Annotated in this window: 60 protein-coding genes and 1 tRNA gene (2 of these 61 only partly in view); 40 read left to right on the forward strand and 21 right to left on the reverse strand. The window is 54.3% G+C overall.

Features of this window, described 5'->3' with window-relative positions:
• The 3 genes from O3C79_RS11165 to O3C79_RS11175 form a co-directional block, all read left to right on the forward strand.
• Window positions 1-727, forward strand: the final stretch of a protein-coding gene (locus O3C79_RS11165; protein ID WP_494383166.1) for an OsmC domain/YcaO domain-containing protein. Its footprint begins 1460 nt before the window's first position; only the last 727 of its 2187 coding nucleotides appear in the window; its start codon lies off the left edge, out of view; the stop codon is at window positions 725-727.
• Window positions 728-984: 257 nt separating this feature from the next.
• Entirely contained in the window at window positions 985-2430 is a 1446-nt protein-coding gene (locus tag O3C79_RS11170; protein ID WP_494383167.1) for a rhomboid family intramembrane serine protease, read from the forward strand.
• On the forward strand, window positions 2414-3796 hold the full coding sequence (locus tag O3C79_RS11175; protein WP_494383168.1) for a tetratricopeptide repeat protein: 1383 nt from the start codon (window positions 2414-2416) through the stop codon (window positions 3794-3796). Before O3C79_RS11170 ends, O3C79_RS11175 begins: the two co-directional genes overlap by 17 nt.
• 57 nt (window positions 3797-3853) lie before the next feature.
• On the opposite strand, the gene O3C79_RS11180 is transcribed toward O3C79_RS11175, so the two are convergent.
• Window positions 3854-4501, reverse strand: a complete 648-nt coding sequence (locus O3C79_RS11180; RefSeq protein WP_494383169.1) for a pentapeptide repeat-containing protein — start codon at window positions 4499-4501, stop codon at window positions 3854-3856.
• A 70-nt stretch (window positions 4502-4571) separates the two neighbouring features.
• Complete coding sequence (locus tag O3C79_RS11185) at window positions 4572-6452, reverse strand: PQQ-dependent methanol/ethanol family dehydrogenase (protein ID WP_010324033.1); 1881 nt, start codon at window positions 6450-6452, stop codon at window positions 4572-4574.
• Window positions 6453-6837: 385 nt separating this feature from the next.
• Between O3C79_RS11185 and pedF the strand changes: the two genes are divergently transcribed.
• The 8 genes from pedF to O3C79_RS11225 all read left to right on the forward strand — a co-directional run bounded on the left by pedF (window position 6838) and on the right by O3C79_RS11225 (window position 17372).
• Complete coding sequence (pedF, locus tag O3C79_RS11190; RefSeq protein ID WP_010324034.1) at window positions 6838-7278, forward strand: cytochrome c-550 PedF; 441 nt, start codon at window positions 6838-6840, stop codon at window positions 7276-7278.
• Window positions 7265-8200 (forward strand): substrate-binding periplasmic protein, encoded by a 936-nt coding sequence (locus tag O3C79_RS11195; protein WP_494383170.1) that lies wholly within the window; start codon window positions 7265-7267, stop codon window positions 8198-8200. The genes pedF and O3C79_RS11195 overlap by 14 nt, the downstream gene beginning before the upstream one ends.
• Before the next feature lie 37 nt (window positions 8201-8237).
• Window positions 8238-9005, forward strand: a complete 768-nt coding sequence (locus O3C79_RS11200; RefSeq protein ID WP_494383171.1) for a quinoprotein dehydrogenase-associated SoxYZ-like carrier — start codon at window positions 8238-8240, stop codon at window positions 9003-9005.
• Between the two features lie 9 nt (window positions 9006-9014).
• Window positions 9015-9929 (forward strand): quinoprotein relay system zinc metallohydrolase 1, encoded by a 915-nt coding sequence (locus O3C79_RS11205; protein ID WP_494383172.1) that lies wholly within the window; start codon window positions 9015-9017, stop codon window positions 9927-9929.
• 195 nt (window positions 9930-10124) lie between these two features.
• Window positions 10125-11891, forward strand: a complete 1767-nt coding sequence (locus O3C79_RS11210) for a PQQ-dependent methanol/ethanol family dehydrogenase (RefSeq protein ID WP_494383173.1) — start codon at window positions 10125-10127, stop codon at window positions 11889-11891.
• Window positions 11892-12205: 314 nt separating this feature from the next.
• A complete protein-coding gene (locus tag O3C79_RS11215; protein WP_040886301.1) occupies window positions 12206-13351 on the forward strand; it encodes a porin in 1146 nt (381 codons plus the stop codon).
• Window positions 13352-13615: 264 nt separating this feature from the next.
• Window positions 13616-14776, forward strand: coding sequence for a nitric oxide-sensing protein NosP (gene nosP / locus O3C79_RS11220; protein ID WP_494383174.1), 1161 nt, complete (start codon window positions 13616-13618; stop codon window positions 14774-14776).
• 1 nt (window position 14777) lies between these two features.
• Window positions 14778-17372, forward strand: coding sequence for a hybrid sensor histidine kinase/response regulator (locus tag O3C79_RS11225; protein WP_494383175.1), 2595 nt, complete (start codon window positions 14778-14780; stop codon window positions 17370-17372).
• 76 nt (window positions 17373-17448) lie between these two features.
• Here O3C79_RS11225 and O3C79_RS11230 read toward each other — a convergent pair whose 3' ends face one another.
• Together O3C79_RS11230 and O3C79_RS11235 are read right to left on the reverse strand one after the other, a co-directional pair.
• The gene (locus O3C79_RS11230) at window positions 17449-18123 is read right to left on the reverse strand and encodes a response regulator (RefSeq protein ID WP_494383176.1); all 675 of its coding nucleotides are present in this window, start codon (window positions 18121-18123) and stop codon (window positions 17449-17451) included.
• Between the two features lie 22 nt (window positions 18124-18145).
• Window positions 18146-18709 (reverse strand): rhodanese-like domain-containing protein, encoded by a 564-nt coding sequence (locus O3C79_RS11235; RefSeq protein ID WP_494383177.1) that lies wholly within the window; start codon window positions 18707-18709, stop codon window positions 18146-18148.
• A 246-nt stretch (window positions 18710-18955) separates the two neighbouring features.
• Between O3C79_RS11235 and O3C79_RS11240 the strand changes: the two genes are divergently transcribed.
• Window positions 18956-19303 carry a PilZ domain-containing protein gene (locus tag O3C79_RS11240; RefSeq protein ID WP_494383178.1) on the forward strand — a complete coding sequence of 116 codons (348 nt, stop codon included), beginning with the start codon at window positions 18956-18958 and terminating at the stop codon, window positions 19301-19303.
• A 10-nt stretch (window positions 19304-19313) separates the two neighbouring features.
• Window positions 19314-19919: a hypothetical protein gene (locus tag O3C79_RS11245; RefSeq protein ID WP_494385792.1), complete on the forward strand. Its 606-nt coding sequence runs from the start codon at window positions 19314-19316 to the stop codon at window positions 19917-19919.
• A 21-nt stretch (window positions 19920-19940) separates the two neighbouring features.
• Here the strand turns inward: O3C79_RS11245 and O3C79_RS11250 are convergent, their stop codons facing one another.
• Complete coding sequence (locus O3C79_RS11250) at window positions 19941-20816, reverse strand: DMT family transporter (protein WP_494383179.1); 876 nt, start codon at window positions 20814-20816, stop codon at window positions 19941-19943.
• Window positions 20817-20927: 111 nt separating this feature from the next.
• Between O3C79_RS11250 and O3C79_RS11255 the strand changes: the two genes are divergently transcribed.
• On the forward strand, window positions 20928-22238 hold the full coding sequence (locus O3C79_RS11255; protein WP_494383180.1) for an MFS transporter: 1311 nt from the start codon (window positions 20928-20930) through the stop codon (window positions 22236-22238).
• A gap of 15 nt (window positions 22239-22253) precedes the next feature.
• Here O3C79_RS11255 and O3C79_RS11260 read toward each other — a convergent pair whose 3' ends face one another.
• Window positions 22254-22685, reverse strand: a complete 432-nt coding sequence (locus O3C79_RS11260; protein ID WP_010324048.1) for an RrF2 family transcriptional regulator — start codon at window positions 22683-22685, stop codon at window positions 22254-22256.
• Window positions 22686-23015: 330 nt separating this feature from the next.
• Between O3C79_RS11260 and rnk the strand changes: the two genes are divergently transcribed.
• Window positions 23016-23396, forward strand: coding sequence for a nucleoside diphosphate kinase regulator (gene rnk / locus O3C79_RS11265; RefSeq protein ID WP_010324051.1), 381 nt, complete (start codon window positions 23016-23018; stop codon window positions 23394-23396).
• A 69-nt stretch (window positions 23397-23465) separates the two neighbouring features.
• Here the strand turns inward: rnk and paaK are convergent, their stop codons facing one another.
• From paaK to paaF, 6 genes are read right to left on the reverse strand one after another with little or no spacing between them, the layout of a single operon-like run.
• Window positions 23466-24770 carry a phenylacetate--CoA ligase PaaK gene (paaK, locus tag O3C79_RS11270; RefSeq protein ID WP_494383181.1) on the reverse strand — a complete coding sequence of 435 codons (1305 nt, stop codon included), beginning with the start codon at window positions 24768-24770 and terminating at the stop codon, window positions 23466-23468.
• Window positions 24771-24826: 56 nt separating this feature from the next.
• On the reverse strand, window positions 24827-26035 hold the full coding sequence (gene pcaF, locus O3C79_RS11275; protein WP_494383182.1) for a 3-oxoadipyl-CoA thiolase: 1209 nt from the start codon (window positions 26033-26035) through the stop codon (window positions 24827-24829).
• Between the two features lie 11 nt (window positions 26036-26046).
• Complete coding sequence (gene paaI / locus O3C79_RS11280; protein ID WP_494383183.1) at window positions 26047-26502, reverse strand: hydroxyphenylacetyl-CoA thioesterase PaaI; 456 nt, start codon at window positions 26500-26502, stop codon at window positions 26047-26049.
• Window positions 26499-28010 (reverse strand): 3-hydroxyacyl-CoA dehydrogenase PaaH, encoded by a 1512-nt coding sequence (paaH, locus tag O3C79_RS11285; protein ID WP_494383184.1) that lies wholly within the window; start codon window positions 28008-28010, stop codon window positions 26499-26501. Before paaH ends, paaI begins: the two co-directional genes overlap by 4 nt.
• A 2-nt stretch (window positions 28011-28012) precedes the next feature.
• The gene (paaG, locus tag O3C79_RS11290) at window positions 28013-28804 is read right to left on the reverse strand and encodes a 2-(1,2-epoxy-1,2-dihydrophenyl)acetyl-CoA isomerase PaaG (protein ID WP_076462403.1); all 792 of its coding nucleotides are present in this window, start codon (window positions 28802-28804) and stop codon (window positions 28013-28015) included.
• 4 nt (window positions 28805-28808) lie between these two features.
• Window positions 28809-29591, reverse strand: coding sequence for a 2,3-dehydroadipyl-CoA hydratase PaaF (gene paaF / locus O3C79_RS11295; protein ID WP_417532610.1), 783 nt, complete (start codon window positions 29589-29591; stop codon window positions 28809-28811).
• Between the two features lie 394 nt (window positions 29592-29985).
• Here paaF and paaN point away from each other — a divergent pair, with 394 nt between their 5' ends.
• The 5 genes from paaN (at window position 29986) to sppA (ending at window position 35079) form a co-directional block, all read left to right on the forward strand.
• Entirely contained in the window at window positions 29986-31656 is a 1671-nt protein-coding gene (paaN, locus tag O3C79_RS11300) for a phenylacetic acid degradation protein PaaN (protein WP_494383185.1), read from the forward strand.
• A 14-nt stretch (window positions 31657-31670) separates the two neighbouring features.
• On the forward strand, window positions 31671-32456 hold the full coding sequence (locus O3C79_RS11305) for an enoyl-CoA hydratase-related protein (protein WP_010324059.1): 786 nt from the start codon (window positions 31671-31673) through the stop codon (window positions 32454-32456).
• A 138-nt stretch (window positions 32457-32594) separates the two neighbouring features.
• Window positions 32595-33341, forward strand: coding sequence for an SDR family oxidoreductase (locus tag O3C79_RS11310; RefSeq protein ID WP_494383186.1), 747 nt, complete (start codon window positions 32595-32597; stop codon window positions 33339-33341).
• A 26-nt stretch (window positions 33342-33367) separates the two neighbouring features.
• Entirely contained in the window at window positions 33368-34027 is a 660-nt protein-coding gene (locus tag O3C79_RS11315) for an HAD family hydrolase (RefSeq protein ID WP_494383187.1), read from the forward strand.
• Between the two features lie 14 nt (window positions 34028-34041).
• Window positions 34042-35079 carry a signal peptide peptidase SppA gene (sppA, locus tag O3C79_RS11320; protein WP_494383188.1) on the forward strand — a complete coding sequence of 346 codons (1038 nt, stop codon included), beginning with the start codon at window positions 34042-34044 and terminating at the stop codon, window positions 35077-35079.
• On the opposite strand, the gene O3C79_RS11325 is transcribed toward sppA, so the two are convergent.
• Window positions 35080-35667 (reverse strand): Maf family protein, encoded by a 588-nt coding sequence (locus tag O3C79_RS11325; protein ID WP_494383189.1) that lies wholly within the window; start codon window positions 35665-35667, stop codon window positions 35080-35082.
• 126 nt (window positions 35668-35793) lie between these two features.
• Here O3C79_RS11325 and O3C79_RS11330 point away from each other — a divergent pair, with 126 nt between their 5' ends.
• From O3C79_RS11330 to O3C79_RS11395, 14 genes are all read left to right on the forward strand, one after another.
• Window positions 35794-36315, forward strand: a complete 522-nt coding sequence (locus O3C79_RS11330) for a YceD family protein (protein ID WP_494383190.1) — start codon at window positions 35794-35796, stop codon at window positions 36313-36315.
• Between the two features lie 17 nt (window positions 36316-36332).
• Window positions 36333-36512 (forward strand): 50S ribosomal protein L32, encoded by a 180-nt coding sequence (gene rpmF, locus O3C79_RS11335; protein ID WP_010324065.1) that lies wholly within the window; start codon window positions 36333-36335, stop codon window positions 36510-36512.
• Window positions 36513-36514: 2 nt separating this feature from the next.
• On the forward strand, window positions 36515-37552 hold the full coding sequence (gene plsX / locus O3C79_RS11340; protein ID WP_494383191.1) for a phosphate acyltransferase PlsX: 1038 nt from the start codon (window positions 36515-36517) through the stop codon (window positions 37550-37552).
• Between the two features lie 162 nt (window positions 37553-37714).
• On the forward strand, window positions 37715-38644 hold the full coding sequence (gene fabD / locus O3C79_RS11345; protein WP_494383192.1) for an ACP S-malonyltransferase: 930 nt from the start codon (window positions 37715-37717) through the stop codon (window positions 38642-38644).
• A gap of 29 nt (window positions 38645-38673) precedes the next feature.
• On the forward strand, window positions 38674-39417 hold the full coding sequence (gene fabG, locus O3C79_RS11350; RefSeq protein WP_076462393.1) for a 3-oxoacyl-ACP reductase FabG: 744 nt from the start codon (window positions 38674-38676) through the stop codon (window positions 39415-39417).
• 181 nt (window positions 39418-39598) lie between these two features.
• The gene (gene acpP, locus O3C79_RS11355; RefSeq protein WP_010323864.1) at window positions 39599-39832 is read left to right on the forward strand and encodes an acyl carrier protein; all 234 of its coding nucleotides are present in this window, start codon (window positions 39599-39601) and stop codon (window positions 39830-39832) included.
• 91 nt (window positions 39833-39923) lie between these two features.
• The gene (gene fabF, locus O3C79_RS11360; RefSeq protein ID WP_494383193.1) at window positions 39924-41162 is read left to right on the forward strand and encodes a beta-ketoacyl-ACP synthase II; all 1239 of its coding nucleotides are present in this window, start codon (window positions 39924-39926) and stop codon (window positions 41160-41162) included.
• A 36-nt stretch (window positions 41163-41198) separates the two neighbouring features.
• Window positions 41199-42023, forward strand: a complete 825-nt coding sequence (gene pabC, locus O3C79_RS11365; protein WP_494383194.1) for an aminodeoxychorismate lyase — start codon at window positions 41199-41201, stop codon at window positions 42021-42023.
• Window positions 42020-43054: an endolytic transglycosylase MltG gene (mltG, locus tag O3C79_RS11370; protein ID WP_494383195.1), complete on the forward strand. Its 1035-nt coding sequence runs from the start codon at window positions 42020-42022 to the stop codon at window positions 43052-43054. The genes pabC and mltG overlap by 4 nt, the downstream gene beginning before the upstream one ends.
• A gap of 4 nt (window positions 43055-43058) precedes the next feature.
• Window positions 43059-43688 (forward strand): dTMP kinase, encoded by a 630-nt coding sequence (tmk, locus tag O3C79_RS11375; RefSeq protein WP_494383196.1) that lies wholly within the window; start codon window positions 43059-43061, stop codon window positions 43686-43688.
• A complete protein-coding gene (locus O3C79_RS11380) occupies window positions 43685-44677 on the forward strand; it encodes a DNA polymerase III subunit delta' (protein ID WP_494383197.1) in 993 nt (330 codons plus the stop codon). Before tmk ends, O3C79_RS11380 begins: the two co-directional genes overlap by 4 nt.
• A gap of 17 nt (window positions 44678-44694) precedes the next feature.
• A complete protein-coding gene (locus O3C79_RS11385; protein ID WP_010323858.1) occupies window positions 44695-45045 on the forward strand; it encodes a PilZ domain-containing protein in 351 nt (116 codons plus the stop codon).
• Window positions 45046-45060: 15 nt separating this feature from the next.
• Window positions 45061-45843: a TatD family hydrolase gene (locus tag O3C79_RS11390; protein ID WP_494383198.1), complete on the forward strand. Its 783-nt coding sequence runs from the start codon at window positions 45061-45063 to the stop codon at window positions 45841-45843.
• Window positions 45843-46748 (forward strand): radical SAM protein, encoded by a 906-nt coding sequence (locus O3C79_RS11395; protein ID WP_494383199.1) that lies wholly within the window; start codon window positions 45843-45845, stop codon window positions 46746-46748. Before O3C79_RS11390 ends, O3C79_RS11395 begins: the two co-directional genes overlap by 1 nt.
• Before the next feature lie 80 nt (window positions 46749-46828).
• Here O3C79_RS11395 and O3C79_RS11400 read toward each other — a convergent pair whose 3' ends face one another.
• The 7 genes from O3C79_RS11400 to O3C79_RS11430 form a co-directional block, all read right to left on the reverse strand.
• Window positions 46829-47389, reverse strand: a complete 561-nt coding sequence (locus O3C79_RS11400) for a chemotaxis protein CheW (RefSeq protein WP_010323855.1) — start codon at window positions 47387-47389, stop codon at window positions 46829-46831.
• Window positions 47367-48179, reverse strand: a complete 813-nt coding sequence (locus tag O3C79_RS11405) for a hydroxypyruvate isomerase family protein (protein ID WP_494383200.1) — start codon at window positions 48177-48179, stop codon at window positions 47367-47369. Before O3C79_RS11405 ends, O3C79_RS11400 begins: the two co-directional genes overlap by 23 nt.
• Before the next feature lie 24 nt (window positions 48180-48203).
• Entirely contained in the window at window positions 48204-48536 is a 333-nt protein-coding gene (locus tag O3C79_RS11410; protein ID WP_494383201.1) for a TusE/DsrC/DsvC family sulfur relay protein, read from the reverse strand.
• A gap of 2 nt (window positions 48537-48538) precedes the next feature.
• Window positions 48539-48820 carry a sulfurtransferase complex subunit TusB gene (tusB, locus tag O3C79_RS11415; RefSeq protein ID WP_494383202.1) on the reverse strand — a complete coding sequence of 94 codons (282 nt, stop codon included), beginning with the start codon at window positions 48818-48820 and terminating at the stop codon, window positions 48539-48541.
• Window positions 48817-49176, reverse strand: a complete 360-nt coding sequence (gene tusC / locus O3C79_RS11420) for a sulfurtransferase complex subunit TusC (RefSeq protein WP_494383203.1) — start codon at window positions 49174-49176, stop codon at window positions 48817-48819. Before tusC ends, tusB begins: the two co-directional genes overlap by 4 nt.
• Complete coding sequence (tusD, locus tag O3C79_RS11425) at window positions 49173-49571, reverse strand: sulfurtransferase complex subunit TusD (protein WP_417682917.1); 399 nt, start codon at window positions 49569-49571, stop codon at window positions 49173-49175. Before tusD ends, tusC begins: the two co-directional genes overlap by 4 nt.
• A gap of 75 nt (window positions 49572-49646) precedes the next feature.
• On the reverse strand, window positions 49647-50327 hold the full coding sequence (locus O3C79_RS11430) for a Bax inhibitor-1/YccA family protein (protein ID WP_076462633.1): 681 nt from the start codon (window positions 50325-50327) through the stop codon (window positions 49647-49649).
• 114 nt (window positions 50328-50441) lie between these two features.
• Between O3C79_RS11430 and O3C79_RS11435 the strand changes: the two genes are divergently transcribed.
• Window positions 50442-50529 (forward strand) — tRNA-Ser (locus O3C79_RS11435).
• Between the two features lie 35 nt (window positions 50530-50564).
• Window positions 50565-51350: a pseudouridine synthase gene (locus tag O3C79_RS11440; RefSeq protein WP_494383204.1), complete on the forward strand. Its 786-nt coding sequence runs from the start codon at window positions 50565-50567 to the stop codon at window positions 51348-51350.
• A 17-nt stretch (window positions 51351-51367) separates the two neighbouring features.
• Here O3C79_RS11440 and luxS read toward each other — a convergent pair whose 3' ends face one another.
• Window positions 51368-51889: an S-ribosylhomocysteine lyase gene (gene luxS, locus O3C79_RS11445; protein WP_010323847.1), complete on the reverse strand. Its 522-nt coding sequence runs from the start codon at window positions 51887-51889 to the stop codon at window positions 51368-51370.
• Window positions 51890-52324: 435 nt separating this feature from the next.
• On the opposite strand from luxS, the gene O3C79_RS11450 reads away from it, so the two are divergent.
• The 4 genes from O3C79_RS11450 to O3C79_RS11465 form a co-directional block, all read left to right on the forward strand.
• Window positions 52325-53329: a DUF4214 domain-containing protein gene (locus O3C79_RS11450; protein WP_494383205.1), complete on the forward strand. Its 1005-nt coding sequence runs from the start codon at window positions 52325-52327 to the stop codon at window positions 53327-53329.
• Window positions 53330-53486: 157 nt separating this feature from the next.
• Complete coding sequence (gene mtnN / locus O3C79_RS11455) at window positions 53487-54251, forward strand: 5'-methylthioadenosine/S-adenosylhomocysteine nucleosidase (RefSeq protein ID WP_494383206.1); 765 nt, start codon at window positions 53487-53489, stop codon at window positions 54249-54251.
• A 30-nt stretch (window positions 54252-54281) separates the two neighbouring features.
• Window positions 54282-55466, forward strand: a complete 1185-nt coding sequence (locus O3C79_RS11460; protein WP_494383207.1) for a pyridoxal-phosphate-dependent aminotransferase family protein — start codon at window positions 54282-54284, stop codon at window positions 55464-55466.
• 1 nt (window position 55467) lies between these two features.
• Window positions 55468-56311 carry the 5' portion of an NAD(P)-dependent oxidoreductase gene (locus tag O3C79_RS11465; protein WP_494383208.1) on the forward strand. It continues 29 nt past the right edge of the window, so the window shows 844 of its 873 coding nt (coding positions 1-844); it begins with the start codon at window positions 55468-55470; its stop codon lies beyond the right edge, outside the window.

Genomic DNA, 56311 nt, shown 5'->3' on the forward strand with positions numbered 1-56311 from the left:
TGAGTTCAATGAATGGGACTTCTCCGGCACCAGCGAAGAAGAAAATGCCTGCCTGATGAGTATTCTCGAGCAACTGGGCAAGGAAGTGTATGTGGCCGTATTCGACGACCTGGGCGCAACTGCATGTCGTATTCTGGTCCCGGATTATTCCGAGGTTTACCCGGTCGAAGATCTGATCTGGGATAACACCAACAAGTCCCTGTTGTTCCGTGAAGACATCCTCAATATCCACTCACTGGATGAAGATGCGCTGGCCGATCTGGTAGAGCGCCTGGAAGAAAGCGAGCTGGACAATTACACCGAAGTGCCAACGCTGATCGGTATTGAGTTCGACGAAAATACCGTTTGGGGCCAGCTCTGTGTCGGTGAGCTCAAGGGCATGATCTATCTCGCGCTGCAGCAGTACGAAGAAGCCTATGATTTGGTCTGTGAGTTCCTGTCCTACAACGACAACACCGTTGAGCGCGGCCTGTATTACCAGGCGTTGCGCGCAGTACTGGAAATCGTGCTGGATGATGAGCTGGAGTTTGAAGATTATCAGCACAACCTGACGCGCATGTTTGGTGATGCAGTCATGGATGATGTCATCGGTGCAATAAATGGTGATCGCGCCTTTTGTGGCCTGACACCCACCAATATGCAGCTGGAAGGGCTGGAGCGTCATCAGAAACTGATTGAAAGCTACAAGAAACTGCACGCGGTAAGAGCTGCACGGGCCGGACTTTAAGTACATTTCGCGGCCCTGAGTGGATTACATAACAGGTTGTTGAACAACGTTATCGAGGAAGTCGAGGCAAGGCAAAAACAGTCGAAAAAGCGCAGTTTAGTGGACTAAATGAGCATTTTGAGACTGTTTTTAACGAAGCATTCGGCAACGTAGATAGATTTTCGACAGCCTGTTAGGGCCGCACAGCTCTAGCAAGACGCACCCGAGCTGTAAAAAGAACCATACTTCACCTGTAACGGACTATAGGCTGATTCATAATGATCATTGTCCCTACCGAGAAGCGTCTTGACTGGCGCACCACCCCTGTTGTTCTGATCAGTATTCTGATTTTGAACACGCTGGTCTTCTTGTTCTACCAGAGCAATGACGAGCAGAAAATCAACGACGCCGTCACGGCGATGCATAATGCCGGCTATATCGAGCATGAATGGCCGGTGTTCGAGCGTTACCTTGAAGCACAGCCCTCGCGTGAAGAGGAGTTGGACTGGGCCAGGCAGGCGTATGACTCCGAACAGGTCTACTGGCTTGCTCAGGCAATGCTGATGGACCGGACATACTATGACCAGCTGCAAGGGGAAGCCCGGCAGGTATTTGATGAGCAGCTTTATGCTCGCTGGCGCAATGAGCGTCCGGAAATACAGGCGACCTTTGAGTCAGTCAGCAGCTTTGCCTATGGCTTGAAGGCAACGGATGTATCCTTCACTACTTTGATAACCCATCAATTTCTGCATGGCGATCTGGGTCATCTGCTGGGCAATATGATCTTCCTGCTAATCTGTGGTTTTGCCGTAGAAGCGGCCATAGGGCATCTGCGTTTTCTGACGTTCTATCTGCTGGGTGGCATTCTGGCCGGTGTAACCCAGGTGGTTACCAATCTTGGCAGTGATGTGCCGCTGGTTGGGGCATCGGGCGCCATATCCGGGGTGATGGCGATGTATCTGGCAGTATTCAGGCTGAAGCGTATCGAGTTCTTTTACTGGATCTTCTGCTTTGCCGGTTATTTCCGTGCACCTGCCTTGATGATTCTGCCGTTGTATATCGGTAAAGAGGTCTACCAGTACCTCTTCATGGAAGGTTCCAATGTGGCCTATATGGCACATGCCGGTGGTTTTGTGGCCGGTGCCATTTTGATTGGGCTCTCGATGGCATTTAACCGCAACACTATCAACGACGACTATATAGAACAGGAACAGGGCATTTCACCAAGGAATCAGGCACTGGCTGATATCTATAGCGCGATTGAGAACCTGCAGTTCGATTACGCCCGTAAACAGTTAAGTGATCTGGTTGCGCGGGAAGGTCTGGACTTTGAATTGGCCAAAATTCGCTACAACCTGGACAAAATCAAAGCGGGCAGCGCTGTTGAAAACAGCTTCCGTGAATTGATGACTCAGAAAGGCATGTCCTCGACTGAGCTTTCACAACTCAGCCGCCTCTGGATGGCAGAGACATCGGCACACGCTATGTTGCCAACCGGGGATCAATTGCAGTTGACTTTTCGCTTTACCAAGCTGGACGACCTGACCGCCGCAGCAGGCATGACAGACTATCTATATCAGCAAAAAGCCGACCCCAGGGAGCTGTTACTGCTGCTTCAGCGTATGGCATCCCGGTTTTCCAGCCAGAATAATCCACGTCAGGCGGCAAAATATCAAAGCTATATCCAGCAATTGACCAGGGAGGGTCATGATGGAGTCATGTAAGTATCACCCGGATACAGCACCTAATTTCACCTGTTCGCAATGCGAGATCGACCTGTGCAAGGAGTGTGTGGACCACTCAATTGCCGGTGAAGCACGTTGCTTTCATTGCGGATCGCCGCTGACTATTAGGGTGACGGCGGCCAGTATGGAATCCCTGGCCCGGCGCTTGCCCAAGGCGTTTCGCTATCCCATGACGGCTGATGCCATGATGTTCATCTTCGGCCTGAGTGTTGCCACTACCTTTTTGGCTGTCTTGCCGCTGGGCGGTTTTATCAAATTTCTGGCAATGCTGTTCTGCACCGGCTTGGCGGTGAACTACAGTTTTCTGTGCCTGAAAGCGACGGCGGCTGGCGATATGACACCGCCGAGACTGCAGGAAGCAGCGGGTGGCTCATTAAGTATCCTGATCCGGCTGTTTGCCATCATCTTCATTACCGGCATTTTTCTTAATTTTGTTGCTTCTTCAGTCAGTTCAGCACTGGCCATTACGATTACACTGGTGCTTGTAATCGGCATTCCGGCCATGTTGATGTGTCTGGCCATGAGTGATTCGATCACTGAAGCCATTAACCCGGTCAACTGTATCGGGCTCATGCTTAAGACCGGTATCCCATATCTCATTCTGGTCGGCTTTCTATTTATCATGGTGAGCTCGGTATCCCTGATTCAGGCGGTTATTGGTGATGACCTGCTGTTTCTGTCAGCCATTCTGCAATCGGCGGCATCCAGTTACTACGCAATGGTGGCCTTTCACTTGATGGGATATCTGTTGTATCAGTATCAGGATGCGCTGGGGTATGTCAGTGAAGATGCCGAATCCACATTGCTGTACCACGCTGAGCCTGAAGCGGTGACCCATGCACATGTCAGTATTTGTCTGAAAGAGGGCGACTATGAGCAGGCAAAGGGATTACTGCAGTCTGCCATCAAGCAGTCACCGACGATTCCTGCCTTGTGGCAGCGGTATTTTGACCTGCTATGCCAGCTGGAAGATCGCCAGGCCCTCATGGGTATGGCCGACAAGCACCTGAGCCTGTTACTCAAATTTGATCAGGGGATACCCATGTTGCGTAACTATCGCAGATTGGTCCGTATCCTGCCCGAGTATGTACCAGGGACTCCTGCATTAAGGCTGAGCCTGGCGCGTTTGAGCCTTGAAGGCGGTGATGCCAAAGCGGCGGTCAGGCTGTTGAACGGGATGCATAAAGCATTCCCTGAGTATGATCGATTGGTCGAGTCCGGGGTCTTGCTCAAAACAGCCCTTGAGGCACTGCCAAACATGGAAGCCCAGGTGGAAAAGTGCCAGAGTTTGATTGATCAGCTGCGTATCCGTTATCCGGAGCAGGTAGCAGAAGGGCAGGTGTAGAAGGGTAGGTCAGGTGAGGGTGACGCAGGAGATCCGGTCTCCTGCATGACAGATGTATTACTGCACAGGGTTTTTCGGCACCATCCAGTCCTGCGGACAGTCCACACAATCCACCATGTGAGTGCCCTGGAAGGTAGCGAAACGGATGCTTGCGCCGCGCAAGTCGGCACCTGCCATATTGGCATAATTCAGTTTGGCCTCCTGCAGGTTAGCATTTTGCAGGTTGCAGTTGATAAACCTGGTTTTCGTTGCCCACACCATCTCGAGATTGGTGGCATAGAGCACGGCATCGACAAAGCGTGCGTTGCTCAGGCGTGCAAAAGAAAGGTCGGCTCCATCCAGGCGTGTTTCCTTGAACGATGCGCCCTGGGCATGCATGGCCCAACCCGCTACGGCAACCATATTGGCATAATCCAGCTTGGCGCCTTTCAGGTTTGCTTTTTCCAGATTGGCACGGCTTAGCAGAGCGTAACTGAGGTCTGTACCACTCAGGTTTGCACCGCGCAAATCAGCATGGCGAAGATCGGCATAGCGCAGGTTGGCACCGCTGAGGTCAATGCGATCCAGCTGCTGGCCGGAGAGGTCCTGTGCTGATAAATCGGCACCGGAACACTGGGCTTCGATACCGGGCTCACACTGGGCCGCTACTGCTGATGACATTACCAGAGTCAGCACACCAGCTGAGATCAGGGTTGCTTTGGACATGATCAGATCTCCGTAAAAAGGGCCTGCCAAACGGCAGGCCCGGGGACAGCGTTAACCGTTTATGCGGTTATTATTTCTTGGCAACCTTGTCTGCCCATTTCGGCAGTTTGAAAGCCCAGAAAGAACCACCCTGAGGTACCGGCTTGGTCAGATCAGCCATATCGCCACCCCACAGCGGCACTGCACCACCGTAACCAGAGGCAATACCGACGTACTGCTCGCCATCCATCTCCCAGGTAACCGGGCTGGAAACGATGCCGGAGCCAGTTTGGAACTTCCACAGCTCTTCGCCGGACTTGGCATCAAAGGCTTTCAGGTAACCGTCACCGGTACCAGTGAACACCAGACCACCTTTGGTTGTCAGGACACCGGCCCAAAGCGGCAGTTTTTCCTTGTGTTCCCAGGCAACATCGCCAGTCAGCGGGTCCATGGCACGCAGAATGCCGACGTGGTCGTCATACATCTTGCGGATACGGAAGCCCTGACCCAGGTAAGCTGCACCTTTCTGGTAGGTTACTTCCTCAGTCCAGTAATCCTCTTTCCAGTGGTTACCCGGCACGTAGAACAGACCAGTATCCTGGCTGTACGCCATCGGGTTCCAGTTCTTGCCGCCAAGGAAAGGCGGGGATACTTCGATGGACTCACCTTTTTTCTCGCCCGGCTTGGGTTCCGGAGGACGCTGGCCTTCTACTTCAGCAGGACGGCCGGTTTTCGGGTCGATGTGTGTCGCCCAGGTGATGTTGTCCACGAACGGGAAGGCGCGGATGAAGTCGCCGTCTTCGCGGTTTACTACATAGAAGAAACCGTTACGGTCGGCGTGAGCAGTGGCCTTGACGGTTTCGCCGCCATCTTCATATTCGAACAGCACCAGCTCGTTGTTGCCGGAGAAATCCCAGGCATCGTTCGGAGTATGCTGGTAGAACCAGTCCACTTCACCGGTGGTCGGGTCAACAGCAACCTGACCTGAGGTGTAGAGGCTATCGTAATCCTGCGGGTTTCCGCCTTCAGAGGTACGCTCCCAGGTGTTCCAGGGCGCAGGGTTACCGGCACCGACGATGATACGGTTGTTCTCAACATCAAAGCTGGCGCTCTGCCAGGGAGCACCGCCACCATGGCTCCAAGCTTCAACCTTGCCAGTTGGAGAGTTGGGATCGTCCGGCCAGCTCGGTGCGCGCGGGTCACCGGTCGGGGTGCTTTCTTCACCGTTCAAACGGCCCATGTGGCCTTCAACGAACGGACGCATCCAGATTTCTTTACCTGTATCAGGGTCACGGGCGAACAGTTTACCCACAACACCGAACTCGTCACCGGAAGAACCGTGAATCAGCAGGACTTTGCCTGTTTTCTGATCCTTGATCAGAGTAGGGGCACCGGTCATGGTGTAGCCGGCAGTGTGATCACCGAATTTCTTCTTCCAGACAACCTTGCCGGTATCCTTGTTCAGAGCAACCATGGCGGCATCCAGGGTGCCGAAGAATACCTTGTCACCAAAGATGGCTGCACCACGGTTTACAACGTCACAGCAGGGACGAATATCGTCCGGCAGACGTGCGGTGTAGTCCCAGAGTTTTTTGCCGGTTTTGGCATCGATTGCAAAGATACGGGAGTAGGAGCCGGTGATGTAGATAACACCGTCATGTACCAGTGCCTGAGACTCCTGGCCACGCTGTTTCTCGTCACCGAAAGAGAAAGACCAGGCCGGTGTCAGCATCTCGATGTTCTCAGTGTTGAGCTGAGTCATCGGGCTGTAACGCTGAGCCTTGGGACCAATACCATAGCCAAGAACATCTTCAGGTGTTGCCTGATCGTTCAGAATGTCATCCCAGGTCACTTCAGAAGTAGAAGCCTGTACAGCGGCGCTGCTCAGCCCAATCGCGGCGCCCAATACGACCGCTTGTACTCGCTGGCTCAGCAGAGAACGGCGCGGGGCTGTTATTGTTTTTTTCATCATTTCAATACCCTGTTGGTGAATGACGACAGCTCGTGGATGGAGCTGAAGTGTGCAAGGGCATTGTGCGGACCGGACAGGAGAATCGGCCACGGCAAAGCACCCGGCAAAACCGGGCTTTAAGCGGAAGGAAAAAGGGAATAATTCAGGAGTGCCGGGAAAAAGTCCCGACTAATCAAAAGGTTACCCCTTAGTTTTACGACTTTTGGTGGTGTAAGTCAAACCTTGGTCGGCATTATTCACAAATTTTACTACCAAGGGACCATATTTTGGATGCCAAGGTGTAATTCTGACCTTTCCGACCCTGGTTCATCATGTGCCTCATCACTGTCGAGCATGACGCTCGTCATTTCGATTTATGTTTTGATAAAAATAACGGTGAACGCACATGTCTAAGCTGAACAAAATCACAGGCCTGGTAGCTACCGCTGCACTGAGCGCGGCTGTATCCGGAACCGTACTGGCGCATGGCGATGTAGTCCCGCAGGCCGTAGATACTGAAGGCCTGACTCCGCTGGGTGAAGAGTGGGCTGATACCAACCCTTACCGCGATACCGACGATTTTGAGCGTGCTGTTGAAATCGGTGCTTCTGCTTATAACCAGAACTGCGCCCGTTGTCACGGACTGGATGGTATTTCGGGTGGTATTGCACCGGATCTGCGTTACCTGACTGCTGATTTCGACGGTGATGAGTGGTTCAAATACCGTGTCATCAACGGTGCCGTGCGTGATGGCGCTGTATACATGCCGAAAATGGCGGACACGCTGAGCCAGGAAGCCCTGTGGGCGATCCGCAGCTGGCTGGAGACAAAGTATGTTGAGGAATAAGCTGCCCAAACTGCTTATTTCCCTATGCATTAGCCTGCTCGCTTGCGAGCAGGCTAATGCGCGTTTGTACGATGACGTCATGGCATCCGGCTACATCCGCATGGGTGTATACAAGGATTTCCCGCCGTATTCATTCGTGCAGGAAGGGAAACCGGTCGGTGTAGATGTCGAAATTGCCCAACGTGTTTCTGAGGCGTTCGATCTGGAGCTGCAGGTCCACTGGATTACACCGGATGAGAACCTGGAAGATGACCTGCGCAACAATGTCTGGAAAGGTCACTACCTGGACAAGGATCAGGAAAACCCGCTGGCAATGAAGACACTGGCTGATGTGATGCTGCGCGTACCCTATGACAAGCAGTATGCCTACAAACAGGATTCGCTTGGCTACCTGATCAATGAAATGGTGGTAATGATGGCGCCTTACCAGCAGGAACGCTGGCAAGTGGCATACGACTCCGAGCGTCTGGATGCGGTGCGAACCGTGGCTGTGTTCCAGTATGAGCCCATTGGAGTAGAGGTGGATAGCGTGCCGGCCTTCTACTTTACATCAGCCATGCGCGGACGCATGCGTGATATGACCCATCATTTCCCGACGCCGCGGGATGCCTTTGCCGCCATGCAGTCGGGCGAAGTGGCTGCGGTTATGGCCATGCAGTCCGAGATCGACTGGCTGCTGAGCGAAGCTGATGATAGCCAGTATCGACTGGCCGAAAACGGATTTCCCACCATGGGCAAGCAAACCTGGGATATTGGCATTGCTATCCGTCAGACCGACCGTCAGCTGGGGTATGCCGTTGAAGCCGTATTGGACAAGATGATTCGATCCGGTGAAATGGCTGAAATCTTTGCCCGTTACGGCCTGCGCTATACCAAGCCGGAGTTTTATCAGGTCGCCGAGGAGGCTGCCATTTCCGAATAACCGGCTGCCTGACAATAAAAACAAAAGAGGTAGACTCATGAAGCTCAAGCAACGCCTGACGGCAGGGACTCTGTCCCTGCTACTGGCGGGCCCCCTGATGGCGGCTCAGCCAGCCGATCCCCTTGATTCTGTCATGTGGGAGTACACCCGCGATATTTTCATCGGTAACGACGATTATCGCTTTGATACGGACATCCAGGTGGATGTACCCGCCTTCGCCGAAGATCCAACCCAGGTTCCCATCACAATTGATGCCCGTGCGCACGCCGGCAATATCGAAAAGATGGTTGTCTGGGCTGACCTGAATCCCATTCAGCATGTGCTCAACTATTACCCAGGCAGTGGTGCCAACCCCAAGGTGTCGCTGAGAATCAAGGTTCAGCAAAGTACGGCAGTCCGTGCGGCTGTACTGACCCGGGATGGGCTCTGGCATGTTGGCTATGCACAGCTCGATGCAGCCGGTGGTGGTTGCACCACGCCGAGCATGGGCAATGCTGACCCTTATTGGCAAAGCCATCTGGGTGAAATCCAGTCACGTCGCTTCCAGAGTGGTCAGGACGACAGTGCCCGCTACAAATTCCGCGTTATTCACCCCATGGATACCGGCCTGGTTGATGCCATTCCTGAATTCTATCTGGAGCAGGTAGAAGTCAGAGATGCCGAGAATCAGACGGTTGTGCGGATGGAGCTGTCACCGCCGGTATCCGAGAACCCGGTGTTTACCTTCGATCTCAAGGACCAGGCCAATGAGTATCACCTCTGGTTACGTGACAATGGTGGCAACGAATTCGAGCAGGCGTTATAGGAGGCAGGGATGAAGAATCTGTTTGTAATCGCATTGCTGATGATTCAACCGGCGGTAGCGGCCAAGCTGGAATACAATTTGGAGGCTGATCAGGTGGCGGAAAATACCTGGTTTGTCGAAGGTACAACAGAAGACTTCAGTTTTGAAAATGGCGGCAACATCGTCAATACCGCTTTTATCGCCACGGAAGAAGGGGTGTTGGTGCTCGATACCGGTGTATCACGTCGCTACGGTGAAGAGTTGCGTTCCTTAATCGAGGCCACCACGCAGCAACCGATCAAACTGGTCATCAATACCCATCAGCACCCTGACCATTTTCTTGGCAACCAGGCCTTTACGGAGGCACCCATTGCTTCACTGGCCAAAACACAGCAACAGATTGCACAAAACGGTGATGCCTTTGCCGAGAATATGTATCGACTGGTTGGTGACTGGATGCGCGGTACCGAGTCGATAACCCCTGATCAGGTCTTGGAACCCGGCATGATGCAGATGGGCGAGCATAAGCTCGAGTGGATCGAACTGACCGGGCACAGCGGGGCTGATCTGGTGCTGTTTGATCATACCACCGGGGTACTGTTTCCCTTTGATATGGTGTTTTATCAGCGAGCCTTAACTACTCCCCACACACCCGGACTTAAGCAGTGGCGTTCCGAGCTGGAGCAGCTGCGACAGATTCCGTTCAAGCTGATGCTGCCGGGACATGGTCCCGCTGTAACAGATGCCCGCGCACTCGATCAGATGCAGGCCTATCTGGATTGGCTGGATACTACATTCACGCATGCGGCAGAACAGGGTTTGAGCATGACTGAAGTGATGGCGCTGCCTATCCCGGAGCAATTTAATAGCATCAGTCTGCGTCAGCAGGAGTTTGAACGCTCAGTGTTTCATCTCTACCCCGACTATGAAGCCGCCGCTTTTTGATCGGATCGCCAATTTATGACCATGCTGAAGGCCCCGTTTTACGGGGCCTTTTAGCGAGTATTACTACCAAGTGAGGATAAAACTGCTTCGCCGGTTCAATTGTGAGATTGCACCCCAAATTCAAGAATGCCCAAACGGGTCGGGAACTTTTCCCGACTGCTCCTGGAAAACAAAAAATCCTAAAAGGGGACAGCGATGAAGAAATTTGGCCGCAGCACAGGCTTTGCAGTATCCACGCTGGTTGCTGCCATGTCCTTTGCCGGAATGGCACAGGCGGGCATCACCGACAAGGATATTCTGGCTGACCAGATGACGACTGACGATGTCGTGTCTAACGGTCTGGGTCCGCGTGGGCAGCGTTACAGCCCGCTGGACAAGCTGAACACTGAAACCGTAAAGGAACTGCGTCCGGTATGGTCGTTCTCCTTCGGTGGCGAGAAACAGCGTGGTCAGGAATCTCAGCCGATGATTAAGGATGGCGTCATGTACGTCACCGGTTCCTATTCACGTGTATTCGCAATTGACGCCAAAACCGGCGATGAGCTCTGGGAATACAACGCACGTCTCCCCGACGGCATCATGCCGTGCTGTGACGTAATCAACCGTGGTGTTGCCCTGTACGGCGACCTGGTCATCTTCGGTACTCTGGATGCCAAACTGGTTGCCCTGAACAAGGACACCGGTAAGGTTGTCTGGAAAAAGAAAGTAGCTGACTACAAGGAAGGTTACTCTCTGACCGCCGCGCCTCTGGTGGTTAAAGGCAAAATCATTACCGGTGTGTCCGGTGGTGAGTTCGGTGTAGTGGGCAAGGTTGAAGCCTACGACGCGGTAACGGGTGACATCGTTTGGACACGTCCGACCGTTGAAGGCCACATGGGCTACATCTGGAAAGATGGCAAAAAAGTCGAAAACGGTATCTCCGGTGGCAAACCGGGTGAAACCTGGCCGGGCGATCTGTGGAAAACCGGTGGTGCTGCAACCTGGCTGGGCGGTACTTATGATCCGGAAACTGACCTGATGTTCTTCGGTACCGGTAACCCGGCTCCGTGGAACTCTCACCTGCGCCCGGGTGATAACCTGTTCTCTTCTTCACGTCTGGCTATCGACCCGGATACAGGCAAGATCGTTTGGCACTTCCAGACCACGCCGCATGATGGCTGGGATTTTGACGGTGTAAACGAGCTAATCTCCTTCGACTACGAAGACGGTGGTAAAACGGTTAAGGCAGCGGCTACCGCTGACCGTAACGGTTTCTTCTATGTTCTGAACCGTGAAAACGGTGATTTCATCCGCGGCTTCCCGTTTGTTGACAAGATTACCTGGGCTGAGGGCCTGGACGAAAACGGTCGCCCGATCTTCAAGGAAGGTGGTCGTCCGGGTAACCCGGCGGATGCCAAAGAAGGCAAGAAAGGCGAGTCGGTTATGTCCGCTCCGTCCTTTTTGGGTGGTAAGAACTGGATGCCGATGGCTTACAGCCAGGACACTGAGCTGTTCTATGTTCCCTCCAACGAGTGGGCCATGGATATCTGGAACGAGCCGGTCTCCTACAAGAAAGGTGCTGCTTACCTGGGTGCCGGTTTCACCATCCGTCCGATGAACGAAGATTACATCGGTGTGCTGCGTGCGATCGACCCGAAAACCGGTAAGGAAGCCTGGCGCTATGAGAACTACGCGCCGCTTTGGGGTGGTGTGCTGACAACCAAGGGTAACCTGGTCTTCACCGGTAACCCTGAAGGTTACCTGATGGCCTTTGACGCCAAGACTGGTGAGATGCTTTACAAGTTCAACACCGGCTCCGGCATCGTTGGTTCACCGATTACCTGGGAAGATGATGGCGAGCAGTTCGTTTCCGTTGTCTCCGGTTGGGGTGGTGCGGTACCGCTGTGGGGTGGTGAAGTCGCCAAGCGCGTCAAGCACCTGAACCAGGGTGGTTCTGTATGGACCTTCAAACTGCCTAAATAACGCCTGACTTTTACGTTCAATCGTTACTCAAGCCCTGCCGGCATTGCCGGCGGGGCTTTGTTCGTTTGTACTTTGTGCTATAAAAAGCCCTTAAATATCAATATGATGAATATATTATCTTTGCTGCGACTGCGTCTAATACCAGGGGGCAGGGTCGTAATACTCAGGTAGTTGGCAGGGTATTGCTACAGCCCAGCCGCAACCAATGTAGCACTCTAAACCCGCCATAGAAGCATGTTGCAAATACCCGCCAGAACGGATCATCAGGGCATCGTAATCACGATGTCATGAACGAACTTCCATCTGGGGGAAATATGAAGAATAAGAATTTGTCCATGAAACTGCTGCCGGCAATGGTTGCACTGGGCATGGCCGCACAGGCACAGGCGGGCATCACCTTGTACGACAAGGACGGCACCACGTTCAGCACTGATGGTCTGATCAACGCCTTCTACGTACACAGTGAAAACGACGACCGTGAGCAGTCACGCGTGAAAATGGGCTTCCTGCCCAACTATATCGGCTTCAACTTCGGCAAGGACACCGGTGATCTGCAACTGGGAGCCCGTTCCTCTTTCTGGGTAAGCATTAACGATTCCGACGTTGTGCGTGCCAATAACCAGGGCCGCGGCGAATCTCTGGGTACCGACACCGGTATCGATGTGCGTCAGTTCTACGGCACTGTTGATGCTGACTGGGGTCAGGTCCTGATCGGTAAAGACTTTGGTCTGTTCAACCGTACCAACATCATGTCTGACGAACTGCTGCTGGGCTACGGCCAAACCTCTGATGCGCTGGGCCTGATTGATGGCGGCAACGTATCTTTCGGTAACATCGGCAGTGGTTACACCTACCCGTTCCCGAAAGCCCAGATCACCTATCGCAGCCCGGCCAAACATGGTCTGCAGCTGGCAGTTGGTATCCTGGATCCGAGCAAATCAGACGTGGACTCGTCTGAAGACACCCCGCGCTTTGAGGGTGAGTTGACCTATAGCGCTGATTACAACAACACCGCATTTAAAGCCTGGATCGGCGGCCTCTACCAGAGCTCTGACGATCCCGACGGTACCGATGTAAACAGCATCGATTCCACTGGCGTTTCCTTCGGTGCCAACGTTAAGTTTGGCGGCCTGTCTCTGACCGCTTCCGGTTTCGAGAGCGAAGGTATCCACCCGGCTGCGATCGACAACTTTGTTGTTGCTGAAGCGGCGGAAATGGAAGGCTACCTGCTGCAGGGTTCATACACCTTCGGTAAAAACCGCGTAGCCCTGTCTTACGGTGAGAACGAAGGCGAAAATGGTGTCGACTTCACCTACGAAAACACCGCTGTTGCCTGGTTCTACACTGTGAACGACAACCTGAAGCTGGTTGCTGAATACGACCAGACAGAAATCGATGGCTCCACTCTGGGTAAAGAAGAAAACGACACCGTTGCACTGGGTGCTGTTATGACCTGGTAATACGAGCTGTCGTAGTGCCTGCCGCACAACTGGACCCCTTCACCGGTTGTGCGGTTTTTTTATGCCTGAATGATGCTTATAGTGCTTAAGTAGTAGAAAACCTCAGCATTGGGGTGTCTTTTCCCTCAAAAAAAGATAAAACCTTTTATATTCATTGGTTTGTGTACGACTGAAGGCTTTTTAGAAGATACTGAAGTAGCATTACTGCCGAGTTGTAACAGCAGATACAATTATCCTGTGTAAATCCTAGCGCGAGTGAGAGCCATGAACGCGCCACTGTTTCAAGAGCCGGTACGATCGGCCATGTCTTCACATCGAGATGTCGGGCGCGCTGCAACAGAACTCGCTGCGCAATTGTCACATCCTGATCTCGGTTTTGTGTTGTTTTTTTGTTCCGCAGAATATGATCTCGGAGCCTTGTCGTCTGCTCTGGAAGCGGCCTTTGCCGGCGTGCGTCTGGCAGGCTGCACTACGGCAGGGGAGTTGACGCCGCGCGGCTATGACCAGGGCACCATTACGGCCCTGGGGTTTGATCGCAACCTGTTTGCCGTCGAAGTGGGCCTGGTCGAAGAACTCGAGACCTTCACCTTGCCGCGTGCGCAAAAGCTGGTGGATACCCTGATCGGCCGTTGTCGTGATACGCGTGTCGCGCCCATCAAGGGACGCACCTTTGCCCTGACGCTACTGGACGGTCTGTCCAGCCAGGAAGAACAAGTACTGGTAACCTTGGACTCCGCACTGGGCAGCATTCCCCATTTTGGCGGATCCGCTGGTGACGATATTCACCTGACCGGTACCCATGTATATGTAGATGGCGCTTTTCGCACTCAAGCGGCTGTCGTTGTGATGGTGAATACCCCTCTGGATTTCGAGGTGTTTACCACGCATCACATGCAGAGCCTGGAAAAAAAGCTGATTGTTACAGAAACTGATCCGGCTACCCGCACCGTGTATGAACTGAATGCAGAACCTGCAGCGGTTGAATATGCCCGACTGTTGGGTATCGAGCTGGATGATCTGGATTTTGGTACTTTCGCCATGAATCCGCTGGCGGTGCGTATCGGTCAGGAATACTTTGTACGCTCCATTCAGAAGGTAAATCCGGACCTGAGCCTGACCTTCTACTGCGCGGTCGAGAACGGCATCGTTCTGACCGCCATGCGCCCGGATGCCATGCTGGCGAATTTGAGTCACCGCTTCGATAAAATCGAAAGCACGCTTGGCGAGCCTCTGATCACCATCGGTTGCGACTGCTTCCTGCGCCGTCTGGAAGCGGAGCTGACCGGCCAGGCAGATGAAACCTCACGCCTGTTGGTGCAACATAACGTGGTGGGCTTCAACACCTACGGTGAGCAGTTTGATGGCATGCATATCAACCAGACATTTACTGGTGTGGTAATCGGACGGACGCAGAATGACTACTGATATGACAGCAGCACAAATGCAGGCGCGTATCGATGAGCTTGAGCAGGAGAATGCCAAGCTTAGACGTATGAAGGATGCGTTGATAGAACGGGTAGAATCCAGCAGTTCTGTTCGTACCGCCCCTTATGCTGCATTTGAGCATTCTGTCATTCTGGCCGAGCAGGTGCGTGAGCGTACCGAGGCGCTGAACGCTGCGCTGGCCGAGTTGAAACAAAGCAACTATGCACTCAAGCAGGCCAACCAGGAAGCCGCGACGGCCCACCAGCGCCTGATTGATGCCATCGAAAGTATCACCGACGGCTTTGTGTTGTTCGATTCCGACCGACGCATTCTGCTGTTCAATAGCCGCTTCCGTGATTACTGGGCCGGTACGGGGACGCGTATTGAGCGGGGTACCACTATCCAGGATGTACACCGACTGGCCATGGATAGTGGTTTGATAATTGAGCAGCATGAAGGCCGTGGCGATGATGATGCTACGGTATTCCGACTGTTCAATGATCGCTGGGTACAGGTCAACGAACGTCATACCGGTGATGGCGGTCTGGTCATTCTGTACACCGATATTACGGATCTCAAGGCCAGCGAAGCGGCTCAGCGAGAGCAGGCGTTGGCACAAAAAAGCCGTCAGCTGCAGCGGACGGTCGATAACCTGTCACAAGGTGTGGCGCTCATCAATGCCAATGGCTGGCTGGAAGTCTGGAATGATCGCTTTAATGAGTTGATCGGTCTGACTATCAATCACGAACAGCCCTTTGCAGAAGTCATGGCGGCCTCGGAAGTGGGCCTTCTGACACCGGATACACTGAGCCCCAGTGGTGAGCAGTTGTTCGAAATGGAGCAGCGCCTGTCTGATGGGCGAGTCATTGAAATCAAGACTCATCCAATGCCGTCCGGTGGCTTCGTTAATACCTACACCGATATCACCGAGCGTGACCAGTACGCCGAGTCCCTGCGTGAAAACGAGCGCTGGCTTCGCCTGATTACCGACCATATTCCGGCCTTGATCGCCTATGTCGGCGCCGACGAGTGCTTCCAGTTTACGAACCAGGTATACGATGACTGGTACGGCTGGCCAAGAGGCAGCCTGATTGGCCAGAGCATACGCCAGGTGCACGGCGACAATCTATACACCCGGCTGGAGCCGCATATCAAGCAGGCGTTTGCCGGCGAAAATGCCACCTTCGAAATTGACGAGTGTAACGCTGCCGGTGATAACCGGCACATGCTCAAGTCGTACGTACCTAATCGAGATGCCCAGGGGAATACCGTGGGCTTTTTTGTTCTGATTCGTGATATTACCGAACGCAAGCGCACGGCATTGGCACTGCAACAGGCCTATCAGAATCTGGAGCAGCGCGTAAAAGAGCGCACCTCAGAGCTCACCGAAGTCAACGGACAGCTGCGTCAGGAAATTGAAGAGCGTCGCCTGATCGAGGCCCGCTTGAGGGACGCCAAGCAGGACGCCGAGCAGGCCAACCTGTCGAAGAGCAAGTTCCTGGCGGCGGTAAGTCATGACTTGCTGCAGCCCTTGAATGCAGCTCGCCTATTCACCGGCGCCTTGCTGGAACAGCCCATGCCCGAGCGCATCAGTGAGCTGATCTATTCAGTCAGTAACTCCCTGCAGGATGTGGAAACACTGCTGGGTACTCTGGTGGATATCTCCAAACTGGATGCAGGCGTCATCAAGCCCGATGTGGCGCCGTTCCGACTCAATGAGCTGCTGGATACCCTTACTGCTGAATACCGTCAGCTGGCGGCGGTAGACGGCCTCAAGTTCCGTTTCCGTGGCACTGATGCCGTAGTCATGAGTGATGCTACCTTGCTGGCACGTGTACTGCGCAACTTCCTGACCAATGCCCTGAGGTATACCGATGTGGGCGGTGAAGTGCTGCTCGGCTGCCGAATGCGCTCCGGTAGCGTTTTGATTGAGGTTTGGGATACAGGGTCAGGTATTCCTGAAGACAAGCTCACCGAAATTTTCCAGGAGTTCCGTCGTATTCCACGTGGTGGCCGACAGCAGGACAAGGGCCTCGGCCTGGGTCTGGCCATTGTCGATAAAGTCAGCCGCATGCTGGAACATCCCGTGCGTGTACGCTCCCGTCAGGGCAGGGGCTCGGTGTTCTCGGTGGAGGTGCCGCTGGGGCGCCTCAAGCCTGAATCCTTCTCGCCGCAGTTCAGAGAGCCGGGGATCGATAATCAGCTGCAGGGAGCGCGTATCTGGATGGTCGATAATGACGCCTCCATCTGTGATGGTATGGCCACCCTGTTAGGCGGCTGGGGCTGCGAGGTGGTGACGGCTTACGGGTTGGAAGATCTGCAACAACAGGTGTCGATCGGGCAGGCAGAACTGGACCTGCTGATTGCCGATTATCATCTGGATAACGGTGAAACTGGTATCGACCTGGTACGTGAAGTACTGCAGCAGCGGGTGGAAGTGCCGCCGGTATTGATGATTACCGCGAATTACAGCAACGACCTGAAACAGGAAGTAAAGCAGCAAGGCTACCTGTTGATGAACAAGCCGATCCGCCCGCTTAAGCTTAAAGCTACCCTTGGGCACCTGCTGCAGCAAAGACGCCAGTTACCTGCCTGAGAGAGTATGGGAAAGGTTACAGAACTGAAAATGGGCTCATCAGAGCCCATTTTTCATTGTCATCACGGATAGTCCGTTAACGTCTCAGGTATTGTGCAAAGTCGATATCGCTGGCAGAGAGAATGGCCTGTACACGGTTATGTACACCGAGTTTGCGCAGGATCGCGGACACGTGTGCTTTAACCGTCGTTTCCGCAATATGCAGGTTGTAGGCGATCTGCTTGTTGGATTCGCCCTTGGCCATGCGCTCAAGCACCAATAGCTGTCGGCGGGTCAAGGAGGAGAGTAGCTCGGGCGCTATTTGCGGGTGGTCATTGGTGCGACGGTTACGACGGCTGCTGTCCTGATCACTCTGACGAATAATATCGGAAGGCAGGTACACATTGCCCTGCAGGATCTGCTCCAGTGCTTCTGTCATCTGGGCGCGTGGCGAGGATTTCGAAATGAAGCCCACGGCACCACAGGTGATCGCCTGCAATACAATCTGCTTGTCGTCTTCGGCAGAGACAATCACCACCGGAATGGTCGGTGCTTCATTACGTAAGGAGATGAGGCCGTTCAAACCGTTCATGCCCGGCATGTTGAGATCCAGCAACACCAGGTCGAGGTCATCATGGGTTTGCGCCAGTGAAAGGGCGGTCTCCAGATCTTCGGTTTCCAGCGTTTCGGCCTCGGGGAAACCGGTTTCAATCACGTTGGTGATCGCCTCACGGAACAGTGGGTGGTCATCGGCAATCAGTATCTTGTACACGTCTCAGTCCCCGTTATCGTTATTATCGAGTGGTATCAGGACGATCCGTATCCTGAAGTATTTGCTTGTCCGGTAAGGGTACCGGCTGCGCAGCTACCAATTTGCGCTCAGCTTCCCGCCATCCATCCGTTCCTTCGGCAAACCAGTAGAGCTGTTGATAGCCCCATTGGTTGGCGCGTTTTACCGCATTCCACGACATCCAGCAGTCGGCTGTGCAATAAACCACAATTGCCCGCTGCTTGTCACCCTGCGTTATGCGCTGCAGGTGTGTCTGAAAATAATCGGTCCAGCGTTCATTCAGCTCGCCAAGGCCAACATTAGGCAACCAGACACTGCCCGGCAGGTTGTAACGTTGCCGGGTCTGGAGGAAGATACCGCTTTGCCAACTCACCGGCTGTACATCCAGCAGAATCGGCGCTGGTTTGGCGGTACTCTGCAACCTGACAAGCTGCTGCACATCGATTCTGGTGCCGCCCTCGGCCTGCTCAGGCGTGGGGCTGCGATAACGGCCAATTCGGTATCCTTCCCAGGAAAAATACAGGTCGGTCCTGTCCTGGCCGCTTCCAGCGCTCCAGACAGGAGACACAGGTAGCGATATCGAAACCGCTAATGCAATTATTGCTGCTTTTTGCACACAGAACATAGGCAGTACTCCATAAGTCCATTACACCTGCCGCAAGGTTCAAGAGGAATTGAACATTGGCCCCAAAAAACCGGTACTGAAGTAGTAGATGGCCCTGTGTAGATTGTTGATTTGACTGACCTCCGACATTGTCCCTCTGGCCAGTAATGACTAGGATTGAAGACAAATAACGCTGTACCGAGAAAGATCATGTTTGATGAACGCCGTATTTACCCCCGTGTCTCCTGTAACTTGCCTGCCGAGCTTGAAACCTCGACGGGCGAGTCTATCGATGTACGTATCGTTAACCTGAGTAGGGGCGGCTTCTATGTAGAGGGTGATGCCAGCCTGGTGGGCATTGAATCGCCACAAGGCGTTGGCCCGATAGAAATATGGCTGCACTTCGGCCTGCCCTCCAGCGCATTGCATTGTCATTGTCGTGTCGTTTACAAGCGCCGCCATGCACATGATCACGTAGGACTGGGCCTGAACCTGATATCGACGGATCATCAGGCGATTGAGCAGCTGGACGATTTTGTCGGAAATAACCTGCAGTAGGGCTTAGGTGATGATTCTGCGTCCCTGGCAATGGGCATTGGTTGTACTGCTGGCTGCAGGTTTCTGGCTCGTGCGTATGGAGCCACCTGAGCCTGCTCTGGAAACACCTTTTGTCAGTGTCAGTGCCTCTCCAGAGTTACCCGGTCAGCGCATGCTGTCAAATGCCCCATCTATACGAAAAGATGAATATCAACTGCGTCTGCTGGCGGAGTTTGCCATTGATGCTCGCATTCTGGCGCGTGAGGACTACAGCTTTGGCCGTGAGAGCGATTTGTCGCCCTGGGACTTTGCCCTGGGCTGGGGAGATATGGCTCGGCCTGAAGTGGCAGACAAGTTTGCTATCCGCCAGTCCGGTCGCTGGTACTACTGGCGCTCGGAGCAGTTGCCTATCCCCCGTCGCAAGGTTGAAACCAGTAGTGCCAATATGCACCTGGTCCCGGCCAGTGATGAAGTGCGCGACCAGCTTGAGGCACTGGACGAAGGGGATGAAATCAGCTTCAAGGGTTTTCTGATTGAGGCCCGTGGGGATGATGGCTGGCGTTGGCGCAGTTCACTGACTCGCGAGGACACCGGTGACGGTGCCTGCGAGCTTATTCTGGTGACAGAAGTACTTTGATGGCAGTCTGACAAAAGCAGTTTAATCGCTTTGCAGCGGCAGGCGCTTGCGGTGCTCTGCCAGGATATTAACGAAATTGCCGGCCAGCATCATGGCGGCACCGACGGCAACAGGCCAGTCAATTACTTCTGAATAGAACAGATAGCCAACCAGAGCGATCAGTGGCAGGCGCATAAAATCCATCGGCACTACAACGGTTGCATCGGCCAGTTTGAACGCACGCGTCATGCAGTAATGTGCGCTCATGGCCGTTACCCCGACCAGAATAATCCAGGGAACAGAACCCAGAGAAGGCGTTTTCCAGTCCAGCAGGCTGGGAATCATGCCCATGGGGAGCTGCATCAGGGTCATGTAGAACAGGATGCACAACGGTGTTTCCGTGGATGAAAGTGACTTGGTTTGTATATAGGTCAGTGAATAGCCAATAGCACCGGCCAGCACGGCAAAAGCAGCCGGGTGAACCGCTCCCATGCCCGGACGTAATATAACCAGCAAGCCGGTAATACCCAGCACCAAGGCCGTGAGCCGTGGCAAGGTTAGACGCTCACCAAGAAAAGTTGCTGCAAGCAAAGCTGTCCATACCGGTGTCGTGAATTCGATGGCAATAACCTCGGCCAGGGGAATAAACGCCAATCCGAAAAACCAGCCGTACTGCCCACCAAAATGCGCCACATTGCGTATCAGGTGCCCCTTGAAGCGGTGCGTTTTGATCTGAGCCCATCCGGATCGGGATACCAGAAAGCTGATCAGCAGTACCCCGATAACGCTACGGAAAAAGAGTATCTGGTAGGTCGTGAATTCAGCAGACAATTCGCGGCCTGAAATTGCCATTGCCATAAACGAGAAAAGGGCACCGACCATCCAGAGAGTGGCTTGAAGTACGGAGGGGGCTGTCATTATCCTTGTATCCTTGGACCCGAAAGAGGCAGCAAGCCTAGCAACTTCGGTCAGGGAAATGAACTCTGGGCAGCCGAGCTGTCACGCGTCTTACCTAAGGAGCACACACGAATGTCCAAGGGCACGTTAAGTCAGGACCTGTATGCAAAATTACTGAATGAGGAGGATGCCCGGGCCTGTAAGGCCATTGATGAAGATGCCTGTAAAGAAGTACCCGGTAATTTTTTATGGCTGGTCTTTAGCCAGTTTCTGACAAAACTGGGTGATGCCATGGGCAACCCCAAAGTGGTGTTGCCGGCCGTGATGGAGGCAGTGAGCGCGCCCCTCTATCTGCTCGGTTTCCTGGTGCCTATCCGTGAGTCCGGCTCCATGATGCCTCAACTGCTCATTGCAGGCTTTGTTCGGCGCTTACCTATACGCAAGCACGTCTGGGTTGTTGGCAGCCTGTTGCAGGCATTGTGCATGATGTTGATAGCACTGATTGCCTGGCAGCTTGAGGGGGCGGCAGCGGGATGGTCCATCATTGGCTTGCTGGTGTTGTTCAGTCTGTCACGGGGGTTATGCTCCGTTGCGGCCAAGGATGTGTTGGGCAAAACCATCCCGAAAACACAGCGCGGGCGTGTTAATGGCTGGTCAGCCAGTGTAGCGGGGCTGGTGACACTGTTGGCTGGTGCCTGGTTTGTGCTGGCAAATGGCGAAGGGGACATGAGTGGCGCCAGTTTTGGTGTTCTGCTTTCACTGGCGGGCCTGTTATGGATTCTCGCAGCCTTAACCTATGCCCAGATACGTGAATTCCCCGGTGAAACCGATGGCGGTGTTAACGGCATAACCGAGGCATTCAAGCGACTGGATATATTGCGCACCGATTCGGCCTTCAGGCTGTTTGTCATTACCCGTTCTTTGTTTCTCTGCTCGGCCCTGTCTGCGCCTTACTATGTGGTGCTGGCACAACGGGCTCAGGACAATTCACCGGCATTGCTGGGTCTGTTTATTATCGCCAGCGGCGCGGCCGGACTAATTTCAGGGCCCTTCTGGGGGAGGTTTGCCGATCTGTCCAGCCGTTCCGTCATGACACTGGCAGCACTGATGTCATCACTGGCGGGGATTATCGTCTGGGCGATTGCAACCTGGTTTCCCCATTGGCTGGATATTTTCTGGCTTATACCGCTTTGCTATTTTGCACTGAGCATTGCCCACCAGGGCGTACGTGTCGGTCGTAAAACCTTTATCGTGGACATGGCAGAGGGTAACAGACGTACCGACTATGTTGCGGTGAGTAATACCGTGATCGGTATAGTGCTGCTGATTATGGGCTTCACAGGTGCGCTGAGTGTTGCCGTGCCTATCAGCACCATTATTCTGATTCTCTGCCTGATGGGGCTGGCCGGCGTACTGCTGTCACTGCGTTTGCCGGATGTGTAACCTGACCCTACAGCTTTACCCCTCCAGGTTGACCTGAATTAACGCCTGCATCTGCCGGTCGTTAATCAGATCTGCCAGGGTGTATTGCTGCAGAACGGCAAAAAAGGCCTGTTGTGCTTCGGCCAGTACACCCTGCAATCGACAATGTGCAGTCAGTCGACAGGGTTGGCTGTTGCAGTCGATCAGAGGTGTGGTGCCTTCGGTTTGGGACAACAGCTGGCCCAGGTTTATCTCTGCAGCAGGCCGGGCCAGGCTAATTCCACCACTCTTGCCGCGATAAGTACTCAGGTACTCAAGTTTCCCCAACGTGTGTACCACCTTGCGCAAATGCTCCCGTGAAATGGAGTAGAAATCGGCTATTTCAGCCAGGTTGGAGCGTTTCTGGTCATTGATGGCGACGTAAAAAAGTACGCGCAGGGAGTAGTCGGAAAAGCGGCTTAGCTGCATGGGGCTTCTCAGGTCTGGAGCGGTTTAATGACACAAAACTTGCCTGTGTATTATACCGGCTATTGCACTAACGGGGTTAAAGCGTAACAATGCATACAGGGTGCATCGCACCTTTTTACCTTCTGTGAGGCTCATTTCCCTTATGTTGTATATCCGGATGACATTGCTGTCCGCAGCCCGCCTTGTTGCAGGCCTGCCGCTCACACGCTGATTTGTATCGGCCTGTGTCTGTAGGGCAGGCCGACGGGTATACGAACACCTCTTGAATTCTCTGGTAGTCCCGGTTATCCGGCGGCTATCTTTATTTGTTGTAAAAATGGAGTAAACGCCATGGCTGAGATGCCGTGTATTCTGGTGTCCGAAAAGGATATTGACCAGCTTGAAGCGCTGCTTGAGCGCAAAGAATTTCGTGATAACCCTGGTCTGGACGCGCTGCGTACCGAGCTGGCACGTGCTGATGTGGTTGCCGAAGAGGCGATGCCGGCAGATGTGGTGCGCATGAATTCCTGTGTCACCTTCGAGGTGGAGGAGACAGGGCAGCAGTTTCAACGTCATCTGCTGTACCCGCATCAACTGTCATCCGTTGAGCATCCCATCTCGATTATGGCACCCATCGGTTCGGCATTGCTCGGACTGCAGGTTGGCCAAACTATCGATTGGACGCTGCCGGGTGGCAAGCATAGCCATGTCCGTATCGTGTCCATCGACTAAAACTGACAGTACAGATACGAAAAAGCCGGCAAATTGCCGGCTTTTTTACGTTTTAAATCCTGGTAAGACTTACTTGCGCTGGTCAGATACGCGCTGGGCCTTGCCTTCAGAGCGCGGGATGCTGCCGCTGTCGACAATGGCAATTTTGGTGCTGATGCCGATGTAGGACTTGATGTGGTGCTGCAGTTCCTTGATCACAGCGGCTTCATCAGTACCCTTGGCTTCAGGTGCCAGCTCGACTTTAACGTCGACCATGTCCAGGTTGCCGTTCTTGGTGATGATGATCTCGTAGTGCGGTGCCAGTGCTGCGACTTTCAGGATCTGTTCTTCGATCTGAGTCGGGAACACGTTTACACCACGGATGATCAGCATGTCATCGGAACGGCCAGTGATCTTGTCGATACGACGCATCGGACGTGCAGTACCCGGCAGCAGACGGGTCAGGTCGCGTGTACGGTAACGTACAACCGGCATGGCTTCCTTGGTCAGAGACGTGAAGACCAGTTCACCATACTCGCCGTCCGGCAGAACTTCACCGGTGTTCGGATCGATGATTTCCGGGTAGAAGTGATCTTCCCAGATGGTGGGACCATCTTTGGTTTCGATGCACTCCATGGCAACACCCGGGCCCATCACTTCAGACAGACCATAGATGTCGACAGCGCTGATACCGGCACGCTGCTCGATATTCTTGCGCATTTCATCGGTCCAGGGCTCGGCACCGAAGATGCCGGTTCGCAGCGGCAGTTCACGCGGGTCAACACCCTGACGCTCCATCTCGTCCAGAATGTTCAGGAAGTAGGACGGGGTCACCATGATGATATCGGGCGCAAAGTCCTGAATCAGCTGAACTTGTTTCTCGGTCTGACCACCGGACATGGGGATCACGGTGCAGCCCAGACGCTCGGCACCGTAGTGCGCGCCCAGACCACCAGTGAACAGACCGTAGCCGTAGGATACGTGTACCTTGTCACCACGATGGCCGCCAGCAGCACGGATAGAGCGTGCTACGACATCAGCCCAGGTATCGATATCGTTCTGGGAGTAACCCACAACAGTCGGCTTGCCGGTAGTACCGGAGGATGCGTGGATACGTACGATTTCGTCCATGGGAATGGCGAACATGCCGTACGGGTAGTTGTCACGCAGATCCTGTTTGGTGGTGAACGGGAAGTGCTTCAGGTCTTCGAGTGATTTCAGCTCGAACGGGTGAACGCCTTTCTCGTCACACTTCTGCTTGAAGTGGGGGACATTGTTATAGGTATGCGCGAGGCTCCAGCGCAGGCGACGCAGCTGGGTTGAGCGCAGCTCGTCAATGCTCGCGGTTTCAATTTCTTCGAGGGATCCACGCATCATAGGCTGTTGGTGTTTCATGCTTGTTATTATCCCGTTGTTTGTAATAGTTGGAGTTCTGGCACCTGAGTTGGGGATCAGACGCGTTCAATAATGGTGGCAATACCCTGACCGACACCAATGCACATCATGCACAGGGCGTAACGACCACCCGTACGGTGCAGCTCGTACATGGCAGTGGTGATCAGGCGGGCGCCGCTCATGCCCAGCGGGTGACCCAGGGAGATAGCACCACCGTTCGGGTTAACGTGTGCTGCATCATCCGGCAGACCCAGGTCGCGGGTTACGGCCAGCGCCTGTGCTGCAAAAGCTTCGTTCAGCTCGATTACATCCATATCTTCGATGCTCAGGCCCGCTTTAGCCAGTACCTTGCGTGCAGCCGGTGCCGGACCAAAGCCCATGATACGCGGTTCTACACCGGCAGTTGCCATGGCAACAATGCGTGCTTTAGGCGTCAGGCCATTGGCTTTAGCCGCTTCTTCAGAGGCGATCAGCAGGGCACAGGCACCATCGTTAACACCAGAAGCATTACCCGCTGTTACCGAACCACCTTCACGGAAAGGTGTCTTCAGTTTAGCCAAGCCTTCCAGAGTTGTGCTGGCACGGGCGTGCTCATCGGTATCAAACACGACCGGATCCGCTTTGCGCTGCGGAATGGTGACCGGGATGATCTCTTCAGCCAGCTTGCCATTCTTCTGTGCTTCAGCGGTACGTTGCTGGCTGCGCAGAGCAAAAGCGTCCTGATCTTCACGGCTGATGTTGAAATCAGCAGCTACGTTTTCCGCAGTTTCAGGCATGGAGTCCACACCGTACTGAGACTTCATCAGCGGGTTGATGAAACGCCAGCCGATAGTGGTGTCATACAGGCCGTTCGGGTTACGGGTAAACGCAGATTCAGCCTTGCCCATCACGAAAGGCGCACGGGACATGGACTCAACGCCACCGGCGATCATCAGTTCGGTATCACCGGACTTGATGGAGCGAGCCGCCAGACCCACTGCATCCATACCGGAACCACAGAGACGGTTCACAGTAGTGCCCGGCACTTCTACCGGCAGGCCTGCCAGCAGAGATGACATGTGCGCCACGTTACGGTTATCTTCACCGGCCTGGTTGGCACAGCCGTAGATGACATCATCTACCTGAGTCCAATCCACGTCCGGGTTACGCTCCATCAGCGCTTTCATCGGGATGGCGCCCAGATCGTCAGCACGAACGCTGGCGAGGGTGCCTGCATAGCGACCAATCGGTGTGCGGATAGCATCACAGATAAAGGCATCTTTCATTGGGTTTCTCCTCAGGCGGCTGGTTCATCTTCCGGCAGCAGTGTCCCCTTGATCTGGTAGGACTTGCCACGGAAGAGGGCCAGCTCTTCATTGTTCTGGTTAAAGACGGTGATGTCATAAACGCCGGTGCGACCCTTGCGCTGACGTTCTTCTGCAACCGCAGTCAGGGTGTCGTCCAGGAAACCGGGTGCAACAAACTCAATGCTGCAGCCACTGGCTACAGTCACCTTGTTATAGCTATTGCAAGCATGGGCGAACGCCGTATCCGACAGCGTGAAAATGAAACCGCCGTGGCAGATGGCATGGCCATTGAGCATATCTTTGCGGACTTTCATGCTCAGTCGCGCATAACCCGGGCGCGTTTCTTCAATCTGAATATCCAGGCCCTGGGCTGCATAATCATTTTCATGCATGGCGGCACTGGAGGCTTCGGCCAGTTGTTGCGGGTTCATTTCGCTCGCTTTCATGACTGGCGACCTCCGGCAACCTTACGCAGCAGCAGGGGAGACGGGCGGTAACGGTCTTCACCGTAGCTGGCACCCAGGTTGCGCAGAACGTGCAGAATGCGCGCCAGGCCAACTTCACTCGCCCAGCTGATCGGACCGCGCGGGTAGTTCACACCGCCCTGCATGGCGATATCAACGGCTTCTTCGTTGCACACCTGCTGGTTAACCGCATCAAAGCCTTCATTGGCCAGCATGGCCAGCGTACGCATTACCACCATGCCCGGAATGTCATCGATCAGGCTGACCGCTTTGCCAGCAGCCTGGAACAGGCCAACCGCCTTGTTGATAGCAGACTCATCCGCCTTGTCAGCCGGTGCCAGCGCGATACGTGTGGACTGGCTGTAGTCCAGCGCCAGATCGAAATGGATCAGGTTACGGTTGCTCGTTTCGGCGGCACGAACAGTAGTGAATTGACCGTTGGTTAGCATCAGGGTGGCATCACCTATACGGATGCAGCCATCACCTTCAGTGCGTACAACTTCAATGCCTGCTTCTTCGAACAGGGCTACCAGAGACTCGGCAACGCCCAGTTCACCTTCAATGGTCACAGTGTTGGGCTTGTCAGCATCGGCAGCTGTGCTCGGAGCAGGCTTTTCAGCACCTTCACTGTAATCATAGAAGCCTTTTCCGGTCTTGCGGCCAAAGTGACCGGCGTTGACCAGTTCCAGCTGAATCAGGGAAGGCAGGAAGCGCTGATCGTTATAGTAGGCGGCGAATACGGATGAAGTCACCGCGTAGTTCACGTCGTGGCCGATCAGGTCGGTCAGTTCAAACGGACCCATGCGGAAACCACCAGCTTCGCGCAGCAAGGCATCAATGGTGGCCGTGTCAGCTCCGCCTTCCTGGAAGATACGGAAACCTTCAGCATAGAAGGGGCGTGCAACACGGTTAACGATAAAGCCCGGTGTGGACTTGGCGTGTACCGGCTTTTTGCCCCAGCTGGCGGACAGCTCGAAGATTGCGTCAGCAATTTCCGGCTTGGTGTCCAGGCCGCTGATCACTTCAACCAGCTTCATGATCGGTGCCGGGTTGAAGAAGTGCATGCCAACCAGGTTCTGCGGGCGCTTAAGCGTGCTGCCAATGGCCGTAACAGAGATGGAGGAGGTGTTGGTCGCCAGGACGGTCTGCTCGGAGCAGATCTCTTCCAGCTGACCAAAAACGCTCTGTTTAACGTCCAGGCGCTCAACAATCGCTTCGATAACCAGGGCAGCAGGCGCCATCTCTTCCAGAGAGGTGATCACCTTAATGCGGCCAACCAGAGCATCAACATCTTCAGCGGTCATCTTGCCGCGAGCAACCAGCTTCTGCAGGCCCTTGGCCACATTTTCACGGCCACGTGCTGCAGCGCCTTCAGCGGCATCAAACAGGAATACCGGATGGCCAGCCTTGGCGGCCACCTGAGCAATACCTGCGCCCATGGTGCCAGCTCCAATTACGCCGATAACGGATTCATTTGTAAAAATGCTCATGATTACTTGCCTTTGAAAGTGGGCTGACGCTTGTTCATGAAGGCAGAAACGCCTTCACGATAGTCTTCAGTGCGACCGGCCAGGGTTTGCAGGTCACGTTCCAGGTCCAGCTGCTCGTCAAAGCTGTTGTCCCAGCTTGACTGAATGGCACGCTTGATCAGAGCCAGGCCCTTGGTCGGCTGAGTTGCCAGCTGCTTGGCCATGGCCAGCGCTTCGTCTTTCAGCGCTTCATCATCGATGCACTTCCAGATCATGCCCCAGGCCATCGCCTGTTCAGCACTGATTTTGTCACCCAGCATAGACAGGGCCATGGCACGCGCATGACCAACCAGACGCGGCAGCGTCCAGGTACCACCGGAATCCGGCACCAGACCAATTTTGCAGAATGCCTGGATGAAAGACGCAGAACGGGCAGCCAGGACGATGTCACAAGCAAAGGCGATGTTGGCGCCAGCGCCGGCTGCAACACCGTTCACCGCACAGATAACCGGCATTTCCAGCGCCTGCAGGCTGCGGATCAGCGGGTTGTAGTTCTTTTCAATGGACTCGCCCAGGTTCGGCATTTCCGCATTGGGATCAACGTTGCGATCACTCAGGTCCTGGCCGGCACAGAAACCACGGCCATTACCGGTGATCAGCAGGCAGCGAACTTCTTCGCTCTTTTTCGCTTGTTTGATCGCATCACGAACTTCAGCATGCATCTCGGTGTTGAAACTGTTCATCCGGTCAGGACGGTTCAGTGTCAGTACTGCAACGCCGTCAGTAATCTCGAATTCGATTGTTTCGTAAGCCATGGTCTTATTTTCCTGTGAAGTTCGGTTTACGTTTTTCCATGAAAGCCGCAATACCTTCATTACGGTCTTCAGTGGCCGCCAGCAGGGTAAAGGCTTTGCGTTCCAGGCTAAGGCCGCTGTCCAGAGTTGTCTCGTAGGCCTTGAGCAGGACTTCTTTCGCCTGGCGAACAGCAATCGGCGGCTTGGTCGCAATTTTGCGTGCCAGCTCGGTTGCACGTTCCAGAGAACGCTCGGGAATGGTGACTTCGCTGACCAGGCCAAAATCACGGGCCTGTGCAGCAGAAATGAATTCGCCGGACAAGACCAGCTGCATCGCCATGGACTTGCCTACGGTACGCAGCAGGCGCTGAGTGCCACCCGCACCCGGGATGATCCCCAGGTTGATCTCGGGCTGGCCAAACTGGGCATTGTCACCGGCGATAACGATGTCGGCATGCATCACCAGCTCACAACCGCCGCCAAGGGCGAAACCGTTTACAGCTGCGATCAGCGGCTTGGAGAACTGGGCAATACGACGCCAGTGAAGTACACGCGGGTCATTAAGAACACCCACGGCGTCCAGTGCAGCCATCTCCTTGATGTCAGCACCGGCTGCAAACACTTTTTCGTTGCCGGTGATCACCACCGCGCGAACGTCATCATTCTGTGCTGCCTGATCCAGAACCTCGGCCACTTCGCTGAGCAACTGGGTGCGCAATGCGTTGTAGGCTTCAGGACGGTTCAGGGTGATGGTCAGCACACCGCTGGAAATATCGGAGACAAGAATGTCCTGATACTCATGCTGCATAGAAATACCGTTTTAAGTGTTTTGTTATCGTTGTCGCCGTATCATTTTCTGGCCGCTCAGACTTGGACAGTCCCTGATAGGCACTATAATAGGGGCTCAGGCGGTATGGCGCGGAAGCGAGCCAAGCCTTGGCATGGGCCCCTAAAGCTTCGGCAAGGTTAACCCAAAAGACAAAAGAGATACAATATTTAACAGATATATTGTTCTTTTCGTATCACAATGATTGCTGTATCTTGTTGATCATATCGAGATCAATATAGTCGTAAACAAATGAGTACGCCCCGCAAGGGTGCGTCTCGGGCATACAGGCACTGGCCTGGCTGCCATACTCAGACTCCAAACAGAACAAAATCGCGTTGCCTATGAGCAGCGCATAGCACAAGGGAGACACCTGATGAGCGAGAACCTTTTTGCCAAGCACAAAAGCACCCTCGATGGGGCGCTGGCGGCCATCCATAGCCGTGACTACTTCAGCCCCTGGTCCGAGAACCCAAGCCCGCGTGCCTACGGCGAGACAGCCGCTGCTGATGGCGAAGCCGCATTCAAGGCTCACCTGAACAAGCCTTTCGAGCTGGAAATGCCGGGCGTCAGTGGTCGTACGGGTGCTGAAGTCTCCCCCTACGGTATTGAACTGAATGTACAGTACCCGACTGTTGATATGGTCAAGCTGCTGCCGGCGATGGAAGAAACCCGCAAGGCATGGCGTGATCAGGGTGTAGAAGGTCGTACTGGCATCTGCATGGAGATCCTTGATCGCCTTAACAAGCGCAGCTTTGAAATCGCTCACGCTGTAATGCACACCTCTGGCCAGGGTTTCATGATGGCCTTCCAGGCGGGTGGTCCTCACGCTCAGGACCGAGGTCTTGAAGCCGTTGCCTATGGTTACGAAACCATGGCAGGTGTTCCTGCGCAGGCTACCTGGACCAAACCGCAGGGCAAACATGACCCGTTGGTCATGGAGAAGAAATTTACTGCCTGTGGTCGTGGTGTAGGCCTGGTGATCGGTTGTTCCACCTTCCCGACCTGGAACACCTACCCGGGTCTGTTCGCCTCTCTGGTTACCGGTAACCCGGTTGTCGTGAAGGCACACCCGGCTGCTGCACTGCCGGCTGCCATCAGTGTTCAGGTTGCGCAGGAAGTTCTGAAAGAGCAGGGCCTGCCGCCGCACATTGTTTCTCTGTATGTCGATACCGATCCGGCCAAACCTGAAACCATGGAGCTGGCTCAGCGTCCGGAAGTGAAGCTGATCGACTTCACCGGTAACACTGCATTCGGTGACTGGCTGGAACAGAACTGCCCGCAGGCGCAGGTTTATACCGAGAAAGCCGGTGCCAACACCATCGTCATCGACTCTACTGATGACTTCAAAGGCATGGTTCGCAACCTGGCGTTCACGCTGAGCCTGTACTCCGGCCAGATGTGCACCACGACTCAGGACATTTTTGTACCCAAGGACGGTATTGAAACCGATCTGGGCCCCAAGTCCTTCGATGAGGTAGCTGAAGCTATCGCAACCGGCGTGACCAAGTTCCTGTCTGATCCTGATCGTGCCGCCATGGTACTTGGCGCCATCCAGTCTGAAGCGACTGCTCAGCGTATCGAGGACAGCAAAGGTCTTGGCACCGTTGTACGTGATTCTGAAAAACTGACTCACCCGCAGTTTGAAAATGCGCGTGTGCGCAGCCCGCTGATCATGACCATCGATGCCGAGAAAGAAGATGTATGGGGTCAGGAACTGTTTGGCCCGATCAGCTTCATCGTTCGCTCTGACAGCCGCGATCACAGCATCGAACTGGCACGCGATATCGTCAAGAAGCACGGTGCCATCACCATGGGTTGCTACAGCAGCGACGAAGCTCAGATCGAAAAAATCGAAGAAGCCGCACTGGATGCCTGTGTTGCACTGAGTACCAACCTGACCGGCGGTGTGTTCGTCAACCAGAGTGCTGCCTTCAGTGACTTCCATGCTACTGGCGGCAACCCGGCGGCTAATGCTGCACTGTCTGACTACGCCTTCGTGGCCAATCGTTTCCGCTTCGTGCAGAGCCGTCGCCACCCAAAGTGAGTCAGGAGCGCGTAATGAACTTTGAAACCGTACTGGTGGAAGTGCGTGACGCAGTTGGTATCGTCACGCTCAATCGTCCCAAAGCGATGAACGCGCTCAACCTGCAGTTGACGTCTGAGCTGGGGCAGGCAATTGATGCTCTTGAAGCAGACGAAAACGTACGCTGTATCCTGCTCACTGGTGGTGACCAGGTATTTGCGGCCGGTGCTGACATCAAGGAGATGAAGGAACATAACTTTGCCTCCCTGTATGCACTGGATTTCCCGTACGTGAAGCGCGACTGCTGGCGTGCCATTGATGAAGCCCGCACGCCGGTAATTGCTGCGGTGGCAGGCTTTGCACTGGGTGGTGGCTGTGAAATGGCCATGGCGTGCGATTTCATCATTGCCGCTGAAACAGCCAAGTTTGGCCAGCCTGAAATCGGCATCGGCACCATGCCGGGTGCCGGTGGCACTCAGCGCCTGACCAAAGCCGTGGGTAAAGCCAAGGCTATGGAAATGTGTCTGACCGGGCGCATGATGGACGCTGAAGAAGCCGAGCGCAGTGGTCTTGTAGCACGCATTGTTGCTGTTGAAGAGCTGCAGGAGTCCGCATTCAAGACTGCACGCAAGATTGCCTCCAATTCAGCACCCGCTGTTGGCATCATCAAGCAGGCCGTCAATATGGCGGTGAGCGCCAATCTGGCAGACGGGCTCAAGCATGAGCGTTTCGCATTCCAGTCCACATTCGCGTTTGAAGATGCGGCTGAGGGCATGAATGCATTTGCTGAAAAGCGTAAACCCGAGTTCAAGCACCGTTAAATAGTGCGAGTCAGGTGTTCCCGAAAACCGCTGTCGGTCGCGTCAGCGGTTTTTTCGTTCTGGTGGACCCTTTTCTGAGCATGCTTCAGAATAGGCGCCATTCAGATGTGAGTCATAAATACGTTGTTGGATACCTCTATGAAATTCAAAGGTAAACGCGCCTGGGTTACGGGTGCCAGTTCAGGTATTGGCCAGGCCGTCGCGCGTGCGCTGGCAGGTGAGGGCGCTGAAGTTGTGCTTTCCGCCCGTCGCGAAGACCGCTTGCAAAGCCTGGCAGAAGAACTGAAAAAACAGGGAGCGCAAGTTCATATTGAAGCGGTGGACGTTTCAGATCGTGCGGCCATGGAAGCTGTAGCGGAGCGGCTGGGCGCATTGGGCGGTATCGATATCCTTATCAACAATGCCGGCACCATGCCGATCAGCCCGATCATCAATGGCCGCGTTGATGAATGGGATCAAATGATCGATGTGAACATCAAAGGCGTACTTTATGCCATTAATGCCGTCTATTCAGGCATGGCTGAGCGCAAGGCAGGGCATATTGTTAACGTCAGCTCCATTGCGGCGCGCACAACCTACCCCAGTGCAGGAGTCTATGCCGGTACCAAGCATGCCGTGAGAGCGATCTCTGAAACCCTGCGCAAGGAAGCGATCCGCTTTGGTGTGCGGGTTACCGACATTCAGCCGGGCTCCGTGGATACCGAACTGCCTGACAGCATTGGTCACGAAAAAATTCGCGGCATTGTTAAAAGCAACATGTACGGTGAAGATGCTGCCATGCTCAAAGCGGATGACATTGCCAATGCGGTTATCTATGCATTGGAGCAGCCAGAGCATGTGGATGTGGGTGAGCTGCTGATCTGGCCGACACGCCAGGAAAGCTAAGTGTCGCAACTGAAAAGGAGTCCGGCTTGTACAAGCTGCTAATATTTGACTGGGACGGGACAGTAATAGATTCGACCACCCGTATCGCGTCCTGCCTGCGCTCTGCAGCACGGGATCTGGAGCTCCCGATCCCCACCTGGGAAGCGGCCAAGGATATTATCGGCCTTGGTTTGCCTGAGGCGATTGCGAAGCTGTTCCCGGGGGAGGGTGACCACATCATCGATCCCGTTCGTGAACGGTACGGTCACTATTACCTGGGTGCTGACCCGACGCCTGCCGTACTCTTTCCCGGCGTGCAACAAACGCTGGAGAGCCTGAAGAGCAAAGGCTATCGGCTAGCGGTGGCTACCGGTAAAAGCCGCAAGGGGCTTGATCATGTCTTTGCAGAAACCGGGATTGGCAGTCTGTTTGAGTTGTCGCGCTGTGCGGATGAAACCGCATCCAAGCCTGACCCGCTCATGCTGCACGAACTTCTTGAGCAGAGCGGTGTCTCTGCTTCGCAGGCGCTGATGATTGGCGATACAGAGTACGATCTGGAAATGGGGCGTAATGCCAGCATGGATACGTTGGCCGTCAGTTATGGTGCCCATCATATTGACCGCTTGAAGGTATTAAAGCCGGTCGGTGAAATTCACCATTTCCCGGATTTGGAACGCTGGCTCGAACAGCGCAACGGAATCAACTGATACGAGGGATAGATGTGAGTGATGAGCATTGGGGCGTAGAGCCTCCACATAAACAGGAATCCGAGACAGGTCCGTCAGATAAGCCTCAAGGCAAGCCTGTTGAAAAGCCCGGCACGGAACGCGAGTGGCGCCTGATTGAGAAAATGCTTGGCAGCCTGCATGTCGAACATCGACGTGCACGCCGTTGGGGAATTTTCTTCAAACTGCTGACATTCACCTATCTGTTCGCAATTCTGGGTCTTTTCTGGCTGGGTAATGACTTCGATACTGATGATGTCGTGCCGCATCCGCATACCGCACTGGTTGAAGTCAAAGGCCCGATTGCCGATGACGAACAGGCCAATGCCGATGCTCTGGTCACCGCGCTGCGGGAGGCATTTAAAGCGGAACGTAGTCGTGCGGTGATTTTGCGTATCAACAGCCCCGGCGGCAGTCCGGTTCAGTCAGGCTATGTTTATGATGAAATCAAACGTCTGCGCGCGCTTTATCCGGAGAAAAAGGTTTATGCCGTTATAACCGATATCGGCGCATCCGGTGCTTATTATATTGCTGCCGCTGCGGATGAAATATATGCCGATAAAGCAAGCCTGGTTGGCTCCATCGGTGTTATCTCCTCCAGCTTTGGCTTTGTTGAGTTGATCGATAAGCTGGGCGTTGAACGTCGCACGCTTACGGCGGGCGAGAATAAAGCCTTCCTGGATCCCTTTGCGCCGCTGCAGGATCAGGATCGTGAATTCTGGCAGACCGTTCTGGATACCACTCACAAACAGTTTATCGACCAGGTTAAAAAGGGGCGAGGCGATCGTCTGCAGGAAAATGACGAACTGTTTTCCGGCCTGATCTGGACCGGCGAGCAGGCGCTTGAGCTGGGTCTTATCGACGGCCTGGGCAGTAGCTCAATGGTGGCAAGGGATATCGTGGGCGCTGACAAGCTTGTCGACTATACCTCTCGCCCACGACCTATTGATCGGATTATCAAGCAGTTTGGTACTGAGGTAGCGCGGGAACTGGCGTTGCAGTTTGGTGCCCGCGCCGGGTTTAGTCTGCAGTAATCAAAACGGGTGTACGCCCTCCGACTCCAGCATCCTGACCAGCCGAATCAACGGCAAGCCGATCAGGGTGTTGGGGTCATCCCCCTCCAGACGCTCGAACAACACGATACCCGCCCCCTCGGATTTGAAGCTACCGGCACAGTTGTAGGGCTGTTCGTGCCTCAGATAGCCTTCAATCATCTGCTCTGTCAGTTCACGAAAGTGCACGTGAAAGGGCACGACTTCCGTTTGCGCGTTTCCAGTTGCACTGTTGAGCAGCGTCAGACCCGTCAAAAAGGTGAAGCTTCGACCAGATGCTGCCCTTAGTTGCTCAACAGCACGCTCATGAGTACCCGGTTTGCCGATAATGCGGTCATCCAGCACCGCAACCTGATCGGAACCAATGATCAAAACATCTTCATGTGTTTCCGCTTCAGCGACTTTTTTCGCCTTTTCAAGCGAGAGGCGGCTAACAAGATCAGCGGGGGATTCATCAAAGAGAGCTGTTTCGTCGATATCTGGATGCCGGGTGCGATAGGGCAACCCCAGCTTATCCAGTACATCTCGACGCCAGGGTGAGCTGGAGGCCAGCACTATATTCGGCAACATATCGACTCCTTTTAATATGAAGTAGGGAGTAATGAAAAGGTTCTGATATAATAGGCGCCTCAAATATTCCGTTAAACCCCTATTTCCTTTGACAGATAGGGGTTCTAACCCTAGAATTGCGCGCTTATGTCGTACGGTCCATTACCGAAAAAAATTGAACCTCGCAAACTGGCTGAGTGGGAAACGGCACTTGCCGGTACGGCTACTATCGCAGCCATGCCACGATTGGCTTCCAACCTCGTTACTGACGAGGGTGTTGTAGATGTCGATCTTCAGTTTGCGAAAGATGAACAGAACCTGTGCATCCTGACTGGTCATGCGCACGGCAGTGTCTTAATGACATGCCAGCGCTGTCTTGAGCCGGTTAAAGTAGACGTTAACGCCGAGTTCAATCTCGCGGTAGCGCTGACGGATGAGCAAGCGAAGCATCTGCCCCGTAGCTATGATCCTTTGATCATTGAAACGGATGAGATTGAACTGCTACCAGTCATCGAGGACGAGCTGATGCTGAGTCTGCCGCTGGTTCCGTATCACGATGATTGCAGTATTCAAACCTCGTTCGGTGACGCGGAAACGGCCCGGACGCAGGAAGAAAAACCCAACCCCTTTAGTGTATTGGCCCAGCTTAAAAAGGCCGATAAGAGTTAAACCAGGAGCTATTTACCATGGCAGTACAGCAGAACAAAAAGTCCCGTTCAAAGCGTGATATGCGTCGCTCTCACGATGCACTGGGCAACCCGACTCTGGCTGTTGACGCAACTACCGGTGAAACCCACCGTCGTCACCACGTCAGCGCTGACGGTTTCTACCGTGGCCGTCAGGTCGTAGCCAAAGGCGACGAGTAAGCTTGACCGCAGGGTATCGCATTGCGGTTGATGCGATGGGCGGGGACCATGGTCCCCGTGTTACCGTATTGGCCGCCATCGATGCCCTGTCTCGCCACCCCGACCTTGAAATACTGCTGTTTGGTCAACAGTCCTCCCTTGAGCCTTTCCTGGCACGCCACCCTGACAATCTGATTCGACGTCTTCATCTTGTTCATGCCGACTCTGTTGTGGCCATGGATGAAAGACCATCCTTTGCATTACGCCGTCGCCGCGATTCCTCCATGTACATGGCTCTGGAAGCTGTTGCCAAGGGCGAGGCTCAGGCATGCATCAGCGCGGGCAATACCGGTGCCTTGATGGCCATGGGGCGCACCTGCTTGCAGACACTGCCCGGCATTGATCGTCCAGCGATCACCACGGCTATTCCCACGCTCAAAGGCCATTCCTACATGCTTGATTTGGGGGCCAATGTGGACTGCTCCTCCGAGCATTTGTTGCAGTTCGCCATTATGGGGTCGGTTATGCTCCAGGCCGTTGAGCAGATCAGTCAGCCAACCGTTGGCTTGTTGAACATCGGCGCCGAAGAGATCAAGGGTAACGAGCAGGTCAGACTGGCGTCGCGCCTGTTGTCAGAGGAGCCCGGTCTTAACTATGTCGGTTTTATCGAAGGCGATGGCGTATTTTCCGGTAAGGTAGACCTGGTTGTCTGTGACGGTTTTGTTGGCAATATCGCCCTGAAAAGCAGTGAAGGCCTGGCCCGCCTGGTAAGCCGCAAGGTACGCAGAAGCTTTAGCCAGAGCCTGTACCGCCGTTTGCTGGCTTTTCTGGCACGGCCGATATTGAAGGATCTTCAGGAACAACTGGACCCAAGCCGCAGAAATGGAGCCAGCCTGCTAGGTCTGCAGGGGATAGTGGTCAAGAGTCACGGCGGCGCCAATCGCAAGTGTTTCGGTCATGCCATCGATCAGGCAATTAGTGAAGCGGAAATGAATATTCCCGCTTTAATCAGCGATCACCTGGAACAACATCTACCTCGCTCTGGTTCTGTTCAGAATTAATCTTCGGTTTATCTTTCTGCCGGTTTTTAATACAGGTTTGTTTCCTTTACGTCCTGCATAAAAGCCTCCAATCTTCTATTTGCCCCCGAATGTTGTACACTAGCGGCCTTTAACCTGAGCGTTTCGCCAGGCTCAAAGTCACACGTAGAATATGGGGAAACCATGTCGCAGACGCTTGCTTTCGTTTTTCCTGGTCAGGGTTCACAGCAGCTGGGTATGCTCTCTGAGCTGGCCAGTGCCAATCCGATCATCGAGCAAACTTTTGCCGAAGCATCCGAAGCTCTGGGCTTCGATTTGTGGGCCATGTGCCAGGATGGACCAGAAGAGTCCCTCAACAGCACTGAAAATACCCAGCCTGCGCTGCTAACCGCCGGTGTGGCTCTGTGGCGCCTCTGGCAGGAGCAGGGTGGTGCTGCGCCTGTCGTTATGTCGGGCCACAGCCTGGGTGAATACACGGCTCTCGTGTGCGCCGGCGCAATGTCGCTGGCAGATGGTGTAAAGCTGGTGAAGCTGCGTGGTGAAGCCATGCAGGCTGCAGTACCGGCTGGCACAGGCGCCATGGCGGCAATCCTGGGACTGGCAGATGACGCTATCGAAGCAGCCTGCGAAGAAGCTGCCGAGGGTGCAGTTGTTTCTCCTGTGAACTATAACTGTCCTGGACAGGTTGTGATTGCAGGTGAAAAAGCGGCCGTAGAGCGTGGCATTGAGGCCTGTAAGGCTGCCGGCGCCAAACGTGCTGTGCCACTGCCGGTGAGCGTTCCTTCTCACTGCGCCCTGATGCAGCCGGCCGCAGAGCGCCTTGAAGCGGCTCTGGCCGATATCGAACTGAGCATGCCTGCTATCCCGGTAGTACAAAATGTATCGGCCGAGCAGGCAGCAGACCTGGCAACCTTGAAACAGAATCTGGTTGCCCAGCTTTACAGCCCTGTCCTTTGGACGCGTTGCGTACAGCAGATGGCAGGCAAAGGGGTAAATACCCTGATTGAATGTGGCCCTGGCAAGGTACTGACAGGCCTCAATAAGAAGATCGACCGTTCCCTGACGGGAATCTCCATCAGTGAACCGGCTGGGCTGGAAAAGGCCCTTAGCTGAAATTTTTCAGGACGTTAGGAACAACTTTCATGAGTATTGAAGGCAAAGTTGCACTGGTTACCGGCGCAACCCGAGGAATTGGTAAGGCGATTGCTTCGAACCTGGCCGCTCAGGGCGCTGTCGTAATTGGTACCGCTACCAGCGAAAAGGGCGCCGAAACAATCTCGGCATACCTGGCTGAGGCCGGCAACAAAGGCACTGGTATGGTGCTGGATGTGGCTGATTCCGCATCTGTTGAAACCGTGCTGAAGGCTGTTCAGGCTGATTTCGGTACGGTTGAGATCCTGGTGAACAATGCCGGTATCACCCGTGACAACATCCTGATGCGGATGAAGGAAGATGAGTGGGATGGTGTAATCAACACCAACCTGAACTCCATGTATCGTCTGGTAAAAGGCTGCCTTCGCGGCATGACCAAGGCACGCTGGGGTCGTATCATCAGCGTCAGCTCCGTGGTGGCATCCATGGGTAACGCGGGGCAGTCCAACTACGCCGCAGCCAAATCCGGTATGGAAGGCTTTACACGCGCTCTGGCGCGCGAAGTGGGCTCTCGCAACATTTCGGTTAACTGTGTTGCACCTGGCTTCATAGATACCGATATGACCTCTGGTCTGGCAGATGAGCACAAGGAAAACCTGCAGGCGCAGATTCCGATGAACCGTCTTGGTCAGCCGGAAGAAGTGGCAGCAGTTGTTGGTTTTCTGGCCAGTGATGGTGGTGCTTATGTCACCGGTGATACCATTCACGTGAACGGTGGTATGTACATGTCCTGATCAAGGACAAAATCCGGCGAAAGAAAATTTGTTTTTTTCGTCGGATTGTTGATAATTGGCCGTCAGTTGACGGAGATACAATTCCAAACCGTCACACTTGTTGCCAGAGCGTAATGGGTTTTCTAAAATTCCATCTCGCATCCTGCGATGTGATGGTACTGAAGAGATAATAGGAAGAGATATGAGTAACATTGAAGAGCGCGTAAAAAAGATCATCGCTGAACAGCTGGGCGTCAAAGAAGAAGAAGTTGTTAACTCCGCTTCCTTTGTCGAAGATCTGGGCGCCGATTCCCTGGACACTGTTGAGCTGGTAATGGCTCTGGAAGAGGAATTCGAAACTGAGATTCCTGATGAAGAAGCTGAAAAAATCACCACCGTTCAGCTCGCGATCGATTACATCAACGCTCATCAGTAATCAATCCCGACAGAATTAGTCGAAAAGCCGCATCTATATGCGAATATAGTGCGGCTTTTCTTTTATCAGGCCTCTAGACTGGAGGAATAGGATGTCTCGCAGAAAAGTGGTTGTAACCGGACTGGGTTTGCTTACACCTGTAGGTAATACCGTGAAGGACACCTGGGACAATATCCTTGCCGGTAAAAGCGGCGCAGCATCTATCGATTTCTTCGATGCCTCTCAGTTCGCAACGCGCTTCTCTGCATCGGTCAAGGACTTCTCTCTTGAGCCGTACATGAGTGCCAAAGAAGCACGCAAAATGGATCTCTTTATTCAATACGGTATGGCTGCGGCCGCTCAGGCCATTGAAGATGCCGGTATTGAAGCGACTGAATCCAATGCGCACCGCATTGGTTGCGCAATCGGATCTGGCATCGGTGGCCTGCCGATGATTGAGAAGACCCACGATACACTGAACAATTCCGGGCCTCGTCGCGTTTCACCTTTCTTTGTTCCGGGCAGCATCATCAACATGATCTCCGGAAACGTGGCAATCAAATATGGCCTGCGCGGACCTAACATCGCGATTACCACGGCTTGCACCAGTGGTACGCACAACATTGGCCACGCCATGCGCATGATCCAGTACGGAGATGCGGATGTCATGGTGGCCGGTGGCGCTGAAATGGCGACCACTCCGCTTGGGCTGGCAGGTTTCTCTGCTGCACGAGCACTTTCGACGCGTAATGATGACCCGACAGCGGCCAGCCGCCCCTGGGATCGCGACCGTGATGGTTTCGTTCTGGGTGATGGGGCAGGTGTGCTGATTCTGGAAGAATACGAGCACGCTAAAGCACGTGGCGCTCATATCTATTGTGAGCTGTCCGGCTTCGGCATGTCTGATGACGCCTTCCATATGACGGCACCGCCTGAAGATGGCGCCGGCGCAGCCTTGTCCATGCAGAATGCCGTGAACGATGCTGCGATCGATCCGGGTCGCATCCATTACATCAACGCCCACGGCACATCCACGCCGGCAGGCGATATCGCCGAGTCCAACGCTGCCAAGCGTGTACTGGGCAGTGCTGCCGACCAGGTTCGCATGAGCTCAACCAAATCCATGATCGGCCACCTGCTGGGTGCTGCCGGCGCGGTTGAAGCTGCGTTCTGTGTGCTGGCTCTGCGTGATCAGGTGGCACCGCCAACCATCAACCTGGACAACCCCTCAGAAGGCTGCGACCTCAACTATGTGGCGCACACCTCTCAGGAGTGCAAGATTGATGCGACAATGTCCAACTCCTTCGGCTTTGGCGGTACCAACGGTACGCTGATTTTCAACCGAAGCTGAGGTAAGAGGAGGCGCTAGCGCCTCCTTCTGTTTCCGATGTCGACCTCAACCCTGATCAACGGCCTGCCTGCTTCGGCGATTCCTGTTTCGGATCGTGGTTTGGCATATGGGCAGGGTCTGTTCGAAACCATTCTGGTAAGTTCTGGCCAACCCGCATTACTCCATGCCCACTTTGATCGTCTGCTGCAAGGCTGTCAGCGATTGGGCATTCCTGATCAAGGGCTTATGGACGCCCTGCAAGCCGATATCGCCGGGCTGAGCTTGCCAGCGGGTGATGCTGTTCTCAAGCTTATTGTGACTGCGGGAAGTGGTGGCCGTGGTTACCTTACGCCAAGCCCTGCCAACCCCAGCCGCATCGTCACGCTTTCGCCCATGCCGGCATACCCGGATCAGCCTGAAATGGGTATAGATGTGTGCTGGTGTGAAACACGGCTTGCGGTTCAGCCTGCCCTGAGTGGTATCAAGCATCTGAACCGTCTTGAGCAGGTGTTGGCCCGTGAAGAGTGGCGAAACACAAATTGTCGCGAAGGGCTGGTATCAGATACCCGCGGCTTTGTGATTGAAGGCACGATGAGCAATCTTTTTTTCGTGTCCGAAGGCTGCCTGCACACCCCCGACCTGTCCGGCAGCGGTATCAATGGTATTATGCGGCGCCAGATCATTGCCCAGGCTGATGCCTGGGGTGTCCAGGTCCATATTGGTGATTTTTGCCCCGAACAGGTAATGGCTGCTGACGAACTGTTTCTCTGCAACAGCCTGAATGGCATCTGGCCAATTACCAACTTGGGCGAGCAGGAATACCCGCTGGGACATATGACGCTTCGCCTGCAATCCTTGCAGCTACAACGGAAGGTAAAATGATTAAAAAGCTGCTGCTGTTGCTAACCCTGCTTATTGTGCTGGTTGCTGCTCTGGGATGGGGCGGCTATCAGCTGCATCAGGAAAAAATGAGTGCCCAGCTGCCGATTGAGCAGTCCAGGCAACTACACGTCGATGCCGGAACCTGGTTCCGCAAATTTGCCCAGCAACTCAATGATGAAGGGCTCATCGACAGTCCTCTGTGGCTACGTCTCGAAGCCCGCCTGAACCCTTCGGTAACCGCCATTAAAGCCGGTGAGTATCAGATTGAGCCCGGCATGTCGGTGCGCGACCTGCTTGATCGGGTGGTTGCGGGTGAGACCATCAGTTACAGCTTCACACTGGTTGAAGGGATGACGTTCAAGCAGTTGCGCCAACGCCTTTTGGCAGATGACCGTCTGGAGCACACACTGGATGCGCTTGATGAAAAAGCACTGTTGAAAGAATTGAATTCGGATCTGCCGGCCCTTGAAGGACTGTTCCTGGCCGAAACTTATCAATTTGAACGCGGCACCAGTGATGTCGACCTGCTACAGCGGGCTTACGCCGATTTGCAGGAAGTACTGGCCGAAGCCTGGGAGTCACGTAAACCTGAGCTGCCTTATGATACGGCCTATGAGGCCCTGATCATGGCATCCATTATTGAAAAGGAAACCGGTGTTCCTCGTGAGCGCCCCCAGATCGCCGGGGTCTTTGTCCGTCGTCTAGAGCGTGGCATGCGCCTGCAGACTGACCCCACAGTCATCTACGGTATGGGCGACCGTTACCAGGGCAATATTACACGTGCGGATTTGCGCCGACCGACACCCTGGAATACTTATGTAATCAACGGCTTGCCGCCAACACCTATCGCACTGGTGGGGCGCGAAGCCATCGAGGCAGCCATGAACCCGGCACCGGGCAAGGCACTGTATTTTGTTGCCAAGGGCGATGGCACCCACCAGTTTTCCAATACATTGCGCGAACATAACAACGCCGTACGCCGCTATCAGTTGAGCCGGCGCAGCGATTATCGTTCGTCACCAGAAGAGTAAGAAGATGCAAAGCGGTCGCTTCATTTCAGTCGAAGGTGGAGAAGGGGTGGGCAAAACCACCAATCTCGATTTTATTGAAGCCAGCCTCAGGGCACAGGGGCGCGATGTTGTCAGAACACGTGAACCCGGTGGCACTCCGCTGGCCGAATCAGTGCGAGAGTTGCTGTTGGCGCCCCGCGACGAGCAGGTATCCGACCTGACGGAGCTGTTACTGGTCTTTGCTGCACGCGCCCAGCATCTGGAACAGGTTATCAAGCCTGCTCTGGCCGCCGGAAAATGGGTGCTGTGCGACCGGTTCACCGATGCGACCTACGCTTACCAGGGCGCTGGCCGCGGTATGGATATGTCAGCCATTGCCACCCTTGAGCAGCTGGTCCAGCAAACGCTCAGGCCCGACCTGACCCTGTTGCTGGACGTTCCGGTCGAAATCGGCATGGCACGTGCCAGTGCCCGTAGTGCGCCGGACCGGTTCGAGTCGGAGCAGCTGCAGTTTTTCGAAGCGGTTCGTAATCTCTACCTGCAACGCGCTGAAGCAGAACCTGATCGCTTTGCAGTAATTGATGCCTCACCTGAGTTAACCCTCGTGCAACAGCAAATTCTGGACGTTTTGCAGCGCTTTGGAGCCAGCGTATGAGCGATGTAGCTGATTACCCCTGGTTTGGGAGTCGCTGGGAGCGTGTCATGGAGCAGCGCCATCATGGTCGACTCCCGCATGCGTTGCTGCTGTCGGGGCCTGCTGGTATAGGCAAGGCAGAATTTGCCGAAGCGCTGGGTAATTTGCTGTTGTGCCACAACCCTCAGGGCAACAAACCCTGCGACCATTGTCATAGCTGTGAGCTGCGTATCGCCGGTCACCACCCCGATCGCTTTCAGCTGCGCCCGGAAGCCCAGGGCAAACCTATCAAGGTAGACCAGGTACGTGAACTGATCGATCGCCTGCACAGCACTGCCCAGCAGGGCGGCTACCGTATCGTAACTCTTGAGCCGGCCGAGTCGTTAAACACCTCATCAGCCAACGCCTTGCTGAAGATTCTGGAAGAACCCGGTGAGGATACGCTACTGATCCTGATCAGCCACCAGCCGGGGCAGTTGATGCCAACTATCCGCAGCCGCTGTCAGCGCATCGATTTTGCTATACCATCGCCAGATGAGGCCGCTCAGTGGCTGACACAATCGCTGGATCTTGAGCCGGCAAAGGCCAGTCAACTGCTTGGACTGGCTCACGGTGCGCCTTTGCGCGCGAGAGATCTGTACCAAAGTGATGCAATGGATCAGCGCAAGCTGCTGATGACGGGGCTTGCAGACCTGCTGCGAGGCCGTACGAGCGCATCCGAGCTGGCAACCAAACTAGGCAAGGCGGATCTGCTAAACTGTCTGGACTGGCTTGCCAGCCTGCTTAATGATGTGGTTCGCATGCAGATGACCGGCTCGGACGAGCCGCGGATCAACGCCGATATGCGCCGCATGCTGGAAGCAGTTGCCAAACAGACCAGTCGCGTTAGAATCTTTTCGTTAGCCGATCGCATCCAGGAAGAGAGGGTCAGTCTTATGCTGCGTCAGAATCCCAATCGACAGCTGTTGCTGGAGACACTTCTGCTGCAGTGGTCTGCATTGGTCCGATAACAGGGGAACGTTGAATCATGTCCATAATTCCAAGGATCAGTCACGGTATACTGTCCCTGAATATCGACAACAAGGAAAATCTCTACAAGGCCTACATGCCGTTTGTAACGAATGGCGGGCTGTTCATTCCCACTACACGCAGCTATCAGCTCGGGGAAGAGGTTTTCATGCTGCTCATGTTGATGGATGAGCCGGACAAGATTCCGGTGACGGGCAAGGTTATCTGGGTGACACCAAAAGCAGCCCAGGGCGGGCGTGTACCGGGTATCGGTATCCAGCTCTCCAGTGATGATTCGTCGCTGGTCAACAAGATCGAAACCTACCTGGCGGGTATGTCCAGCAGTGGGCGCCGCACCAATACACTGTAAAAGTTCAGAGGCTTGATGTTTATAGACTCTCATTGCCATCTCGATATGCTTAAGCTCGATAAGCATGATGGCCAGCTCAGCAATGTCATTTCTGCCGCTCAGGAACGCAACGTCGACAAGATGCTGTGTGTCTGTGTCGATCTTAACAAGTTCGACAGCATGTATGCCTGTGCCAGCGATTTCGACAATGTATTCTTCTCGGCCGGTATTCATCCACTGCATGTAGAAGAAAGCCCCTACGATGAAGGTCGCCTGCGCCAGCTGGCTGGTAACCCTCGCATCGTCGCGCTGGGCGAAACCGGGCTCGATTACCACTACACCCAGGACAGTATCGAGCAGCAGAAAGAGAGCTTTGCCGGTCATTTGCAGCTGGCAGGGGAGTTGGATCTGCCGGTTATCGTGCATACCCGCGATGCGCGTGAAGATACCATCGAGCTTATTAAGGCGCATGGCAATGTGAACTCGGCAGGCGTGCTTCATTGTTTTACCGAATCTCTGGAAATGGCCAAATCTGCACTGGAACTGGGTTACATGATTTCCTTCTCCGGCATCATTACGTTTCGCAATGCAGAGGAGCTGCGTGAGGTCGTTAAAGCCGTTCCGCTTGAGCGCATGCTGATCGAAACCGACTCTCCCTATCTGGCTCCGGTACCTTTCCGTGGCAAACAGAACCAGCCCGCGTATGTTGCCGACGTGGCTGCCTGTGTGGCTGAACTGAAGGGCATCCCGGTGGAGCAGGTGGCCGAGCAAACCACTGAAAACTTCTACACCCTGTTCAAGCGCACCCGAGCCAGCTGATGTGGTATTCACAGCCGCCGGTCGAGTATATCGAACCTGTGTTCCGCCCACCCAGTGAGGCTGACTCTCTAATCTTGCAGGTCACCAATGGTTGCAGCTGGAACCGCTGCACCTTCTGTGACATGTACACCGATGATCACAAGCGTTTTCGCCCCAAGGCAGAAGATGAGGTGATGGCAGAGATTGCCCGCTGCGGCCAGCAGCTGCCCCAGGTGCAGCGCGTGTTCCTGGCGGATGGGGATGCCATGGCGCTGTCTGTTCGCCGCCTCAAGGCCATTTTGCAGGCTATTCGCGAACATATGCCATCGGTACGTCGCGTTTCTGCGTACTGCCTGCCATCCAACCTCAAGCGCAAATCGGTCGAAGAGTTATCGGAGCTGCGTGAACTTGGCTTGACGCTGATTTACATGGGTGCGGAAAGTGGTTCAAATACCGTGCTCAGCGCCTTTGATAAGGGTGAAACCTTCGATACTACGGCTGAGGCTTTACTCAAGGCCGGTGAGGCCGGTATCAAGCGCTCGGTGATGCTGATCAATGGTGGTGGCGGAAAACGCTTTAGCGAGGAGCATGCGCGGGAATCGGCACGCCTGGTCAACCTGGTGCAGCCTGAGTATCTCGCCACCCTGGTGCTATTCTTTCGGCGCGGTACGGACAAAAAGGTTCTGGCCGGTTATGACGGTGATTTTCAGCCGCTTAACGGCTTGGAATTGTTCCAGGAGATGCGGATGCTAATTGAAGCTACAGAGCTGAAGCAGAGCATTTTCCGCAGTGACCATGTGTCCAATTCACTGGTTTTGAAGGGTACTCTTGGGCGTGACAAAGCCCGTATGCTGGCAGAAATTAATCAGGCAATCGAATACGCCAGCAAGCACGAGATCCCGCTGTATCGCCAGGAAGGTTTCTAGGCAAACCTGAAGCATTTCCCCATACCAAAACAGGCAGCCAACGGCTGCCTGTTTTGTTTCGATGCAAACGCTGGTTTTGCTCAGTAGCGCTGATTCATCAACTCTTCTTCTGTCAGCGGCGTGATGCTGAGCAGCATCTTGGTCAGATCCAACAATATGATCAGGATATTGTTGTGGTAGCACACACCCTGCACAAAACGCTTGGTGGAGTCGTCGCCAGAAACACTGGGCGCGCGATCAACATCGTTATGCGGCAGATTGATCACCTCGTCGACACTGTCGACTACCAGGCCGATGACTTCCTGTTCGTTGAATTCAACCACGATAACACGGGTATCGTCGTCATAGGGTACCATCGGCAGGCCAAACATCTGGCGGGTATCAATAACGGTTACCACGTTACCACGCAGATTGATGATGCCCAGAATGGAAGTATCAGCACCGGGAACCGGCGTAATTTCGCTGAAACGGAGTACTTCCTTAACCTGCATGACATCAATGCCATAAAGCTCGTCATCAACGCGGAAGGTCGCCCATTGGTGGTACACGACTTCTTCCTGCTGAGAGCGACGATTCTGGTCGTCGGCCTGATGGTTTTCCTGAAGCTGTCGCAAGTGTTCAGCCGCTGCATTCATGCTCATGCTGTCTGTCCTGTGTCATCCAAGGTTTCAGCCACTCGAGGCCGGCGTCGGTACGCCCCAGTGGATTGTACTCGAGGCTGACAATACCAGCGTAGCCCATTGCCTCGAGCGCTTTGAAAAGATTAGCAAAATGGATCTCACCTGTCCCCGGTTCATGACGCCCAGGAACATCGGCAATCTGTATATGACCGATTTTGTCTCTATTGCGCTGCAAAGTCGAGATCAGATTACCTTCCATTTTCTGCATATGATAAACATCGTACTGCAAAAAGCTGTTTTCAAGTTCCAGTTCGTTGATCAAGGACAGCACTTGCTGGCTGTTATGCAGATGGAAGCCGGGAATATCCTCGGTGTTAATGGCTTCGATCATCAGTTTCAACCCGGTTTCACCACAACGGCGATCGGCCATTCGCATGTTATGGGCCAGAGTTGCCTGAACCTGCTCGGGTGATGCATCAGGCGGCGTTTTTCCGGCCAGGCAGTTGATACGAGGCACACCCAGAACCTGACACCACTCAATCGCCATTTCCAGCCCTGCAGCAAACGCCTGCTCCCGCCCTGGAAGGCACGCCAGCCCCAGCTCGCCGGCTGCAAGATCACCTGCCGGAATATTAATCAACACTAACTGCAGCTCGTGCTTGTTCAGCTCCAACTGTACCTGCTCAAGCGGCAGGGAGTAAGGGAATTGAATTTCAACACGCTCAAACCCGGCCTTTCGAGCCTGGGCAAAGCGCTCGATGAGCGGGTATTCGGTAAACAAGAGGCTGAGGTTGGCAGCAAAGCTGAGCATTACTACTCCTGAGGTGAAAAGGGGTTAGAGACAGTTTTCGGGCTTGGGAAGCCCTGCCAGCCGTGCTGCGACCTTGGCGGGGCTGCCCGGGAACAGCTTCATCAGATGGATGCTGCGCCCCTTTTCAGGCCCCAGCTCAGTGGCAACCGCCTTAACCAATGGTCGCATGGCAGGGGAGAGCTGATAGGTTTGGTAGAACTGACGCAGAACATCGATAACTTCCCAATGCTCATCCGTGAGTTCCAGGCCATCCTCTTCAGCCAATGCCTCAGCCACGGCAGGCGACCAGCTATCCAGATTGTAAAGGTAACCCTCTTCATCCAGGCTGATGGCCTGGCCATTCACTTCAATATCCATCCTCAAAACCAGCTCACACTACGTTCATGCTCCACACAAAGCTCTACAAACCCGCTGTCGTCGACTTCTGTCAGGGCTTCGAGCTCAACACCCCTTGCTTCACGATCCGCTTTCAGAAGCTTCACACGGGCCGGCAGGCGCGCCAGTTCAGGGCGGTGCTGGGGTAAAGCCCAGTACACACCGTCTTCAATCAACAGCAGGGTATCGCCGTCCATCAGGGTGTCGCGACAGGATTCAAAAGTTGTACGATCACTGGGGGATGCGCCCAGAATATGCAAGGTCATAGCGTCAACACCACCTCATGACGAGCAATGAAATGTTTCAGTTCTTCTGCATCGAGCACGGTCGGTGCAGGCTCCAGACTATCGGCTTGCAAACCATGCAGGGCAAGCGAGCCCAGGCTGGTGTAGATATGCTCGATATTGTACATGGGCAAAGCCCCAAGCATGGCATTGGGGTTCTTGGCTTGAATGGCACTGCTGCGCTGACCGGGGAGCAACTGGAGTACAGCATCATCCAGCAGAAGCAAGCTCACCGGCTGTTCAAAAACAGCGCCAGCCAGTGCCATATCCAGAGCATCCCGCGCAGAAGAAGAGCTGTAAGGCGCGCTGCGGCAGATAATCAGAATCGATTTGCTCATCGGCCACCTCCGAAGGTCACCACACGGTCCGAAACGACGCTGGCTTCGATCAACTGGCCGAGACCTGAAAGCTCAAAGCGCTTGGCCAGATTGCCGCCTTTTTTCTCGTAACGCTTGGCTTCTTCCTTGTCGAGTATGCCGCGGCGAACGGCGGCAGCAATGCACACTACCAGGTCCAGGTCATGCTCCTTGGCCAGTGCGCGCCATTCTTGCGGCAAATTCTGTTCGTCACGCGGGGGAGATGCCAGCGCGGATGCGTTATGAACGCCTTCTCGATAGAAGAATACGCGATGAATCTGATGGCCGGCGTCCAGTACGGCACGTGCAAAGCGCAAGGCTGTGCCGGCAGAAGCTGATTGGTAAGGTGCTGAGTGCACGACAAGTGTAAATCGCATCAGGAGGAATCCGTCATGAAAAAAGCCCCGCCATCTTAGCAGATGACGGGGCTTCTCGGGCAGGTATGCTATGGCTTAGTCGTCGCTGAAAGCACCAACCAGGCTCAGCAGGTGCACCAGCAGGTTGTAAATGCTCAGGTACAGACCAACAGTCGCCATCACGTAGTTGGTGTAGCGACCATTAACGATGTTGCTGGTGTCATAGAGGATAAAACCGGACATCAGCAGTACCACTGCAGCAGAGAAAGCAAGCTGCAGGCCGGAGATATCAACACCGAACAGCGGCAGCACAAACAGGGCCAGCATGGCTACCAGCAGGACAATGGAGCCCGCCGCCAGGAAGCCACCCATGAAGCTGAAATCCTTGCGAGAAGACAGCACATAAGCAGACAGGCCCAGGAAGGTGATTGCAGTCATACCCATGGCTGTCATCACAATCTCGCCACCATTGGGCAGAGCCAGGTAGTGGTTCAGGATCGGACCCAGACCAAAGCCCATCAGGCCGGTGAATGCGAAGGTGAGGGGCAGGGCAGCTGCGCTGTTCTGCTTGCGGTTAATGACGAAAAGCAGGACAAAACCGAGCAGCACGCTACCCAGGTAGACCATGAACGGAGGGTTGATCGCCATGGAGACACCTGCTGTTGCCGCACTGAATACCAGTGTCATGGCCAGCAGCATGTATGTGTTGCGGATGACCTTGTTGGTCTCCAGCACCGCCTGTGTCGAGCGGCTATCAACAGTACGAACGTTATCCATCATAAACCTCGTGTTTTATTTCCATTTGGAGCAATGATGCGGGTTTGTAACCGTATTTCAAGCACTTTGACGGTTTGACAGCGAAAAGATTCCCAGTACAATCACTTTCGTCGCGGAGGGGTGGCTGAGTGGTCGAAAGCACCGGTCTTGAAAACCGACGAGTCGAGAGGCTCCCAGGGTTCGAATCCCTGCCCCTCCGCCATCTTCATATGATGCCTGTCCTGCTGACGAGTTCCCGTGACCGAAGAATTTCCCGCGCTGCCATTGAACATCCTTTACGAGGATGAGCACCTTGTTGCTGTCCATAAACCGGCCGGTTTATTGGTGCATCCCAGCTGGATAGCGCCTGCCAGAACGCCCAATCTTGTCGCCATGCTTCGCGAGCGTTACCCCGGTGAGAAGGTTCACACAGTGCATCGCCTGGACCGGGCAACTTCAGGCGTTATCCTGTTTGCGCGTGAAAAAACGGTCGGGCAACACCTGCAGCAGCAGTTCATGGATCGAAAGGTCAAGAAAACCTACCTCTGCGTTGTCCGTGGCTGGACCGATGAAGCCGGTGTCATTGACTATGCGCTGAAGCCAATTCACGACAAACGCGAAGACCCGCGTGCAAATCCTGACAAGGATCCTCAGGATGCCGTATCGGCCTACAGACGCATCGCAACCGTCAGCCTGCCCATTCCGGTCGGACGCTACCCTGAAGCACGCTATTCACTGGTGGAAGTAAAGCCGACCACTGGACGCAAACATCAGATTCGCCGCCACATGAAGCATATCCTTCATCCCATTGTTGGCGACACCAAGCATGGGGAAGGGCGTCACAATCGACTGTTTCGCGAGAACCTTGATTCTCACCGTTTGCTGCTAATGGCAACGGAAATCGAGTTCGAGCATCCGGTCAGTGGACAGATGATGCGTATCGAGGCTGGTGTAGGCGAGGATATCGAGCAGCTATTTGGAAAGCTGGGCTGGCTGGAAGGCTATCCGGTCGCGAGCCGAGTAGACGCGCGACCGGCAGAGTAATTCGCTGACTGGATTACTTACACTTCATTGCCCAGCTTACGCAGAGTGTCTTCATCCATTTTCAGATCGTCGTTTTTATTGACGCCAACACCATGATCCAGAATGGATTGGGCAATTTCTTTTGCCTCTTCCAGAGAATGCATCATGAAGGTGCCGCACTGATATTCGTTCAATTCAGGAATATCTTCAGCGTTCTTAACATTGATGACATCCTTCATGGACGCAACCCAGGCGTCCGCAACGCGTGACTCTTCCGGAGAACCGAGCAGGCTCATGTAGAAACCTGTGCGGCAACCCATCGGCGAGATATCAATGATTTCTACGCCATTACCGTTGAGGTGATCACGCATAAAGCCCGCAAACAGGTGCTCAAGGGTATGAATGCCTTTCTCGCCCATCATGCTGTCATTGGGTTTGTTGAAACGCAAATCAAACACGGTAATGGTGTCGCCAGACGGTGTGCTCATGGTTTTGGCAACACGAACGGCAGGCGCATTCATGATCGTATGGTCAACGGTGAAGCTGTCGAGTAATGGCATTTTCAATAATCCTGGATGCTTTGCTAAACAAGAACGAAGTTTTAACGCCTGATCACCAGTCCTGACACGGAGTTGCAGTCCGCTGCACGTAGTTTCATACATTCGCTGCTGACAGGTGAGAGCTGGTGACCCGTCATTGGTCTTCATTATAACAGAACGCAGATTGTCTCATGCCGAGTTGCCTGTTGGCAGCCTTAAAGCCGGTTGCGCGCATGAAAATCTCGAATGTTTAAAGGGTGTTAGCGCCAGAAATTCCAGCACTCCCTGATAAACACAAAACGGGTGCGTTGTGAGATACGAGGGTAGGCTACCCAGGCGCATCAAGTCGGCTGCCTTTGGCTTTCTGTCTGTGAGTTGCTATAAACAGTGAACGACTGAGTCTAGTGAAAACACCGTTAAGAAATGCACTGAATTACCCCAATAGGAGACAGGGATATGTCCAGAATCGAAACATCTATTCAGCTTCGCGAAGTAACGCCTGATGGCAAGCCTGTACAGCAGACGTATCAGGCCTGGATAGAAGATGGCAACAGCAATGGCCTCCTGTTCGACGACCCGCTTGAGCGCGAAGATGGAACGATTTATTCCGCCGAAGAAATTCAACTATACCGACTTATGCACCTTGCAGCGGGTGGTCCGCCGGAAAATGACAGCTTCCGGCTTCGTCTTAATCACGAGCAGCCAGACAAGCTGGAACGCATGGCGGATGCCTTTGCCGCACACCCCGACACTTATAAGGCGATCGGTGCGGATGAAAGAGAGCCGATTGAGCACTCAGACCTGCTTGAATACATCCTGTATGACTTTGCAGGCCTGGATACAAACACGCCGCTACATGATCTTTGGCTGGACCGTCTTCTGGCAGGCAGCCATGACCAGGGAGATGCGGTATTAGGGATTGTTGAGTCCAATGAGTTTATTACCTCCACCTTCGATGAAGTGGCAAAACTTGAATTCAGCAGTTTCATCGCCCGCTTCAATGATGAAAATGATGATGGGCTCCTGTACGACGCAAGCGTTGAGGTAGGGGATGGCCCGGTACTTTCTGCAGAGGAGGCGCAGCTATACCGACTGTACCTGGGCGCGATGGGCCGCATACCTGAAACAGACGGCTTTTTCTGGTGGCTCGACAAAATGAGGTCCGGCGACAAAGGTCTGGTTGATGTAGCTGAAGGCTTTACCAATTCCACGGAAATGACGCACTTGATGGATACTGACCAGGATGGCGATGTATCTCACTCAGAGCTACTGAAGCATCTGTATGGCACCGTGCTCGACCGGGCGCCGGATCAAGCCGGCTGGGATTGGTGGATGCAAGAACTGGAATCCGGAGCCAAGGATAAGGCGGAGGTGCTGAATGCCTTTGCACAATCAAATGAATTTGCAGAGACAACACTACAGATTGTGGGTGACTACACGTTTTTGGATTATATCCAATAGCAATACATAATACATACAAAGTATTATTAGTACATAATGGAGAATTTAACTTCCTGCGCCCCAAGCCTTTGCCTTGGGGCCATTGTGGTAATTGCCAATTAATAAAGGCGTGGTAGCATGGCTTTTCGCTATTTAACCGTCCAAGCATGCAATCCTAATGACAATAAACGCCTCCCTGTCCGAACAGCTCAAAACCCTAGACCGCCGCCCACGTGTTGCCCTGATTGGCGCCATGGACCAGGAGGTCGAGCTACTGAAGAATAATTTGGAAGACCTTGAATCACACCGCCTGTCAGGTTTCGACTTTTACACCGGTCGTATGCAGGGGGTCGATATCACATTGCTGAAATCGGGCATCGGCAAGGTCAACGCCGCGATCGGCACCACGCTGCTATTACAGATGTTCAAACCGGACGGCGTCATCAATACCGGCTCCGCAGGTGGTTTTGATGGCGCTCTTGAAGTAGGCGACGTCGTCATTTCCGATCAGGTCTGCCACCACGATGTGGATGTGACTGTTTTCGGCTACGAGCCGGGGCAGGTACCAGGTCTGCCGCCTTCATTCACCGCTGACCCCTTGCTGGCCCGATTTGCTGAAGAATCCATCGCGCAAATGACCCACGCGCGTACGGTTCGCGGCCTTATTGCTACCGGCGACAGCTTTATGAACTGCCCGGACCGGGTTGCCCAGACACGGAAACTGTTTCCGACCGTGAAGGCTGTTGAGATGGAAGCTGCAGCGATTGCGCAGACCTGCCACCAGTTCGGTACACCCTTCATCGTCATTCGCGCGCTGTCTGATATCGCCGGCAAGGAATCCAATCTTTCATTTGAGCAGTTTCTGGATACTGCCGCCCAGCATTCAGCTGAAATGGTCATGGCGATCGTCGCCAAGATCTCTCAAGCAGCTTTAAAGAATTAAAATAACGCTTTGATATAAAGGAATAATTCAATGATTACATCCTTCCATCCGCCGCAACGTACCCTGATGGGCCCAGGTCCTTCCGATGTTCACCCGCGCGTTTTGTCCGCGATGGCTCGACCCACCATTGGTCACCTGGATCCTGCGTTCATCGGAATGATGGATGAAATCAAACAGCTCCTGCAGTACGCACTGCGGACCGAAAATCCGCTCACCATGCCGGTATCAGCACCCGGATCTGCCGGCATGGAAGCCTGCTTCGTCAACCTGGTTGAACCGGGTGACAAGATCATCGTGTGCCAGAACGGCGTGTTCGGCGGGCGTATGAAGGAGAATGTCGAGCGTTTCGGTGGCGAAGCTCTGATGGTTCAGGATGCCTGGGGCACGCCTGTCAGCGTGGACAAAGTCCGCGAGTTGATGCAGCAGCATGACGATATCAAGGCGCTCGCTTTCGTACACGCCGAAACCTCTACCGGTGTATGTTCCGACGCCCAGGCTCTGTGCCGTCTTGCGCGTGATTATGGCTGCCTGACAATCGTTGACGCTGTAACGTCACTGGCCGGTGTCGAGCTGGAAGTCGATCAATGGGGAATTGATGCACTGTATTCAGGTACCCAGAAGTGCCTGTCGGCACCTCCGGGTATTTCGCCTGTCACTTTCAGCGAAGCTGCACTGGAGAAGGTTAGCAAGCGCGATAGCCGCATCCCCAGCTGGTTCCTCGATAAAAAGCTGGTCATGGGGTACTGGGGCGGCGGTCAGAAACGCGCCTACCACCATACTGCGCCCGTCAATGCCCTCTATGGCCTGCACGAATCACTGGTCATGCTGCAAGAAGAGGGCATCGATAACGCCTGGCAGCGCCACGCGGCGCATCATGAAGCACTGAAGGCCGGCCTGGAAACCCTGGGCCTCAAGTTCACCGTGGCCGCTGATGCGCGCCTGCCCCAGCTGAACTCGGTACAGGTACCTGAAGGTGTTGATGAAGCCAAGGTGCGCTCACTCCTGCTGCAGAACTACAGTCTTGAAATTGGTGCCGGCCTGGGTGACCTGGCAGGCAAGGTATGGCGCATCGGCCTGATGGGCAGCTCCTGCACCCGTCGACATGTCATGCTGTGTATTGATGCATTGGAAAACACCTTGGGCGAAATGGGCGTAGAGCTGCCTTCAGGTGCTGCCGCTGCAGCCGCCGCCACTTACGCAGCACAGGAGCAGTAATATGGCCAAGGTCGCATTCATAGGGTTGGGCGTCATGGGCTTCCCCATGGCGGGCCACTTGGCCAATGCCGGTCATGAGGTGTGCGTTTACAACCGCACACCTGCGAAAGCGGAAGCCTGGTGCAGCACTTACACGGGTCGCATGGCCGAGACGCCGGCAGCGGCTGCAGAGGGAGCAGAGTTTGTCTTCACCTGTGTAGGCAATGATGACGACCTGCTTTCCGTCACCGACAGCGATACTGGTGTACTGAAAGGCATGTCAGCGGGCAGCATTCTGATCGACCATACCACCGCTTCTGCCGATGTGGCGCGCGTGCTGAATCAACTTTGCTCCGAACAAAACCTGGGCTTTCTGGATGCGCCTGTATCAGGCGGGCAGGCCGGCGCCGAAAACGGTCGTCTCAGCATCATGCTGGGCGGTACGGAGAGTGACTACAGCAAGGCGGCCAAGGTGTTCGAATGCTATGCAGCATCACACAAACTGCTCGGGCCGGCAGGCTCAGGTCAGCTGGCAAAAATGGTCAATCAGATCGCTATCGCCGGACTGGTACAGGGGCTCTCCGAGGCCGTTCACTTCGTGAAACAGTCCGGACTGGATGGCGAAGCCGTATTCGATGTAATTCAGCATGGCGCTGCCGGGTCCTGGCAGATGGTGAATCGACATAAAACCATGCTCGATAATGAATTCGACTTCGGTTTTGCTGTCGACTGGATGCGCAAAGACCTGAATATCGCCCTGAATGAGGCCCGCAAAAATGGCGCCCGTCTGCCGGTAACCGCGCTGGTGGATCAGTTTTACGCCGATGTACAGGCGGAAGGTGGCGGTCGTCTTGATACCTCAAGCC

The organism is Marinobacterium sp. NO-S09 (assembly GCF_059179545.1).

Coding starts and splice junctions, on each gene's coding strand:
- O3C79_RS11410 (WP_494383201.1), bottom strand. CDS start 48,536: ATGGATATTGAAGTGAATGGCCAGGCCATCAGCCTGGATGAAGAGGGT.
- mtnN (WP_494383206.1), top strand. CDS start 53,487: ATGACAATAAACGCCTCCCTGTCCGAACAGCTCAAAACCCTAGACCGC.
- mltG (WP_494383195.1), top strand. CDS start 42,020: ATGATTAAAAAGCTGCTGCTGTTGCTAACCCTGCTTATTGTGCTGGTT.
- O3C79_RS11260 (WP_010324048.1), bottom strand. CDS start 22,685: ATGCAGCTAAGCCGCTTTTCCGACTACTCCCTGCGCGTACTTTTTTAC.
- O3C79_RS11380 (WP_494383197.1), top strand. CDS start 43,685: ATGAGCGATGTAGCTGATTACCCCTGGTTTGGGAGTCGCTGGGAGCGT.
- O3C79_RS11305 (WP_010324059.1), top strand. CDS start 31,671: ATGAACTTTGAAACCGTACTGGTGGAAGTGCGTGACGCAGTTGGTATC.
- paaF (WP_417532610.1), bottom strand. CDS start 29,591: ATGCAGCATGAGTATCAGGACATTCTTGTCTCCGATATTTCCAGCGGT.
- O3C79_RS11400 (WP_010323855.1), bottom strand. CDS start 47,389: ATGAGCATGAATGCAGCGGCTGAACACTTGCGACAGCTTCAGGAAAAC.
- paaG (WP_076462403.1), bottom strand. CDS start 28,804: ATGGCTTACGAAACAATCGAATTCGAGATTACTGACGGCGTTGCAGTA.
- O3C79_RS11255 (WP_494383180.1), top strand. CDS start 20,928: ATGTCCAAGGGCACGTTAAGTCAGGACCTGTATGCAAAATTACTGAAT.
- fabD (WP_494383192.1), top strand. CDS start 37,715: ATGTCGCAGACGCTTGCTTTCGTTTTTCCTGGTCAGGGTTCACAGCAG.
- O3C79_RS11225 (WP_494383175.1), top strand. CDS start 14,778: ATGACAGCAGCACAAATGCAGGCGCGTATCGATGAGCTTGAGCAGGAG.
- O3C79_RS11195 (WP_494383170.1), top strand. CDS start 7,265: ATGTTGAGGAATAAGCTGCCCAAACTGCTTATTTCCCTATGCATTAGC.
- O3C79_RS11170 (WP_494383167.1), top strand. CDS start 985: ATGATCATTGTCCCTACCGAGAAGCGTCTTGACTGGCGCACCACCCCT.
- O3C79_RS11215 (WP_040886301.1), top strand. CDS start 12,206: ATGAAGAATAAGAATTTGTCCATGAAACTGCTGCCGGCAATGGTTGCA.
- O3C79_RS11245 (WP_494385792.1), top strand. CDS start 19,314: ATGATTCTGCGTCCCTGGCAATGGGCATTGGTTGTACTGCTGGCTGCA.
- O3C79_RS11310 (WP_494383186.1), top strand. CDS start 32,595: ATGAAATTCAAAGGTAAACGCGCCTGGGTTACGGGTGCCAGTTCAGGT.
- tusC (WP_494383203.1), bottom strand. CDS start 49,176: ATGAGCAAATCGATTCTGATTATCTGCCGCAGCGCGCCTTACAGCTCT.
- O3C79_RS11180 (WP_494383169.1), bottom strand. CDS start 4,501: ATGTCCAAAGCAACCCTGATCTCAGCTGGTGTGCTGACTCTGGTAATG.
- pcaF (WP_494383182.1), bottom strand. CDS start 26,035: ATGAAAGATGCCTTTATCTGTGATGCTATCCGCACACCGATTGGTCGC.
- O3C79_RS11210 (WP_494383173.1), top strand. CDS start 10,125: ATGAAGAAATTTGGCCGCAGCACAGGCTTTGCAGTATCCACGCTGGTT.
- nosP (WP_494383174.1), top strand. CDS start 13,616: ATGAACGCGCCACTGTTTCAAGAGCCGGTACGATCGGCCATGTCTTCA.
- O3C79_RS11460 (WP_494383207.1), top strand. CDS start 54,282: ATGATTACATCCTTCCATCCGCCGCAACGTACCCTGATGGGCCCAGGT.
- tmk (WP_494383196.1), top strand. CDS start 43,059: ATGCAAAGCGGTCGCTTCATTTCAGTCGAAGGTGGAGAAGGGGTGGGC.
- O3C79_RS11405 (WP_494383200.1), bottom strand. CDS start 48,179: ATGCTCAGCTTTGCTGCCAACCTCAGCCTCTTGTTTACCGAATACCCG.
- O3C79_RS11395 (WP_494383199.1), top strand. CDS start 45,843: ATGTGGTATTCACAGCCGCCGGTCGAGTATATCGAACCTGTGTTCCGC.
- paaI (WP_494383183.1), bottom strand. CDS start 26,502: ATGAAAGCGAGCGAAATGAACCCGCAACAACTGGCCGAAGCCTCCAGT.
- O3C79_RS11175 (WP_494383168.1), top strand. CDS start 2,414: ATGATGGAGTCATGTAAGTATCACCCGGATACAGCACCTAATTTCACC.
- O3C79_RS11205 (WP_494383172.1), top strand. CDS start 9,015: ATGAAGAATCTGTTTGTAATCGCATTGCTGATGATTCAACCGGCGGTA.
- paaH (WP_494383184.1), bottom strand. CDS start 28,010: ATGAGCATTTTTACAAATGAATCCGTTATCGGCGTAATTGGAGCTGGC.
- fabF (WP_494383193.1), top strand. CDS start 39,924: ATGTCTCGCAGAAAAGTGGTTGTAACCGGACTGGGTTTGCTTACACCT.
- O3C79_RS11325 (WP_494383189.1), bottom strand. CDS start 35,667: ATGTTGCCGAATATAGTGCTGGCCTCCAGCTCACCCTGGCGTCGAGAT.
- O3C79_RS11450 (WP_494383205.1), top strand. CDS start 52,325: ATGTCCAGAATCGAAACATCTATTCAGCTTCGCGAAGTAACGCCTGAT.
- O3C79_RS11200 (WP_494383171.1), top strand. CDS start 8,238: ATGAAGCTCAAGCAACGCCTGACGGCAGGGACTCTGTCCCTGCTACTG.
- rpmF (WP_010324065.1), top strand. CDS start 36,333: ATGGCAGTACAGCAGAACAAAAAGTCCCGTTCAAAGCGTGATATGCGT.
- paaN (WP_494383185.1), top strand. CDS start 29,986: ATGAGCGAGAACCTTTTTGCCAAGCACAAAAGCACCCTCGATGGGGCG.
- fabG (WP_076462393.1), top strand. CDS start 38,674: ATGAGTATTGAAGGCAAAGTTGCACTGGTTACCGGCGCAACCCGAGGA.
- O3C79_RS11330 (WP_494383190.1), top strand. CDS start 35,794: ATGTCGTACGGTCCATTACCGAAAAAAATTGAACCTCGCAAACTGGCT.
- pabC (WP_494383194.1), top strand. CDS start 41,199: ATGTCGACCTCAACCCTGATCAACGGCCTGCCTGCTTCGGCGATTCCT.
- paaK (WP_494383181.1), bottom strand. CDS start 24,770: ATGAAACACCAACAGCCTATGATGCGTGGATCCCTCGAAGAAATTGAA.
- O3C79_RS11240 (WP_494383178.1), top strand. CDS start 18,956: ATGTTTGATGAACGCCGTATTTACCCCCGTGTCTCCTGTAACTTGCCT.
- O3C79_RS11250 (WP_494383179.1), bottom strand. CDS start 20,816: ATGACAGCCCCCTCCGTACTTCAAGCCACTCTCTGGATGGTCGGTGCC.
- acpP (WP_010323864.1), top strand. CDS start 39,599: ATGAGTAACATTGAAGAGCGCGTAAAAAAGATCATCGCTGAACAGCTG.
- tusB (WP_494383202.1), bottom strand. CDS start 48,820: ATGACCTTGCATATTCTGGGCGCATCCCCCAGTGATCGTACAACTTTT.
- O3C79_RS11430 (WP_076462633.1), bottom strand. CDS start 50,327: ATGGATAACGTTCGTACTGTTGATAGCCGCTCGACACAGGCGGTGCTG.
- O3C79_RS11390 (WP_494383198.1), top strand. CDS start 45,061: ATGTTTATAGACTCTCATTGCCATCTCGATATGCTTAAGCTCGATAAG.
- O3C79_RS11185 (WP_010324033.1), bottom strand. CDS start 6,452: ATGATGAAAAAAACAATAACAGCCCCGCGCCGTTCTCTGCTGAGCCAG.
- O3C79_RS11385 (WP_010323858.1), top strand. CDS start 44,695: ATGTCCATAATTCCAAGGATCAGTCACGGTATACTGTCCCTGAATATC.
- luxS (WP_010323847.1), bottom strand. CDS start 51,889: ATGCCATTACTCGACAGCTTCACCGTTGACCATACGATCATGAATGCG.
- pedF (WP_010324034.1), top strand. CDS start 6,838: ATGTCTAAGCTGAACAAAATCACAGGCCTGGTAGCTACCGCTGCACTG.
- rnk (WP_010324051.1), top strand. CDS start 23,016: ATGGCTGAGATGCCGTGTATTCTGGTGTCCGAAAAGGATATTGACCAG.
- tusD (WP_417682917.1), bottom strand. CDS start 49,571: ATGCGATTTACACTTGTCGTGCACTCAGCACCTTACCAATCAGCTTCT.